Raw genomic sequence first — 57,671 nt, forward strand, 5'->3', positions numbered from 1 at the left:
CCGGTTCGCAAACCAGGCTGCATCGAGCTCCTGCTCAAGGGAAACCCTTCCTCACTGCAGACTTTTTCAGCGGCCTGCTAAACACGTCACACCTTAGAATTGCTGCAAACCTGTCCGAAAAGGTGGGACCACTTCACCCTGCCCTGCAAATTGCAACTGCACAATGAAGGGACTGGCGCCTCCGGGACAGTCTGGTGTCAGGATCAAAACGGTCTTCGAAGCTTTTCCGCAGAGTACGCGGCTGTCTGATCGGTTTTCTTCGGTAGCGAATTTAGTCGTTGACCAAATTTTCTAACATTTGTTAGGGTCGTGGAGAGTCTTGGTAAATAAACCAGGCAAACCTCTGAATTAAGAGGTGGGAGGAGGATTAATGCGAGGAAAACTCGTAACCAACGAAAAACCGTGCGGTCAGGCTATGCGCGCCTCCATGAGGTGTAGGGGAAAAGCACGGGCCGCAACATGACCACGAATAACGGGCACGTATCCTCACCGCTTGCGGTGCGTGGTGCAACTTTGAAATTTGGCGGTGTGACCGCGCTCGACGATGTGAGCATCTCCGTGGCCGACGATGAATTGCTTGCAATTATCGGACCGAACGGAGCCGGAAAAACATCACTTCTGAACGTGACTGCGGGCTTCTACCGTCCGCAGAAGGGCCGTGTCGAATTGTCCGGAGAGGACGTGACCGGTCTGCGTGTTGACCAGATCGCCCGGCGCGGTCTGGCGCGGACGTTTCAGGGCACCCATCTTTTTGCCGGGCAGACGGTGGTGGAAAACATTATGATCGGCCGCCACATGCTGATGAAATCGAATGTAGTCCAGGCCTTTTTCCAGTTCGGTCCCGTGATGCGCGAGGAATCGGAACATCGTGAAGCCGCAGAGGAGATCATCGATTTTCTTGAGATCGAGGCAATCCGCAACCGGCCCGTGGGCACGTTGGGGTATGGGTTGCGCAAGCGTGTCGATCTGGGCCGTGCATTGGCGCAGGAACCGTCGATCCTGCTGATGGATGAACCGATGGCCGGCATGAACTCGGAAGAAAAAGAAGACCTGGCGCGCTTCATTCTCGATGTGCGCGAGGCGCGCAAGATTCCGGTGGTTCTGGTCGAGCACGACATGGGCGTCGTGATGGACCTTGCCGACCGGATCGTGGTGCTGGATTTCGGGCGGGTCATCGCCGAAGGCACCCCGGAAGAAATCCAGAAGGACCCGGCTGTCATAAAGGCATATCTGGGGTAGCGGCATGGTCAAACAACGGACAGCAATGGTCTTTTCGGACCCGGCAGTGACACATAGCGAAACCCTGCCGCAGGTTTTGCTCGCGCGAGCGACATCAACACCGACTAACCTCGCCGAACGGCACAAGCGCCTGGGCATTTGGCGTGAGTTCACCTGGGCCGATGTTCTTGACAGGGTTCGCGCCCTTGCTCTCGGGTTGGAGAACCTGGGCTTGTCGGTCGGCGAATCCGTCATGATGATCGGTGAAAACGAACCCGAACATTTCTGGGCTGAATATGCCGTCCAGTCGTTAGGCGGCAAAGTCCTGTCTGTCTATCCGGATCAAAACGCCGAAGAAATTCTCTATCTGGCCGAAGACTCGCAAACGCGGATTTTTCTGGCGCAGGATCAGGAGCAGGTCGATAAATGCATCGAGATCGCGGGCAAGTACTCGGGCGCCCTGGCGATCGTTTACTGGGACGATTCCGGCCTATGGGGCTATGATCATCCCCTGTTGCATTCCTTTGAAAGTGTGAGCGCGGCAGGACGTCAGATCCACGCCAAGGAACCCGCCAGATTTGAAGAACACGTAAAACGTGGACGGGCGGACGATACCGCCTTGCTGTCCTATACCTCGGGGACCACGGGAAAACCCAAGGGCGTTGTCATCAGCCATCGCTACCTGTTCGACAACTGCTCGCGGGTGATGGGGGCAATCGAAATCGCGCCGGGCACCGAATACCTGACGTACATTTCGCCTGCCTGGGTCACGGAACAGATTTTCGGCCTGTCGATCGGTTTGATCGCGCCCATGGCTGTAAATTTTCCCGAAGGCCCTGAAGACGTACTGACCAACATTCGCGAACTGGCGGTTGACGCACTGGTGTTCAGCCCGCGCCAGTGGGAAAACCTCGCCTCCATCGTTCAGGCCCGGATGCTGGGGGCGGGCAAAATCCGCAATGCGATGTACAACTGGGGCATGAAGGTCGGCCACGACGTTTATGTGGAACGGCTTGAAGGACGCAACCCCAGCCTTGCCGCGCGCCTGCAGCTTCCCTTTGCCGAAGCGCTGGTGCTGCATCACCTGCGCGACAATCTTGGCCTTGGTAAGGCCAAAAACGCCATGAGCGGCGGCGCCCTGATGGCGCCTGACGTCTTTCGTATGTTCCACGCTATGGGGGTCAAGCTGCGCAACGTGTATGGCGCGACCGAAATCGGCCTTCTGACCGCGCATGTCGGCGAAAGCTATCAGCTGGAAACCAGCGGCAGTTGGATGCAAAGCAACACGAACTACGGCGAACCTCTGGAATACAGGGTCTCGGACGAAGGGGAGCTTCAGGTGCGTGGCGGATCGGGCTTCGGTGGCTATCACGGCAAGCCCGAAAAGACCGCAGAGGAGCTGACCGAAGACGGTTGGTACAAGACCGGTGATGCGGTGTCGATGACCGACGACGGCGAGCTTTTGTTTTTTGACCGTGTCAAGGACATGCGCCGCCTGGCAAACGGTCACAGCTATCCGCCGCAGTTCATCGAAACGCGGTTGCGGTATAGCCCCTTCATCAAGGACCTCATGACATTGGGCGACGAACGCCGGAATTTCGTCAGCGCGCTTATCAATATCGATATGGAAGTTCTCGGGCGTTGGGCGGAAGAGAACAAGATCAGCTTCTCGACCTACACCGATCTGTCGCAGAAACCCGAGATCCTTGACCTTATAAAAGGCGAAGTGGCGCGCATCAATGCGCTCCTACCCGAAGGCTCGCGCGTGGCACGTTTTGCCAATTTTCCCAAGGAGCTCGACCCGGATGAAGGCGAGTTGACCCGCAGCCGAAAGCTGCGCCGGGCCTTTCTGGAGGAGCGGTATGCAAAGCTTGTCGAAGCGATCTATGGCGGCAAAGATCAAACCGAACTCGAAATCGCCGTGACTTATCAGGACGGCCGTCAGGGCGTGCTAAAGGCCACGGTTCGCGTATCGGACGTCGAAAACGCATCAATAGCCGCCAAGCGGCAGTCCAAATCTTAAAGGAGGTCGGCGAAAGTGGTTTACTTCATCAATGACATCATTACCGGGGCTTTGATCGGCCTTCTGTATTCGTTGGTGGCCATGGGCTTTGTCGTGATTTACCGCGCCAGTAAAGTGTTCAACTTCGCGCAGGGCGAACTTGTGATCATCGGCGGGTTCATCGTCTGGTTCACAACAATGCAGGCCGGGCTTAGCCTCTGGTTGTCGATACCGTTGTCGCTGGTTCTGGCCGGCCTGGTCGGCTATGCGATCGAACGGATTTTCCTGACAAAGCTGATCGGTGAATCGGTGTTCTCGATGGTCATGGTCACAGTTGGCCTGCTGATCCTGCTGCGCGGTCTTGTGCTCCTTGTGTTCGGTCCCGCGGTAAGACCCTTCCCGATCATTTTTCCGCTGAAACCGTTATTCCTCGGCGATATGTTGATCCCGATGAACCTCCTGATAGGTGGGATCATCACCATTGTCGCCGCCGTCGGCCTGTCGTGGTTCTTCAACCGGACCCGCTCCGGCCTGCGGATGACAGCGGTGGCGGAAGATCATGTCGTGGCCTCGTCTATGGGGATTTCGGTGAAAGGCTCGATTGCCTTTGCCTGGGTTCTCGGGGCAATCCTGTCCACAATTGGTGCGATGATCTTTCTCAGCGGCAAATCGCTGACATTTCTGGCGTCTGACATCGGGTTCGCGGCCCTGCCGGTGGCATTGTTCGCGGGTTTGGAATCCATCGGTGGGCTGATCCTGGCTGGCGTGATTATCGGCATCGTCCAGAGCCTGACAACCAACTATCTTGACCCGCTGATTGGAGGGTCACTGGGCAGCGTTGTCCCCTATATCATCATGCTTGCCATTCTGCTGATCCGACCGACCGGCCTGTTCGGCTGGCGCACAATCGAACGGGTGTAATCCATGGATCCTTCCGGCGTATTCCCGACAAGCTATCGCAGTGACAGACGTATTGTCCGCACACGCTGGCAGGCGCTTGCCCTCGTCCTGTTCATGGGTTTGCTTCTGGCGGCACCCTATCTGGTGAGCGGGCGCATAATCGCCATTCTGAACATGATGATGATCAGCGCCGTCATCGCCGTCGGGCTTCAGATCTGCACCGGCTATGCGGGCCAGATCAACCTGGGTCAGGCGGCGTTTATGGGGGTCGGCGCCTATACGGCCTCGATACTGGCCTCGAAGACCGGCCTTACGTTTCTGCTGACCATTCCACTGGCCGGGCTCTCGGCTGCGCTGTTCGGCTTTCTCTTTGGCCTGACCGCGGCGCGGATCAAAGGGTTCTATCTGGCACTGACCACCATTGCGGCCCAGTTCCTGTTCCACTTTGCCGTTTTGAACCTGCCGTCAACCTGGCTGGGTGGATCGAACGGTATCACCGTGCCCCCGGCCGAGCTTTTCGGGCTGCGATTTGTCAGCGAAACCGCGCAATTCTATATGAATTTCGCAGTCACCGCGATCATGGTCGCGGGCGCGTTCGGGATCGTCCGGTCACGCTTCGGCCGTGCCTTCGTGGCGGTCAGGGACGATGACGTGGCCGCGGGTATCATGGGGATCAATGTCGCGGCCACCAAGGCCAATGCCTTCCTGATCGGTGCTTTCTATGCGGGTGTCGGCGGGGCGCTGTGGGCCTATCTGATCCGCTTCGTGGGGGTGGACCAGTTCACCCTGTTTCACTCGATCTTCTTCGTGGCCATGATCATCGTTGGCGGGATGGGATCCATCGTGGGGGCTCTGGTCGGTGTCTTCGTCATTCGCATCATCCAGGAAATCATTGCCACTGTCGGACCCAATATTGCCGACTCGGTATCATTCCTTGGCGGTGACATCGTGTTCGCTGGCATGAATGTCGTTCTTGGCGGCGTAATCGCCTTGTTCATGATCCTCGAACCCAAGGGGCTGATGCACCGCTGGAACATCCTGAAGTCGTCTTACCGTATCTGGCCGTTTCCTTACTGAGAAATAGAGCGGCTCTAAACCTGGGAGGAAGAATATGACTTACCAATCGAAACGAGGTCTACGTGGCCTGCTGACAGCGGGTGCCCTGGCTGTTGCGGCAACCATGCCGTTGAAAGTGCAGGCCGAAGAGACCTATAATCTGGCCCTGCTGTCGGACTTCTCCGGCCCCTATGCCGACATCATGCCCATCCTGGCCGGCGGACGCGAGGCTGTGTTCACCTGGTGGAATGAAACCCGAGGCCGGGAACTCGGCGTCAAGCTGAACTACAAGAACTACGAAACCCGCTATGACGCGGCACAGGTGGCAAGTCTCTGGCCCGGGATCAAATCGGAACTGGACCCGATTGCGGTTGTCGGCCTCGGCGGGCCTGACGTGGCGGCCCTTTCCGAACGCCTGCCGGAAGATAAAATCCCGATGTTTATGGCCACAGCGGCCTACGGTTTTGCCTGGCAGCCGGATGCCTGGATTTTCAACCCACGTCCGACCTATTCGCACGAAAGTGTCGGCTTTCTGAACTGGATGCGAGAACAGCGCGGAGGAGACGAGCCGCTCAAGGTTGCGATCCTCGCCTCCGAAGCCTCGCCGGCCTATGTCGACATGGCAAAGGGCCTTGAACTCTATGCCGAAGAGCACCCCGAGGAGATCGACCTCGTCGAGGTCATCTATACCGAAGTTCAACCCACCGATCTGACGGGGCAAATGCGCCGCGTTGTACGGGCCGGGGCCGAGGCGCTGGTCATCCAAACAAACACCTCTATCGTGGTTGCCGCGAAACGTGGGCTGCAGGCCAACGGGGCGAACATCCCGATCATGATGAGTTCGCATAACGGGCTTCCAGCCTCGGGTGGCGCGCTTGGCGGGCTTGAGCAACTGGAGGGGGACTTTGAAGCCTACGGCATGGCGATTGCGGCCGATGAGGACACTCCCGCGCGACAATTCTACGAGACATTGGTTGCCGATTACGGGCTCGAAGCACCTTGGAACGTCGTGACCGCGATGGGCATCTCTCAGGGCCTCTATACCGTGACCGTGATCAATCACGCGATCGAGGCGAACGGCGCCGAGGGCCTGACCGGAGAGATGGTACGTGAGGCGCTTTTTGCCAAACCCATAACCACCGAAGAAACCCATGGGTTCCTGCCGACCTTGTCCTTTACTCCCGAAGCACCGTTCCCATTGCAAGGTCTCAAAGTGAATGTGGGCACCGTCAAAGATGGGAAAATCACCATCGAAGCAACTGGTGTCGATGTTCCGCACGTAGAAAAATGGTGAACTACTCCGGGCGCCGCGATAGCGGCGCCCGTCCTGATCCTAAGCCCGGGCAATATGACCATGCTGGAACTCAACAACGTAGAAGTGACATATTCCGACGTCATCCTGGCGCTCAAAGGCGTGTCCATGACAGTCCGTGCGGGACAATGTGTTGCTCTGCTCGGTGGCAATGGCGCAGGAAAAAGCACGACGCTTAAGGCCATCTCGGGAACGCTCAAATCCGAGGATGGAACCGTTTCGGCGGGGTCCATCGTTCTGGACGGAACCCCCATTCAGAACATGGAAGCCTCGGAAGTGGTGAAAAACGGTCTCATCCATGTGATGGAAGGCCGGCGCGTTTTGCGGCATCTGACGTCAGAGCAAAACCTGATCGTCGGCGGACACATGGTGCCCAACTCCGCCGAGCTGAAAAAGCGCCTGGACCATGTTTACACCTTGATGCCCCGGCTTGCGGACCTGCGCAACCGCACCTCTGGCTTCATGTCTGGTGGCGAACAACAACTGCTGCTGATCGGCCGGGCCATGATGGCCAGCCCCAAGATCATCGCGATCGACGAGCCGTCGTTGGGATTGGCCCCGATGATGATCCGGGATGTTTATGAAGTGCTCAAGCAGCTCAAGTCAGAAGGCACGACCTTCTTCCTGGTCGAACAGAACAGCGCCGCGGCGCTATCGATCGCCGACTATGCCTATGTGATGGAGAACGGCCGGATCGTGATGGACGGCCCTGCCGACAAGCTCGCTGACAACGAGGACATCAAGGAATTCTATCTCGGCGTCACCGCATCGGGCGAGCGCAAAAGCTATCGAGATATCAAACACTATCGCCGCCGCAAAAGGTGGCTAGGATAGAAAGGAACGAAGATGAGTAACCTGCTTTCCATCAAGGGCCGTACCGCATTTGTAACCGGAGCGGGGCAAGGCGTTGGTCGGCAAGTCGCGCTTTATCTGGCGGAACACGGAGCCGGTGCCATCGTTGTCAACGATTTTCACGCCGAACGGGCCGAAAGCGTTGCCGCGGAAGTGGAGGCAGCGGGTGCAAAGGCTCTGCCGCTCGCGTTCGACGTCTCGGATTTCGACGCGGTTGGCGCGGCGTTTGCCGAAACGCAGACAACATTTGGCGGCGTGGATATTCTGGTCAACAATGCGGGCAACGCCGGGCCGACATCGCGGCTCGATGACCTGGTTCCGTTTTGGGAATCCGATCCCGACGAATGGCGCCGCTGGATGGCCACCAATTTCGATGGGGTGCTGAACTGCACCCGCCATGCGATGCCGCTGATGGTCAAAGGCGGCTACGGACGCATCGTAACCGTCATCTCTGACGCAGGCCGCGTCGGCGAACCGCATCTGGCTGTGTACTCCGGTGCCAAGGCCGGTGCAGCAGGTTTCATACGCGCCATTGCAAAGGGCGGTGGCCGCTTTGGCATCACCGCAAATTGCGTCGCCCTGGGCGGCACCAGAACCCCGGCAGTCGCTGATCTGATCCCCGACGCCGAGACCGAAAAGCGGGCGTTGTCGCAATATGTGATCCGCCGCCTTGGCGAGCCGGAAGATCCTGCCGGCATGATCCTGTTTCTTTGCTCGGATGCCGCCGGCTGGATCACCGGACAGACCTATCCGGTGAATGGCGGGTATTCCTTTGCCTGCTAGCGCCAAATGCGGGGGGCGGACATCAATCGGAGCCGCCCGCAAAGACGCTGTCATTGTCGGCGCCGAGCTCCGGAGGCAGGCCCGAAATCTCGGTGTCAAAGCCGTCGAACTTCAACGGCTGGACCAGAAAGGTTTCGGTCTTGCCGCCGTCATGCGCGATCTTGCGCAGCAGCTGGCGCGCACGCACATGGGGGTCGTCCAGCGTTTCCACCAGGGAATTGACCGGGCCCCAAGGCACCCCCGCCTTGTCCAGAAGATCGCCCCATTCGGCGCGTGTCTTGCCGACCAGAACCGCCGCGATTTCTTCGCGCAGCGCGTCCTTGCGGGCGACACGGTCGCGGCCTTTCAATGGCGCAAGATCCGCCCTGTCGATCACATTGCAGAACGGTTTCCAGAACCAGTCCTCATGCGCGATGGACAATGTCATGAGCTTGCCGTCCTTGCAGGTGAACACGCCATAGCCCGGCTCGGCGATAAATTCGCCCAGCGGCGTGCCGTTAGCGGCCGGAACAAGAAAAGCGGTCAGCATCGAAACCACCGCGTCAGACATGGACACGTCCACGTAACGCCCCTGTCCCGTCCGCTGGCTGGACACCGCCGCCGACAATATAGCGATTGCAGCGAAAAGCGCCGCGCCGACATCGGCCAAGGGGATTGCCGGCACCGGGCCGGGCTGCGCTGCATCGGCCTGATCGGCCAGCAGGCCACCAACCCCTTCATAGCTCAGGTCATGGCCAGCCCTGTCACGATAGGGGCCGTCCTGCCCGTAACCCGAAATCGATACATAAACCAGCCGCGAGTTGACACTACGCATGTCCTCGAAACCGGCACCCAAGGCCGCAAGCTTGCCAGGGCGGAACCCTTCGACGATGACATCCGAATCCTTGGCCAGTTCGCGAAACCGTGCCAGCCCCTCGGCCGATTTCAGATCCAGCGCAACGCTGCGCTTGCCTCGGTTCAGTGCCCGGAACAGGGGCGGAAACTGACGGGCCGGATCGCCGACACCCGGACGTTCGATCATGATCACCTCGGCTCCCATGTCGGACAACAGCATTGTGGCATAGGGACCGGGAAACTGTTCGGCAAGGCTGAGAATTTTCAGGCCGGCCAGGGGTGCAGTGCTCATATCAATCTCCAGCTCTTTTGTTTTCCACGTGCGGGTCCGCCCGAGTGCAGCGCAAATCGCCGCAAAAGACAAGGCGAAAAACCAATAATATGTATAATTCTCAGGAGCTTAGAATGAGTGAAGCGGAGCAGACACTATTTGTCGAGCGTGTTGACAGAACCGAATGGATTAGCTTCCAGCGCACCGAGCAACTCAACGCCATGTCAACACAGATGTTGCGACAGATGGCGGCCGCGCTGGAATCTGCGCTGGCCGACGATGCAGTGCGTACAATTGTCCTGACCGGTTCTGGCCGGGCATTCTGCGCCGGTGCCGATCTGAAAGAAGTTGCTGGTGCCAAACATGCCCCGGGCGAGCCGGATCTACTTGATCTTGTCGATCACACGTTTGGACTTATGCGACATGGACCGAAACCGGTGATCGCCGCAGTGAACGGGCTGGCCATGGCGGGCGGCTTGGAAATGGTGATGGCCTGCGACCTGGTCTTTGCCGCCGAAAGCGCGCAGCTGGGCGACGCACATTCCAATTTCGGGGTCTTTCCCGGAGCAGGCGGCGCGGCAATCCTGCCGCGCAGGATTGGCCTGAACCGCGCAAAATACCTGCTGTTCTCGGGCGAGAACGTCTCGGCACAGGACATGATGGATTGGGGGCTCGTCAACAAGGTCGTCGCGGACGAAGACCTGCGCGAGGCGGTGCAGTCTTTTACCAACAGGCTGGCAGACAAAAGCCCGTCCGTCCTGCGCCGCATGAAGACCGTCGCCAATCGGTCGCTGGACGTGGACGAAACCGCCGCTCTTACCGAAGAGATGCTGAATCTGCGCGCGCACATGCGATCCTGGGACATGCACGAGGGTCTGTCGGCCTTTAATGAAAAACGAAAACCGCAGTTTCGCGGATACTAGGTCAGGAGGACAAACGATGCAGGACATTTACGTCGTTGGCGTCGGGATGACGCCGTTCGGAAAGTTTCGGGACAAAACCATCAAGGACATGACCGGCGAGGCCGTAGCTGCCGCTCTTTCTGATGCCGGAGTGACGGCTGATCGCATCGACGGTGCGTTCTTCTCGAACGCAGTGCAGGGCCACATGGAAGGCCAGCACATGATCCGGGGCGAGATAGTGCTACGCGAGATGGGCATTCAGGGCATTCCGGTGGTGAATGTCGAAAACGCCTGTGCCAGCGCCTCGACCGGGTTCAAGCTGGCGGTCGATTTCCTTAAGGCGGGCAATGGCGACTGCAGTCTCGCCGTGGGTGCCGAAAAGATGTATTCCGACGACCGTGCGTTGATGTTTTCGGCCTTCGACAGCGGCTGGGACGTCAGCAACGGCGAAGAGGTCGCGCAACGGCTGGCCGATCTGGGTGCAGGGGTCGAGGAACCCGAAGGATCGAAATCGCCCAAGCCCTACAGCGTGTTCATGGATGTCTACGCAGGCTTCGCCCGGCTGCACATGAAGACCTTTGGCACAACTCAGGAACAGTTCGCCGCCGTCGCCGCCAAGAACCATGTGCATTCCGTGCATAATCCACTGGCGCAATACCGAGAAGCCATGAGCGTCGATCAGGTATTGGCCGCGCCGCCGATCACCTATCCGCTGACCCTGCCGATGTGCGCCCCGATCTCGGACGGGGCCGCTGCGGCCGTTTTATGCACCGGCGAGGGGATAAAACGTCTGGGCCTCGATCCCGCCCGCGCCATCAAGGTCAAGGCCGCGATCCTGCGCTCGGGCACCGACCGTCCGCCGGAAGATTACAAGAACCACCTGACCCGGCTTGCCGCGCTTGAGGCCTATGAGCAGGCCGGGATCGGCCCCGAGGATATATCGGTGGCCGAAGTGCATGACGCCACGGCCGTGGGCGAAGTGATCCAGATCGAGAACCTCGGGTTTGTCGAATTCGGCGAGGGCGGTCCCGCCAGTCTGCGCGGCGAGACAAAGATCGGCGGACGCATTCCGGTGAACCCCTCGGGCGGGTTGGAATCCAAGGGCCACCCGGTCGGTGCCACAGGGATAGGGCAGGTTTTCGAACTGGTCACGCAACTGCGCGGCGAAGCTGGCGCGCGTCAGGTCGAAGGGGCAAAGAACGCCATCGCCGAAAACGGCGGGGGGTTGCACGGGGTAGAAGAAGCGGCCGCCTGCGTCACCATTCTTGGCCGCTGAAACAAGGAGACGAACCATGGAAAACGTGATCGCCGCCGCTCAGGCAATCTATACAGATGAGCAACGCATGTTGCTGGAAAACTTCCGCAAGATGGCCGAGGCAGAGTTCGCGCCGCTGGCCGAGAAATACGAGAACCTCGGCCACCCGCCCGATGCGAAAACCCTGAAGTCCCTGTTCGCCAAGGTCGAGGAATTCGGGCTGATCAGCGGCCTGATCCCCGAAGAGGACGGCGGTGCCGGAATCGACCGCATGACCTATGGCATTCTATACGAGGAACTGGCCCGGATATGGGCCGATCTGGCAATCGCGGTCCTGATCCAAGGTCACGCGGTGTTTGCGGTCAACCTGCTGGGCGACGCGGCGCAGAAAGAAGCCTATCTGAAGCCGCTCCTGCGCAGCGAACGCATCTGTGCCACCTGCATTTCCGAGCCGGAGGTCGGTTCCAACGTGCGCGAGGTCAAGACCCGTGCGGAACGCAAGGGGGACAAGATTTTCGTCACCGGACAGAAGCTCTGGATTTCCAATGGTGCGCAGTCGGACTTTGCCATCGTTGTCTGCAACCTGGACGACGGGGTTTCCATGGTCATCGTCGACCGCGACACTGGCAAATACGAAAGCCGTGAGTTGCGCAAGATGGGACTCGTCGGTGCATCGACCTGCGAATTGTTTTTCGACCGGGCCGAAACCACTGTCGAACATGTTCTCGGTAATGCAGGCGGGGGCCTGTTCCAGACTTTGAAGCTGTTTGAAAGCGCCCGCGTGTTTGTCGGCCTGACCAGCATTGGCATTGCCCAGGCAGCACTGGAATGTGCCGTCAAATATGCGCAGGAACGCGAACAGCACGGCAAGCCCATCGGCGGGCACCAGTTGATCCAGGGCTACCTGGCCGACATGGCCACGCACCTGGATGCAGCGCGCCTGTTGTGTCAGCGCGGCCTGCAGCTTCTGGATTTGGGCGTGCGGTGCGACACACAGACCTCGATGGCGAAATGGTATGCGACGGAAATGGCTGTCGAGATTGCCGGCAAGGCCGTCCAGATCCACGGCGGCAACGGCATCACCAAGGAGTTTCCCGTCGAACGGCACTTCCGCAATGCCAAGATCATGCCGATCCCGGACGGGACCACCGAGATCCAGAAACTGGTCATCGGGCGTAACCTGACCGGGCTGAACGCGTTCTGACGGTTGAACTGAGCTGAAATGAAATGAAATGGGAGCGGCCGGGAAATCCCGATCGCCCAGCATATGCGGGCATCATCCGGTTATGGCCAGGCTCAGCCGTCCTTATCGTTGACGATCAACTCGGCATTTTCCGGCAACTCCGCGACCACGCCCACCGCGTCGGCGCGGATTCTGGCCTGCAGTTTGAAGGCCTCGGCGGCGGCCTCTTCGGCAGCGGCCGTGTCGGCACCCTCATCCAGCACCAGCGAAAGCCGGATCATGTCGCGGTCGTTCTCGCGCGTCACAACGGCCTGTGCAGACTTGGCGCCGGGTGTCGCGATCACGACTTCCTCGATCACGCGGGGATAAACGAAGATCTCGCGCACCTTCACTGCCGCGCCCACCCGGCCCTGCAACGCGGACAAGCGGCCGACACTGCCATCTTCATTGCTTTCCAGAGCAAAGGCGCTGTCGCCGGTGCCGAACCGGATCATCGGCCAACTAGCATCGCGCGCAGTCACGACGACCTCGCCCGGCTGGCCGTGCGGCACTTGGTCACCGCTGACCGGATCGCAGATCTGCACCACGCGATCGGGATGCACCAGATACCCCTCGCCGCCATCCTCATAGGCCACAAGACCCAGATCGGCAGTCGCATAGGCGGCCCAGGTCGACACGCCGTACTCGGCTTCGATCCGGCGGCGCTTGGCCATCCAGTCGCCCATCTCTCCACCAAGGAAAGCGGTCTTCACCTTCCAGGCGTCGCGGCCGTAGGTTTCGATCACCCTATCCGCCAGCGTCAGGAAGAAGGCTGTCGAGGCGCAGATAGAGGTCACGCCGGTCTCTACGATGATCTGTGCCTGAAGCTCGGTATTGCCCACGCCACCGGGAATAACAGTCGCCCCGACCGATTGTGCCGCTTCGTCAAACAAAAGCCCCGCCGGTACCAGGTGATACATCCAGGTGTTCAGGATGATGTCCCCTGCTCCAACGCCGGCGGCCTTGAACAGCAGGTCCAGGCCGTGCCCGCCGCCCGAAAGCGCCGGTTCGAAGATCGGGCCGGGTGAAACATAAATTCTTCCGACAGCCTTCATGTCCGTGGCCAGAAACCCGCCGAAGGGCGGGTTGTCACGCTGGATTTTAAGAAGCTCTTCTTTCTTCATCACCGGCAGACGCGAAAGATCTGCCAAAGATGACACGTCTGCCGGATTGAACCCGGCAGACGTGAAACGTGATTTTAGGCCTGGGGCCTTTTCGGCTGCGGCAGCATAGGCTTGCGCTATGTCACGGTAGATATTCTTGGACATGACTATGCCTCCTCGGCCATTCGTGGATTAAAGCGGGCAATCCTTACGGAAGTTCGGCGCGCGCTTCTCGCGGTGCGACAGCACGCCCTCCTTGACGTCTTCGCTCATGAAGCCCAGCATTTCCAGCGCGGTCGAAGCATCAAAGATCGGTCCGGCCTGGCGCAGCCAGTTATTGAGGGAGTACTTGGTCCAGCGGATTGCGCTTTGCGAGCCATTGGCCAGCTCAACCGCCGTATCCAGGGCAATCTGTTGCAGTTCATCGTCTTCGACACACATCGACACAAGGCCAATACGTTCGGCTTCTTCGCCGGACACCGGCTTGCAGGTCATCAGGTAATATTTCGCCTTCGCCATCGAGGTCAGCAACGGCCAGATGATCGCTGCAACGTCACCTGCGGCGACACCCAGGCGCGGGTGGCCATCGACGATCTTGGCCCGTTTGGCTGCGATTGAGATGTCGGCCAGGATGCCCACGACAAGTCCTGCACCCGCTGCGGGGCCATTGATGGCCGAAATGATCGGCTTGTTGCAGTTGATGATGTTGTAGACGAGATCCTTGGCCTCTTTCCACGTCTTCATGATCTCGTGCGAATTACCGATCATGTTTTCGATCAAGCTGAAATCGCCGCCCGCCGAAAACGCTTTGCCGGCACCCGTTACGATCACGGCGTTGATGTCGGGGTCGCGGTCGATGTCGATCCACATATCCGTCATCTGAGTGTGCGTTTCGGCATCGACCGAGTTAAAGGTCTCGGGACGGTCGAACGTGATGCGCAGGACGCGATCCGCCGGGTAGTCGAATTTCAGCTTGTGGTATTTTGCATAGCGGTCCGACATGGGTCTTTTCCTCCGTAGGGTATGGGTTCAGCCAGGCAGTCCGAGGACGGCCTTGGACAGGATGTTGCGCTGGATCTCGTTCGATCCACCGTAGATCGTGGTCGGTCTGGCCTTGTAGAAGCTGGCCAGGACATCGACACTGACATTGCCGACCTGAAGCGGGCCGATAGAGCCGCCATCGGGCCCGGCCGCCTCGATCATCAGTTCGGTGATGCGTTGGAAGCACTCGGTCACCCAGATCTTGAGCATCGAGACATCCGCGCCCAGCGTCTCGCCCCGCTTGAGCTGATCCGCGAAACGCGCATAGAGTGCCGCGTGGTCCTCGACGTCAAGCGCGGCTTGCGCGAAACGATCACGGAACGCCGGATCGTCAAACGCTCCACGGCCCCGGGCGAAACTCTCAAGCTGACCCAAGGCATTCTGGGCAAGGTTCGGCGCACCGATGAAGATGCGTTCGAAACTCAGCAGCGCCTTGGCCATCGTCCAGCCCTTGTTCAGCTCACCCACGAGGTTCTCGCGCGGCGTGCGGGCATTGTCGAAGAAAACCTCGCAGAACTCGGTTTCACCAGACAAGGTTGTAATCGTCCGCACCTCGACGCCGGGCTGATCCATCGGCGCTAGCAGGAAACTTATACCTTGCTGCTTTTTCGGTGCGTCCGAATCCGTGCGCACAAGCATGAAGATGTGCGTGGCATCATGCGCCATGGTGGTCCAGATCTTCTGGCCATTGATGACGAAGTCGTCGCCGTCGAGCTCTGCGCGGGTACGCAGGTTGGCCAGATCGGATCCAGCCCCGGGCTCGGAATAGCCCTGACACCAGATGTCTTCGCAGCTGAGAATCCGCGGTAACCAATAGTCTTTTTGCGCCTGGGTGCCGAACTTGATGATCAACGGGCCGACCATCTGCACGCCCATGTCGCGCCCGCGATTGACGCCCCAGCGTTGTTGCTCCTCATAAAAAATCAACAGCTTGGCGGCGTTCAAGCCCATACCGCCATATTCGGCGGGCCATGCCGGGGCAACCCAACCCTTTGCGTGGAGCTTGCGGTGCCAATGCTCTATTTCCGCGAATTTCGGCCGATGCGGAAGGTGGCGCAGATTCTCAGGATATTCGGTCTCGAAGAATTCGCGGGCTTCCTTGCGGAACTCCGCATCACCCATGGCGTTCCAATCCGTCATTGTGCGGCTCCCTCCCCTTCGCGTGCGTCGAACCAAAGCCGTCTGTGATAAGCGTCGTCACCCAACCAGGCTGACAGAACCAGTGCCCGGTTCAGGTAAAGCCCGATGTCGAACTCGTCAGTATAGCCGACCGCCCCATGCAGCTGGATCGCATCGCGCGTGATTTTCTTGGCTGTTGTCACCGCGCGTGCCTTGGCCCGGCTGGCAAGCCGCGCCCGCACCTTAGGATCGGATTCGCTGTCCATAAGAGCCAGGGCTTCGCGCACCCCGGCCTGCGCGACCTCGCATGTCACATGCAGATCAACGGCACGGTGCTGAATGACCTGGAACGACCCGATGGGCTTGTCGAATTGCTCTCGGGTCTTGATGTACTCCAGCGCAGTCTCGAAGGCGCGCTCGCTCAGACCGACAAGTTCGGCGGCGGCAAGCGCTGCTGTATCATTGACTGCCTCATCAAGCGCGTCCGGGACCGCAACACCGCCAGCCATTTCCTCGGCCGGGGTTCCCGCAAAGGAAAGCTCGCCCATTGTGCTGCCGTCGGCCTGTGTGAGCTTTTCGACGGAAAGCCCGTCTGCTCCGGCCTCTACCATGACCAGAACCGGGCCGGTGTTTCCCTTCGCCAGAACAAGGAAACCCTGCGCTTCGGCCGCGCCGACAACCCAAGCCTTGTTGCCGGTCAGCTTGCCGTCCGCATAGCGGCAATTCTCCTCGGCGGGCCCGCCATTCGGGCCGCGTTCCTGCCAAGCCGTGGCAAGAACTGTATCGCCCCCAATGAGCCGTCCGATCATGTCGTGATCCGGACAAAGGCGACGCAGCAGGCCGAGGCTCAACCCGACAGTGGCCACCACAGGCTCCGGGGCAAGGACCCGGCCGACCTCCTCGGCGATGACGCCGCAGGCGGCCAAGCCCATGCCCAGCCCGCCGTTTTCCTCGGGCACGGCGACACCGAAAACTCCAGCTTCCGCAAGTTCCCGGATCATTTCGCCATCCCATCCGCCGCCGGAATCGCGCAGCTTTCTGGATCGACCAACGCCGCCGGCGCGGTCAAACAAGGTGCGAACGCTTTCGCGCAGCAAGCGTAGTTCTTCCTGATTTTCTGATTCCATGTCAGTCTGTGTCATTGTGCTTTCGTTGAATCATCACGGGAGTGTCCGTGGAAAAGACGATCTCTCCCTTGGGGTTCCTGGCAGTAAGTGAATAGTGCATGACACCCCTGTCCGATTTGCTCCGGGAAGGGGTGACCGAGTTCACGGTCATTTCGATGTCCAAGGGTTCATTCGGACGCACAGGCCTCAACCAGCGCAGATTGTCGAACCCAATGCCTCCGATATTGGCGACATCGACCATCAATTCGGCCATGATGGGCTTGAATACTTCAAGCATGGTCTGAAACCCGGAGGCGATAAGGCCTCCATGTATACCCGCCGCATAGTCTTCGTCGGTGTGCAGCCGCTGCGGATCCCACTCAAGGGCGAATGCCTTTATGGATTCGGTACTCATTGGCGCGCTGGTGAAGCGAAAGACCTGCCCTGGGTGAAAATCTTCCAGATACCTCAAGAGGCAGCTCCATTCGAGAATTTGGGATCGTAGCCTGTAGAGCCCCCCGCAATCCGAACACGATTGAATTCCTCAAGTTTCGGGTATGTTTCCTTGAAGGCCTTCAGGAATTCCTTCATCGGCGCATCGAAGAAAAGCCCACGGTCATTCACATATTCCATGTGCCGTTGATCTTTTTCGTCAAACTCATGAAAAAGTGCATCGTGATACCCGTCAAAAACCAATGGCTTGACGCCGAAGCGCTCGCACAGCTCGATGTTGAATGCCGGTGTAACCTTGTAGGTTTCGCTGCCCAGCCAAAGCTGGACGTAGCCGTGATAGATGAACAGATCGGTACCCATTAGCTCTTGCAGCTTGGGGGTGTTCAGGTGGTTGCGCACATCGGCAAATCCGAGGGCCGCCGGAATGCCCGCAGCCCGCAGGCAAGCCGCCAGAAGGATTGCCTTGGGGACGCAGAACGCCGCCTCTGCCCCAGCGATCCGGCTGGCGCGGTAGGAATCTTCATCCAAGGCAAAACAATAGGGGTCATATCGAATGTCGTCCCGAACCGCCTCGAACAGGCGGATGGCCTTGTCACGCGGGCTGGCGTCGACGGGCAATTCGCGCAACGCAGAAGACGCGAATTGCTGCACTTCAAGGCTGTCGCTTTCGACAAAGTGCGATGGCATCACGTAACGCTCTGCTTCGGCTGGCAGGTCATCCCTAGACTGCGCCATCGACTCCTCCATTTTATTTTCTAACATTTGTTAGATTAATGTCTGTCACCATTCGCGTCAACAGAATTTATTGTGTGTCTGGTTGCTCAGCACCATAGTCCTCATTGCTCTCTCCTAGAGAAGCAGCCCTCCCTACTGTCTTTCGGGAAGAGCGGAATTCTGGCGCGATCGGCAGCGGCAGAGACTGCACTTCCTTACCCGCAATATTCAGTTTCCGGTCAAATACCCCGCGGGCAGCAAAATTTGGGTCAACCGAGGCTTCGGCCGGCGTTTTCACAACGGTGCAGCAACAATCGGCTGCCGCCAGCAATGGCTCCCAATGTGTCGAGGGTTTGCTTCCAAGGCGCCGCCCAACCTCGGCACTGCAGGCTTCCGGATCGCTCCAATCGTCACGCAACTCCGGAGGCTGACCGATAACATTACAAAACGCCTGCCAGAATTTTTCTTCAAGCGCCCCGACGGCGATTTGCCGACCGTCTGCTGCGGTATACAGGCGATAGCGCGCCAGCCCGCCTGTCAGCCGGCTTCCACCGCTTTCAATGTTCCTGCCAGAAACAACACCTTCGGCATGCGCCCAATATGCGAATGCGAAAGCGCCTTCCGACATGGCAATATCCAGATGAACGCCCTGCCCGCTTTTTTGCCGCGCCATCAAGGCAAGCAGTATATTCACCACTGCGGGGTAGGTTCCGCCTCCGATATCAGCGACAAGACCAAAGGGCATCGTCGGGTGGTCATCGGGGCCACGGCTCAGTGACAGAATGCCCGCGTCGCCCACGTAGTTCAGATCATGACCGGCCACGGCGGCCTTCGGACCCGTTTGACCGTAGCCGGTGATTGAACAATAGATGATACCCGGATTGATTTCGCGCACCGCATCATATCCCAGGCCAAGCCGATCCATGACGCCTGGGCGAAACTGCTCTACAATAACGTCCGCTTTTTCCAGCAACGGGCGCAAAACAGCCTTGGCGCTTTCGGACTTCAGGTCGATGGCAACCGATCTTTTCCCCTGGTTCAACACGGCAAACCCAATGCTTTCGCCATCTATTTTTGGCTCGGTCAGGCGCGCGTCCTCTCCCGTGACGGGGCGCTCGAATTTTATCACCTCGGCTCCGGCCTCGGCCAGCATGAGCGTGGCCATCGGCCCCGGAAGCAGGGTGCTGAAGTCCAGCACCAGGATATTCTCGAGTGGCTGAACCATCGCTGTCACCTCATGCCAAGCGGGCGGCGCCATTGTTCAGTACGACGACGCCCCGTTGGGGAATAGAGGCGCGGAAACGGGCCTCGCCGGCCTCTTCCCAAATCTCGAACCGCACTGTCTCCCCGGGATAGACCGGAGCTGAAAACCGAACATCCAGCCCGACCAGACGTGCGGCATCATAATCCAGCAGGGTCTTGAGAATCGCTCTGGCCGCCAGACCATAAGTCGCCAGCCCGTGAAGGATAGGCCGGTCGAACCCGACCGACCGCGCCACATCCGGATCGGCATGCAAAGGATTGTAGTCGCCGCTAAGCCGATAGATCAGTGCCTGTCGCGGAAGCGTTTCGATATCACAGATGTGGTCCGGTTCCCGCTCTGGCAGAACCGCAGGCGCCGGACCGGGCCTGTTCTCACCTCCGAAGCCGCCATCACCCCGGCAAAAAGCCGACATCGCGGCCCGCGCCAGTTTTTCACCGCTGTCCGCGTCAAAAATCTCGCGGCTTTGGTAAATCACCGCGCCTTTACCCTCACCCTTGTCGGACATGAAGTCGATTTTTGTGCGCCCGACGATATTGCCCTTCACAGGCAGCGGTTTGTAGATATCCAGCCATTGCTCGCCGTGCAGAACCTTTTGCCAGTTCACGCCGGTTTTGGGATTGCGCAGCCAAAAGCCCGGATAGCCCATCGTGACCGCCATCGAGGGAACCGCCTTCAGACCATCCTCATAGACAAAGGCAAGTTCTTTCTTGTCGGCCGGATCCTCGCCGAACCCCAAGCCGAGCGCGTACAGGATGGTATCCCGCTCGGTCAGTGTCTGTTGGATCTCCTCGAAATCCCAGCTTGAAAGAGCTTCAAAATCCAATGGCATGTTGTTTTCTCCCGTTGACCGCCGTCAAAGCGCGTTTTGTGACCCCAAAATCGCCGTAACCTGGCTGGACAGAACACCGCCATTGCCATGGGCCAGGGCCAGGTCGATATTGTCGAGTTGCAAGCCCGGGGCATCACCGCGAATCTGGCGCGCGGCTTCGATCACCGTGAAAATCCCGTACATTCCGGGATGCACGCAGGACAACCCCCCGCCATTCGTGTTCACCGGCAAAACACCACCGGGTGCGATGCGTCCACCCTCCACGAATGCCCCGCCGTCGCCCTTGGCACAGAAACCGAGGTCTTCGAGAAACAGGATGGTGTTGATAGTGAAGGCATCGTAAAGCTCGACCGCCTGGATATCCTTGGGTGAGACTCCAGCCGCGGCAAAGGCTCGACGGCCCGAATCGCGGGCGGCGGTCACGGTGAAATCCTGCATCTGCGAAATTTGGCGGTGCGAACTTTCCGCTGCGCTGCCCAGCACATAGACCGGTGGCTTGGGGAAATCCTTTGCCCGTTCTGCACGGACCATAACGATCGCACCGCCCCCATCGGTCACCAGACAGCAATCCCGCACGGTGAGCGGATCACCGACCATGCGTGCGCCCAACACATCCTCGCGGCTGAGCGGCCCGCGCTCGAAAGCTTCGGGATTGTGTTGCGCCCAGGCCCGTGCGGCCACGGCCACATCGGCCAGCTGCTCGCGGGTGGTGCCATATTCATGCATGTGCCGGGCCGCCGCCATCGCATAGGCGGAAATCGGATAGCGCGGGTTGTACGGCGCCTCATAGGCCGGCGGGCGCGAGGCCGTCACCAGCTTGCCCGACGCCGTGCGTTGGTTGGAGCCGTAGACGATCAGAGCGACATCGCACAATCCGGCCTCGAGCGCCATCGTTGCGGATGTCAGGTAGTTCACAAAGGATGATCCGCCCGTCATGGTTCCGTCGAGGAACCGGGGCTGAATACCGAGGTATTCGGCCGCCATCAGGGCAGGCATGCTGTCTTCCATCATGGTGCAGAACAGGCCATCCACGTCAGACAGCCTCAGCCCGGCATCCTTCAGCGCCGCAAGCGCGGACTGCGCCATGACATCGTAAGCCGTAAACCCGTGCGCTTCGCCGAACCCGGCGTGGCCGGTGCCGACAATAGCGGATTTTCCTCGCAGGTTGTTTGTCATGGTTTAAACCTCCGAGGGCTTGAAGAATACGGCAGGGGTGCCATCGGCATCGGCCACAAAAGCGGTAACTGCCATATCGATCTTGACTCCGTCGGGGGCGATCCCGTCGACCCGGCTCATCATTCGCACACCTTCCTCCAGTTCGACCATGCACACGTTGTAATCGCCACCGCGCTCGGGCTTTCGACGCACAACCGTGGTGGTATGGACCCGGCCTTTTCCGCTGGCCCGGTGCCAGGAAATTGCGTCGCCATGACAATGCGGGCACATGACCCTGGGAAAGAAGTGGTAGCGCCCACAGCCGTCGCATTTTGGAAGCAGAATTTCCTGATTTACGAGTCCGTTCCTGAAAATTGCGTCAGGCCCCTTGCCATCCAACATTTAAATCATCCCTTCTGCTGTTCGTCTCCGGCTGAGCACCAAACGAGTTGATTACGTTTCTAACGACTGTTAGAAAAAGTCAAGCCCGAAGGATCAAACAGCGAGAACATAATGACAGGAACAAATTCAGGTCCGCTTTCCGGCAAGCTCGTCATCGCACTTGAACAGGCGGTGGCGGCACCCTTTTGCTCTTCGCGGCTGGCCGATGCCGGGGCGCGCGTGATCAAGATCGAGCGCAAGGGCACGGGCGATTTCGCGCGCGCCTACGATACCGCGGCGGGCGGCGAAAGCGCCTATTTCACATGGCTGAACCGGGGCAAGGAATCGGTCGCGCTTGATATCAAAGCCGACGAAGACCGGGAAATTCTCTTGAACATGCTTGAAACCGCAGATGTGTTCATTCAGAACCTGCTGCCCGGAGCTCTCACCAAACTCGGGCTCGATTCGGCCACACTGCGCGAAAAGTTTCCGCGCCTGGTGACCTGTGACATCACGGGCTACGGTGAAGACGGCCCTATGCGGAGCGCCAAGGCCTATGACTTGCTGGTTCAATGCGAAAGTGGTCTGGCTTCGGTAACCGGTACGCCTGATGGGCCGGGCCGAGTTGGTGTTTCGGTCTGCGACATTGCGACAGGAATGACGGCCCATGCCGCAATCTGCGAGGCCCTCATCGAGCGAAGCCACACAGGCAAGGGCAGCGGTGTCTCAGTGGCGATGTTCGACGTGATGGCCGATTGGATGGCGGTTCCGTTGCTTTACTACGATTACCTGGGCAAACCGACGCCGCGCGTCGGGCTGAACCACACGGTCATCTGCCCATATGGCGCCTATCAATGCAAAGATGATGAGCTTGTGGTTATCACCGTCCAGCATTCCGGTGAGTGGGCCCGGTTTTGCGAACACATCCTTGGCGACGCGACACTGGCGAGCGATCCGCGGTTTCATGACAACACGGCGCGAATAAACAACAAACCCGCTCTAGAATCGCTCATCAAGGCTGAGTTCGCCTCTCATGACCGTTCTGAGATGCTGAAGCGGCTCGACGCGGCGGGCATTGCATTCGGGTCTGTGAATGACGTGGCCTCCCTGTCCGCACATCCCCAGCTCGACCGTTCCGCCGTCTATACACAATCTGGCCAAATCAACGTCCCTATGCCGCCGATTCGGCGAAGCGGGGGCATTTCGACCCTGGGCCCCAGCCCCGCATTTGATGCGGATGGTCGCGCCATTCGTGCCGAGTTCATCGCCGGCCCCAAAGATTAGGATACCCCCCATAAATGACTACTGCACAGAAACCGGCAATTCTCGATGGCATTCGGGTTATCGACCTGACATCGGTGGTCTTTGGCCCCCTGGCTACACAAATGCTGGGCGACCTCGGAGCCGACGTGATCAAGGTGGAAAGCCCGGAGGGCGACCTTTTGCGCCAGGTTCAACCATCGCGCCATAACCTGATGGGCGCGGCCTTTCTGGGGACCAACCGCAATAAACGCAGTGTTGTCCTGGATCTCAAGACAGAAGCCGACCTAGACCAGCTGCGCCGATTGTTGTCCGATGCGGACGTGATGATTTCGAGTATCCGGCCTGCAGCGCTTGCCCGTCTGTCACTCGACCCCGAAACTCTGCGGCGCGAAAATCCGAATCTGATCACGGTTTCGGCAACCGGATTCGGGCAGGATGGGCCTTACGCGGCGAAACCCGCCTTTGACGACATTGTTCAGTCTGTGTCGGGCCTTGCAAGCCTGACGACTCTTCGAGATCCCGAAGCAAGTCCCGAGTATGCTCCGACCATACTTGCCGATAAACTGGGCGGTGTGACGGCGGCCTATGCCGTCATGGCGGCCCTTTTTCATCGTGAACGCACGGGCGAGGCTCAGCATGTCGAGGTGCCGATGTTTGAAACTCTTACAGCGTTTCTTCTTGCCGAACATTTGGATGGTGCAACTTTCGAAGAAAACCCGCAGGATTTCGGCTATGCCCGCATGCTGGTGCCCCATCGTCGTCCGGTAAAGACCGCAAACGGGTTCATCACGATCCTCCCTTACACCAACTCGCAATGGGCGCGGTTCTTCAAGGTGGTCGGGCGCGATGACATGGTCGACCACCCCTGGGTCACCGATATGGATGTGCGTAGCCGCAACATCGGCGCGGTCTACGATCTCGTGGCGCAGATCGCTCTGACCCGCACAACCGAAGAATGGTTGGATCTGATGGAACAGGCCGACGTCCCCGCCATGCCGGTCCGCAGTCTGTCGGACCTTCCAGGCGACCCGCATCTTGCCGCAACCGGGTTCTTCCAGAAAATCGAGCACCCAACCGAGGGTCCCCTCTGGACAACGCGCCCGCCGGTGCGCTTTTCGGCCACCCCTGCAAGGCACGACTTCCGGCCTGCTCCCTGCTTGGGTCAGCATAACAACGAAATCCTTGAGTCACGCAAAGAGTAACCCTGCGTGGCCTCGATACCGGTCAGATATCCATGGAACGGGCAATAAGTTCTTTCATGATCTCGTTGGTGCCGCCATAGATCATCTGGACGCGGCTATCGGCATAAAGCCGGGCGATCGGGAACTCCATCATGAAGCCATACCCGCCATGCAGTTGCAGGCATTCGTGCATGACCTCATTTTGGGTCTGGCTGCCCCACCATTTCGCCATCGAAGCAGTGGCAGGATCAAGCTGACCCGCTTCAAGTTTGGTAATTCCATCGTTAATGAAACTACGCAGCAGTTCCGCCTTGGTTTTACATTCGGCCAGCTTGAAACGCGTGTTCTGAAAATCCATGATACGGTTCCCGAACGCTTTGCGATCCTGGACGTATTTTACCGTCTCGGCGATAGCGAAGTCGATGAATCCAAGCGCGGTGACACCGATCATCAAACGTTCCCAAGGCAATTGTTTCATCAGTTGATAAAACCCTTGCCCCTCTTCGGTGCCAAGCAGGTTGCTGGTCGGGATGCGCACATCCTCGAAAAACAGTTCCGCGGTGTCCGACCCCTTCATCCCCAGCTTCTTCAGGTTCCGGCCGCGGCGGAATCCTTCGGCATCTTCGGTTTCCAGTACGATCAGCGACACGCCCTTGGCGCCCGCGCTGCGGTCGGTCTTGGCCACGATCACGATGAGGTCTGCTGTGTGACCATTGGTAATGAAAATCTTGGAACCGTTGATCTTGTAATGGTTGCCATCCTTTTCCGCATAGGTCTGGACGCTCTGCAAATCTGACCCCGTCCCCGGTTCGGTCATGGCAATTGCCGCTACGCTTTCACCGCTGATCAGCCGGGGCAGCCATTTCTTTTTCTGCTCCTCGCTGCCGTAGGCATCAAGGTAATGTATCACAATGGACTGAATACCATAGCCCCAACCGGTGTCACCGGTGCGGCCCTGTTCGTAGACCGTGATTGCATCAAAGCCAATGCCCCCGCCGAACCCGCCGTAGTCTTCGGCGACCGAACCGCCCATGACGCCCTGTTCCCCAACCGTGCGCCAGAACTCGCGGTCAACGATCCCTTGCTCGGCCCATTTTTCAACATTCGGTGCCATTTCGGCGTCAAAAAGCTTGCGGGTACTGTCGGCAAACATCCGGTGCTCATCTGCGGCCCAGGCCGAACTCGTCGTTATCAAGGACATGTAGAATCCTTTCATCATGATTGGCATTTCCAAAAAACCTAACATATATTAGAATTTTCGGAAGGCGTTCAGCGCTAGGAAAACGCAACGTTATCGTTTTGCGTTCCGACCCTCTAATCGGGCGAAGCCCTTGAAGAAATTGCTTTCGCAAGAGCGCTCTGACGGTTGGGAAGGTTCACAAGCTCAGCGGCAACAAGACGGTCGCCGCTTTTCAGGTGCACCTCCAGGGATGGTGACCCTTGTGACGCATCGCTTCGCACCAGATCGTAACCGGCCGCTATTCCAACGGCCTGCACTTTCATGTCCTTCAGATCGGACCAGAACCGTGGCGGAACAGGAATCGGGCGTTCTTTGTTGCAAATGGCGGCTGCCGCAATCTGAGCCTGCGTGGTTGCATTGTGGACTGTTTCGACGCGCATTTTTCCAGGCGCGAACGGGTTGTCACTGTTGGCACAATCCCCGATGGCAAATATATCGGGGTCTGATGTTCGCATGTCTTGGTCGACGCATATACCTTCATCACATTCTATGCCTGCTGCCTCGGCAAGCTCCACATTCGGAGTGGCGCCGATACCCGCAAACACCAGATCGGCCTTCACCTGGGTTCCATCTTCAAGATTGACCGAAGAAATACGGTGGTCAACGGTGTCGAACCCCTCAATCTTCTTATTGAAAAGGAATTTCACCCCTGCATCCGTTAGCTGCTGAGTGACGAAGTTGGTTGTTGCGGGCGAAGCCACACGGGCCATCGCACGCGCGGCGGCCTCTACAACCGTGACCGACTTTCCAAGATCAACCGCGGCCGAGGCGACTTCGAGCCCGATGACGCCGGCTCCGATGATGACGACGTCGCGGCAGGCGGTACTGATCAAGGCCTGGCGCAGTCCCGTTGAATCGCCGAGGTCTCGAAGATAGTGGATACCTTTCAGGTCCGAACCCTTCAAATCAAGACGGCGAGGCGAGGCGCCCAAAGCAAGAATCAAGGTGTCGAATTTCGTCGTTTTCCCATCTGAAAATCGAATTCTCCTTTTTTTCCTGTCGATCTGGGAGACTTTCCGCGCGCGCATGAGTTCAATGCGATTGTCCTCGTAAAAGGAAAGCGACCGCAGGAGGGTCGGTTTGGGCCTGTCGGCGCCAGACAACCAGACCTTAGAAAGTGGTGGGCGCTGATAGGGGAGCGCCGCTTCCTCTCCGACAAGTTTTATGGCGCCTTCATATCCATTCTTTCGCAACGCGGCCGCAGCGTTTGTTCCGGCAACTCCGTTACCGATGATCACAGTTGTTTTCATGCTATCCCTTCTCCATGGATGTGCTGGGCGATCAGATGAGGTCCATCGAGCGAGCGATTGACACCGCCTCGGTACGGTTGTTGGCCTTAAGACCGCGCAGAATTTTCCTGAAATGCCACTTTACGGTGTCTTCCGTGACATGCAGGCGTGTTGCTATTTCCTTGTTGCTCAGCCCGAGCGCTGCATGCTGCAAAACACCGACTTGCTTTTGACTGATTGGGGCTGAGCCGGTTGCAACGAAACGCTCGTTGGCTTGCACGTTGCGCGATGGCTTCTCGACCATGGCAACCTGAAGTTCCGGTTGATCCAACAGCGCTTTCGTTTCGGGACAAATAACACGTAAAAAGTGGCGTCTGTTTATCAAAGTCCTGAACGCGCCCAGTTGTTGCGCCTTGAGATTGGCATCGGCGATCCGTTTACGCGCCTGCTTTCCTTCACCCATCAGGTAAAGCGTGGTCGCAAGCGTATATTGCGCCCGAATTTCCCCGCGTTGGTCCCTCACTGCCGCAAAGTTCGAAAGAGCTTTTCGCGCCTGCCTTTCGGCCAGGCCCAATTTGCCGTCACGCAAAAACCTCGAGGCTTCCAGTAACGCGCTTTCTGCCTGAACGGCACGATTTTGGTTCGGTAAGAATGGGTGATCGTCGAATGAAAGGCGTTCGGCAACGCGCGGAGGGTTCGTCCGGGTTCCCATGGCAAAGACTTCGATGCCCAGCCGAACCAGAATATCCAACCTTTTCAAGCCACGGTCTTTCGCCAGCAAGCGGCAACGCTCGAGCAACAAAAAGGCTCTGGATTTGTCCCCTTGACGAATGTAGATTTCAGCTGCGCTTCGCGCCGTGTTCCAAACGATATCTGTCACACCGTATTCAAGTGCGAAATTCAAGGCCGCTTGCATTGTGTCTTCGTCGGGTGCGATCGACTCCTCTTCTGCCATTATCTGAAGCTCTAGGGCCGCGAGCATCCCCTTGACAAAGGGGGTGCGCGCATAAGCGACGTTTTCGTCCTCTTTGAAACTTTGTATTTTACTGCGTGCGCCATATACGTCGCCAATGAACATCTTGGCCTGAACCTCGGCGGCGGCAAGCCAGCCGAACGCATAGCGGTGATGGGTTGCACCACTTATGACGGCGGCCGATGCAATATTCTCGGACAGGATGTCAAACTGCCTGTCGGAAGCAGCGATAAATGCTCTGCACGTCTGCGCTGCGGCCTGCCCGACTGGGTTGACCGCCCCGTAAGTCTCAATCCAGGCTGCGCAGCTTTCTTCGCTTTCCTGGAGTTCGTCATGTGTGGCAAGGCCAATGGCCCGGACGAGTGCACCCCACCCACTCGGATCTTGCGGCCCGGTGGGATTGGATCCCTGTAAGGCGTTCAGATCATCAAGCAAATTCTGCGCTTCTTCCGCACGTTGACTGAAGTAAAGCACCCAAGCATATGCGATGGCCAACGACGGCATCTGAAAGAGTTTGGCCCGCGGAATGCCCGTGAACCAGGTTGCCAGCGCTTCAATCTCTCCCTGCCTCAGGGCGAGGTCCAACAGAGCCTGGTCTGTAAGCCGTTGGGCCCAACTGTGATCATGCGCCCGCAGGGCAACATCAACCACCAGACGATACTCTTTCCTTCGCCAATGCCAGAGCGCGATGCGCTTTAGAAAATACTGTCGCCGAGACCCGTATGTGTCGATGAAGCGATTGCGTAGGTACTCTTGAAGCGCGCGGTTCATTTCGAAGTGTTCGGGCCTGTGAGTTCTAAAAGCCAAAAGCCCGTGGCGAGAAGCGAGTTCCTCCAGTTTACGGCCCGAATTTTCGACCTTGAAAACATAATCGCTCGCCTCTGCTGTAATTTCCTCCAGCCAACTGGCGTTAATCAGGAAATCGCGGAGAGACTGCGGGATATCTGCCAGCACATCGGTTTCAAAATATGTCCGAATCTCTGCCAGGTGAACAATCGATTCGCAGGCTGCATTCAATTTGCCGGCTAAGGCACAAAGATACGGCCAGCCATCCGTCAAACTGAATATCTTCTTAACTTGGCCAGTTTCCCTCGGCAGGATTGAACATGTTTCGTCAAAGGTGAAACTCAACTCTCTCGGGCCGATTGGCACTACATGTGAAAGAACCAACAAGGTTGTCAGGGTTCCGGGCAAGCGTTCACCCACGATCAGTCGGACGGATTCCGGAGTTTCCAGGATGATTGTTTTCAAAAACCTCTGGGTAGTAGTTGATCCGGTCACGCTATCCAGAAAAATGGCAACGGGATTCTCGCAACTTTTCAGCAAACGCAGCGCAATGACTTCTTTACAACGCCCGGTGTCGATGTCGGATAAATTCGAAGGTGAAAGCACCGCTATGATCGCGCTTGCAATAAGCGCGGCTTCAGAGAGGCCTTCCGACCAAAAAGACGAAAGATCCAGATAGACGCTGTGTTCGCCCCGGTCGGTTGCCGCCCGGGCGCCTTCGGCGATCTGCACAGACTTGCCAAAGCCGCGGGGCGCCTTGAGAAGGAGGCATTTGGTGCCAGGGTGCCCCGCAAGGTCCAGCCGGTCACGTCTCAGACAGCCCTCGGTCAACTTGTCCCGACGAACATTCATCCGTTCCAGAAAATCGAATACGTGCTTAGAATTTGCACCGAGGGGCGTGATCATCCTTCCCTCCCCGAAGTTATGCGTCGCTAGCGTCCTATCTACCTACCCTTACCTGATAGACTTCAAAACTACACGAACGTGTAGTTGTTCAGTTGTGTGCTGACGGACATTGGTGTCGTCCAATGCCTACCGGCTGGAACGAACGACGCCAAGCGTATGAGCTTCTGACCACCGCAGGGCGTGACAATGGCCTTCAAGGGAGGAACAGACTGATGAAGGATCTGAATCAAGCGGCGACGGCTGAGGCCGGAACCGACGAAGCATATGTTGATAAGAAACGGTATTTTTGGATTTTGTCCGTATTCTGGCCGGCAACGCCGCTGATCGGACTTTACCTGGTAGCGGAAACCGGGTGGAGCATCTGGTACGGAACCGTCCTGATTCTGTGGTATCTGGCCGTGCCTTTGCTGGACGCGATGTTCGGAGAGGATTTCTCGAATCCCCCCGAATCGGCCGTGCCTGATCTTGAAAAAGACCGCTACTATCGCGTGCTCACCTATCTGACCGTGCCCATGCACTATGCGGCTATGGTCGGGTCCTGCTGGTGGGTTGCCACACAGCCGATGAATGCGTTCGAGTTCATCGCGCTGGCTTTGTCGCTGGGTATCGTCAATGGATTGGCGCTGAACACTGGGCATGAACTGGGCCACAAGAAAGAAACCTTCGATCGCTGGATGGCCAAGCTCGTGCTGGCTGTCGTGGGCTATGGTCACTTTTTCATCGAGCATAACAAAGGGCACCACCGCGACGTGGCAACCCCGAAAGATCCGGCCACCTCGCGCATGGGTGAGAATATCTATTCCTTCGCGACGCGCGAAATCCCCGGAGCTTTCAAACGTGCCTGGGAGCTTGAAGAGGTGCGCCTTGAAAGAAGTGGCAAAAGCGTCTGGAGCCTGGACAACGAGATCCTTCAGCCCCTGATCATCACTGTCGTTCTTTATGCCGGACTGCTGGCGTTCTTCGGTCCCATCATGCTCATCTTCCTGCCTATTCAAATGGCGTACGGATGGTGGCAGCTTACGTCGGCCAACTACATCGAGCATTATGGGCTGCTGCGCGAGAAACTGCCCAATGGCAAGTACGAGCACCAGAAGCCGCACCATTCATGGAACTCGAACCATATCATGTCGAACCTGATCCTGTTCCATCTGCAACGGCACTCGGACCACCACGCGCACCCGACGCGGTCCTACCAGTCGCTGCGCGACTTCAAGGATCTGCCGGCTCTGCCTTCGGGCTATCCTGGAATGTTCCTTGCGGCCATGTTCCCGTCGTGGTTCCGATCGATCATGGATCATCGCGTCATGGACTGGGCAAAAGGTGATCTGAACAAGATTCAGATCGAGCCTGGTATGCGCGAATACTATGATCGGAAATTCGGATCGGTCGCACCGGCACAACCTACCGCTATGCCCGCCGAATAAAGACCACTCATGGTGCGTTAAACGTCAGGGTTGGCCCTGCTGGGGCTAACCCTGACCCGCCAAACAGCGCCTTGCTCTCAGTCTAAGACAAGGCAGCACCAACAACCGACAGAAATACTGGTAAGACGCGCGTGTTTGGCTGCCAAAGCACGCGTGCAAGGGAGGAATGAAAATGGCAAAGTATCAATGCCCTGATTGCGGATACACTTATGACGAGGTTCTGGGCCACCCGCACGAGGGATTCCCGCCAGGTACACCTTGGTCACAAGTGCCCGAAGACTATGCATGCCCCGATTGTGCCGTGCGCGACAAAGAGGACTTTGTCCTGATCGGCGCCGCCCCGACCGGCGAGACTGCGACCTCCGCGCCGACCCCAGCACCTGCCCCCGCACCCGAACCTGTGGCTGCCCCGCAACCACCTCAGCCTGCTCCGGTGGCGCAGGCCGCCCCTGCCGCCGGGACGGTTTATCGGAAATGGCTCTGCATTACGTGCGGCCACATCTATGACGAAGCCCTCGGCGATGAGCATGAAGGTTTTGCGCCGGGAACATTATTCAGCCAGATCCCCGACGATTGGTGCTGCCCCGACTGCGGCGCCACGAAAGAGGACTATGTCCTCTATGAAGAGAAGTAGGAGATTGATCTTGAACCAAGTTGCATCAATTTCCACAGGAACATCAAATGCGGGCGACATCCGGGCAGCGTTTGACGCCCAGTTGCGCGCACAACTTGTCCGGCGCGCCGATTTTGACCGCAAGGCACGCGTTGCACAACTGGATCGCTTGGCCGCAGCCGTCAAACGGAACCAGGACAAGATCATCGCGGCCTGTGCGGCTGATTTTCGCAAACCCGCTGAAGAAGTAAAATTGACCGAGATTTTCCCTGTGCTTCAGGAAATCCGGCATACCAAACACTATCTGAAGTCGTGGATGCGCCCCAAGCGTGCGCGCGCAACTTTGGGCGTATTCGGCACAAAGGCACATGTCCGCCCCGAAGCCAAAGGTGTATGCTTGATCATCGCGCCTTGGAACTATCCGGTGAACCTTTCGCTTGGTCCGCTGGTCTCGGCAATTGCGGCGGGCAACAGCGCCATTATCAAGCCGTCCGAAATGACGCCGAATGCGTCCCGGGCCATAATCGACATCGTGGAAGAAGCCTTTACGCCGGATCTGGTCAAGGTCATCGAAGGTGACGCCTCGGTTTCCCAGGAACTTCTGTCGCTGCCGTTCGATCACATATTTTTCACGGGAAGCCCGGCGATTGGCAAGGTCGTCATGGAAGCGGCGGCGAAAAACCTGACCTCGGTGACGCTGGAACTTGGCGGCAAGTCGCCCACCATCGTCGGGCCCAACGCCAATATCAAGAAGGCCGCGCGCAACATCGTCTGGGGCAAGTTCGCAAACAACGGACAGACCTGTATCGCACCGGATCATGTTTATGTGCACCGTGACATCGCAGCCGCGTTCAAAGATTCAATTCGGGCCGAAATCGGCCGAGTCTATGGCAAAACGCCCGAAGCGCAGAAAGCAACACCCGACTACTGCCGGATCGTGAACGAGCGGCATTTTGACCGGGTGCGCAACCTGATCGAGGATGCCCGTGCCAAAGGCGCAAGTATCCTTCAGGGTGGTCAGGCCGATGCAAGCCAGAAATTCGTCGCGCCGACCCTGATTTCGGAAGTCTCCGATGATATGGAGATCATGCGAGAAGAGCTGTTCGGACCAATTCTGCCGATCATTGAATATGTCGATGTGGACAAAGTCATCGACAAGATCAACGCGGGTCCCAAACCGCTTGCTTTGTATGTTTTCGACAAAAGCAAGAGCTTTGCCGATCAGGTCATCTCGCGCACGTCTTCCGGTGCCGTGGGCGTAAACCTTACCGTGGTGCATTTTCTGCACCCGAACCTGCCTTTTGGCGGCGTGAACAACTCCGGCATCGGGGCGGCTCATGGTGAATATGGCTTCAAGGCCTTTTCCCACGAAAAAGCCGTGATGGAGGAGAAGCACTCGATCACTCACATGCTTTTCCCGCCTTACACGGGCTTTGTACGCCGCCTCATCAACATCGTGGTCCGCGTGCTTGGATAACAGCAGCCCAGAACCAATAGGGAGAGAAGAAATGTACGACTATATCATCGTCGGCGCCGGATCCGCCGGTTGCGTTTTGGCCAACCGGCTGTCGGCAAACCCGGCAAAACGCGTCGCGCTTATCGAGGCAGGGCCAAAGGACAAGAGTCCTCTGATACACATGCCTCTGGGGATCGCTTTGCTGGCCAACAGCAAAAAGCTGAACTGGGCATTCGATACCGAACCGCAAGAGCACCTGAATGGCCGCAAACTGTTCTGGCCTCGCGGCAAGACGCTGGGCGGTTCGTCCTCTATCAATGCCATGGTGTACATCCGCGGTCACAAGGCTGATTATGACTATTGGGCGTCTCAGGCGGGGACTGATGTCTGGGGTTGGGGCCGCATGAAAGACCTGTTCAAGCGGATCGAAGACAACCATCGTTTTGGCGCAACCGACGCGCATGGCAAGGGCGGGGAGCTATCCGTTAGCGAACTGACAACCGCGAACCCCCTGAGCCGAGATTTCGTACAGGCAGGACGCGAACTGCAGATCCCTCATAACGGCGACTTCAACGACGGCGAACAGGAAGGCTTGGGTATGTACCAAGTCACGCAAAAGAATGGGCGGCGCTGGAGCTCGGCGCAAGCTTTCCTGCGCGGGGCTGAAGCCCGGTCCAATCTGGAAATCTTTACCGACGCCCGTGTGACCCGCGTCGTCATGGAGGACAAGACGGCAACGGGTGTCACCTTACAGCAAAGTGGCGAATATCGCCAACTGCGTCTCAATGCCGGCGGCGAAGTGATCCTGTCTGGCGGGGCCGTGAATTCGCCTCAACTTCTGCTTCTGTCTGGTATCGGGGATGCCCAAGAAATTAAACGGCATGGTCTAGCCGTCGTTCACGACCTTCCCGAGGTTGGCAAGAACATGGCCGACCACCTCGATGTAACGATTATGCATGCTGCTAGCTCACGGCGCCCGATCGGGGTCGCGCCCAGCTTTCTGCCGCGTGGCATTGGTGGTTTGTTCTCCTACATCTTCAGACGTAAAGGCTTTCTCACGTCGAATGTTGCGGAAAGCGGTGGATTCATCAAGTCGTCCCCTGATCGCGATAGGCCAAATGTGCAGTTTCACTTCCTGCCCACCTATCTGAAGGATCATGGCCGAAAGATCGCTTTTGGTTATGGCTATACGCTTCACATCTGCGATCTTTTGCCCAAGAGCCGCGGCTACATTGGCCTCAAGAGCCCGGATCCAATGGACGATCCTCTGATTCAGCCGAATTACCTTAGCGATCCTGAAGATCTGGAAACGATGGTTGCGGCGTTCAAAGCCGGGCGCAGGATACTCGAAGCGCCGGCAATGTCCGCGCACAGCAAATACGAAGTGCACCCCGGCAAATCCGTCCAGACCGACGACGAGATCGCCGCGTTCATTCGGGAAAGCGCAGAAACAATTTATCACCCCGTCGGCACGTGCCGGATGGGTGCGGACAAGGATTCGGTTGTCGACCCCGAGCTGAAGGTTCGGGGCGTGTCGGGTTTGCGGGTGGTGGATGCCTCCGTCATGCCAAGTCTTGTCGCCGGTAATACCAACGCTCCCACAATGGTCATTGCTGAGAACGCCGCCGAGATCATCCTGGGACAGGTGCGTATTTTTGACAGGAGTCGGACAGTTGCCTGAGCGCGGTGATGGAAAACAGGTAAAAACAAACCAATGCCATGGGTGCGACGGAGCTTGTTGCAAATCTCTGCAAGCTGTCACCAGCAGCTTGCAGCCTGCCCAGAAAGACCAAAACCAAAATTCCAAATTCGATGAGGAAACCAAATGCGCGGACAAATGATGGCCATGCCGCTGACCATCCATTCACTAATTGATCACGGCGCCCGCTACCACGGAGATACCGAGATCGTTTCAGTGGAAACGGACGGCACGAAGACAAAGATGACCTGGAAAGGTATCTCGGATCGGGCGCGGCAACTCAGCTCTGCGCTGGCAAAACTCGGTCTCTTCAAGGGGGATCGCGTGGCAACGATTGCTTGGAACAATTCGCGGCATCTGGAGTGCTACTTTGGCATTTCCTGCGGCGGCATGGTGTGCCACACGATCAATCCGCGCCTGTTTCCCGAGCAGCTAATCTATATCATCAACCACGCGGAAGACCGGGTCATCTTTTTTGACAAAACTTTCCTGCCCCTAATCGAAGGGATCAGAGAGCATCTGAAAACTGTCGATACCTTCGTCCTTTTGTCCGAGCGTGACGACAATGCGGCAAGTAAAATCCTCGGACTGGTCTTCTACGAAGATTTCCTGGCCACGGGGGACGAAAACGTCGATTGGGTGGATGTCGATGAGAACGACGCATCGAGCCTGTGCTATACCTCCGGCACCACAGGAAACCCCAAAGGTGTGCTCTATTCCCATCGGTCCACAGTTCTGCATTCGATGGTCGCGGCCCTGCCTGACACGCTGAACATTTCTGCGCGCGAAGTGATGCTGCCGGTTGTTCCAATGTTCCACGTTAATGCCTGGGGTATTCCTTATGCCGCAGCGATGGTCGGTGCCAAACTGGTCTTGCCGGGGCCGGGTCTTGACGGCGACAGTCTCGCACGGCTGATCGACGACGAAGGCGTAACGGTCGCGCTTGGAGTTCCGACGATTTGGCAAGGTCTGCTTGCATCCCTGGAAAAACTCGGATCCAGCGCCAAGTCGCTCAACAGAACCGTGGTTGGTGGATCGGCATGTCCGCCATCGATGATCGCCGAATTCCGCGACAAATATGGCACCGAAGTCATCCACGCATGGGGCATGACGGAAACCTCGCCTCTCGGGACTGCCAATGCCCTGCTGGAACGTCATGCTAGCATGACGGAGGAAGAACAGGCGAAAGTTCGTGAAAGCCAGGGCCGCCCGCCCTATGGTGTCGAGCTCAAGATCGTCGACGATGAAAACAACACACTTCCAGAGGATGGTGTAGCTCAAGGCAACCTTCGCATTCGCGGCCATTGGGTCGTGGACAACTATTTTGGTGCGGAACCCGGTACCACGCTGGAACCCGATGGCTGGTTCGAAACCGGAGATGTTGCGTCGATTGATGCGGATGGCTTCATGACAATCCGGGATCGTTCCAAGGACATCATCAAATCGGGCGGTGAGTGGATCTCTACCGTCGAACTCGAAGGTATCGCGGTAGGTCACCCCGGCATCGCTGATGCCGCTGCCATCGCCGCAAAGCACGAGAAATGGGACGAGCGTCCGGTTCTCGTAGCCGTCAGAGCGCCCGGAACAAACGCGTCCGTGGAAGACATTCTTGCCTATTTTTCTGACAAAGTGGCCAAGTGGCAGATTCCGGATACGGTTGTTTTCGTGGAAGAGTTGCCTCGCAACGCAACAGGAAAGGTGCTGAAGAACAAGTTGCGAGAGGCACACGGGGACGTGCTTCTGCCTGCTTGAGGGGCCTACGCAGAACAGCACGCAGTTTGTGTAATACAAGAACATTAACGGAGAAAACATGGCAGATATTGTAATTCTGGATGGCGTTCGAACCGCCATCGGGACTTTTGGTGGCGCACTTGCGGGAACGTCCCCCATCGACTTGGGAAGCATCGTCGCCAAAGAGGCGATAGCGCGCTCGGGTATTGAACCGGAACAGGTTGAGAACGTGGTTTTTGGCCATGTTATCAATACAGAACCGCGCGATATGTATCTTAGCCGCGCGGCTTCTATCGCGGCTGGTGTGTCGGAAGAGACCCCGGCAATGAATGTCAATCGTCTCTGCGGCTCCGGTCTGCAGGCCATTGTATCGTCGGCCCAGTCGTTGATGGCAGGTGATGCGTCCTTTGCCCTTGCTGGTGGCAGCGAAAGCATGAGCCGCTCGCCCTATATCGTGCCGACCATTCGCTGGGGAAAGAAAATGGGGGACGCCGGTGCAACCGACATGATGCTCGGCGCGCTCAACTGTCCGTTTGGTACCGGGCACATGGGCGTCACGGCCGAAAACGTCGCCGCCGAGTACGACATCACGCGCGAAGCTCAGGATGCGTTTGCCCTGCAAAGCCAGGAACGTGCTCTGAAGGCGATCAACGAGGGATATTTCAAATCCCAGATTGTTCCCGTGGAGGTCAAGGTCAAACGCAACATCGTGGCTTTCGATACGGATGAGCATCCAAAGGCGAGTACGACAGAGACGCTCGCAAAACTGCGTCCGGCGTTCCAGAAGGACGGAACGGTAACCGCAGGAAACGCCTCTGGCATCAATGACGGTGCGGCGGCGGTCGTTCTGGCCACTGCAGATGCCGCGAAAAAAGCAGGGTTGAAACCGCGGGCGCGCCTTCTTGGTTATCACGTCGCAGGGGTTCGTCCGGACATCATGGGCATCGGGCCGGTGCCGGCAGTTGAGGGGGTTTTGAAACGGACTGGGCTGACGATTGCTGACTTCGACGTCATTGAATCAAATGAAGCCTTCGCGGCGCAAGCTCTTGCAGTAAGCAAGGTGCTTGGCTTGGACAACGACAAGGTGAACCCGAACGGCGGAGCGATCGCGCTTGGGCATCCAGTCGGTGCTTCAGGGGCAATCATCTTTGTCAAAGCGCTCTACGAGATGGAACGCACCGGCGCGAAACGCGCACTGGTCACCATGTGTATCGGCGGCGGGCAGGGAATCGCCGTAGCTATCGAAGCCTTGTGATTCTGGAGTTTCAGGATCGAGGCCCCGTCAGATGGATAAGATTTCACCACTAACAAAGGCCCGCCGGATCTGGCGGGCCTTTCGAATTTCGTAGGGTGTGCTTCAGCGCACCGTTTCTCAGAGCTTGTCGATCAGTTCGGGGACGGCGTTGAAGAGGTCGGCGACGAGGCCGTAATCGGCAACCTGGAAGATCGGCGCCTCTTCGTCCTTGTTGATCGCGACGATGACTTTCGAGTCCTTCATGCCGGCGAGGTGCTGGATCGCACCGGAGATGCCGACGGCGACATAGAGCTCAGGCGCAACCACCTTGCCGGTCTGGCCGACCTGCCAGTCGTTCGGGGCGTAGCCACTGTCGACGGCGGCGCGCGAGGCGCCAACGGCGGCACCGAGCTTGTCGGCGAGTTGCTCGATCAGGGCGAAGTCCTCTTCCGAACCCACGCCACGGCCACCGGAGACGACGACGCCGGCCGAGGTCAGCTCGGGGCGGTCGCTTTCGGCAACCTTGTCTTCAACCCACGAAGACAGGCCCGGATCGGCGGCAGCCGACACGGTTTCCACGGCGGCGGAACCACCTTCGCCTGCGGCATCAAAGGTCGAGGTCCGGAAGGTGACAACTTTCTTGGCATCCGACGACTTGACGGTCTGGATCGCGTTGCCGGCATAGATCGGGCGCTCGAACGTGTTGGCGTCAACCACACCTGAGACGTCCGAGATCAACATGGCGTCCAAGAGAGCCGCGACGCGGGGCATCACGTTCTTGGCGTCGGTGGTCGCCGGGGCGACGATGTGTTCGTAATCACCGGCCAGCGCCACGATGGTGGCGGCGGTCGATTCCGCCAGACGGTGGCCCAAGGCCGCGTCTTCGGCGACCAGTACCTTGCTGACGCCGCCGATCTTGGCGGCAGCTTCGCCAGCGGCAGCGGCGGATGCACCCGCGGCTAGAACAGTGATATCCCCCAGCGAGGACGCTGCGGTGACGGCCTTGGCGGTGGCGTCTATCGCCAGTTCGCCGTTGTTGACCTCTGCGAGAAGAAGAACAGCCATTACACAGCCCCCGCTTCTTTGAGTTTCGCCACGAGCTCGTCGACCGAGCCCACAATCTCGCCTGCCTTGCGTGCTTCCGGCTCGGTCGTCGAAACGATCTCGAGGCGGGGCGTGACGTCGACGCCATATTCGGCAGCGGTTTTCTCATCCAGCGGCTTTTTCTTCGCCTTCATGATGTTGGGCAAGCTCGCATAGCGCGGCTCGTTCAGGCGCAGATCGACGGTGACGATGGTGGGCATGGAAACGCTGATGGTCTGCAGACCGCCGTCCACTTCGCGCGTCACAACGGCCTTGTCGCCGTCGATGTCCACTTTCGATGCGAAGGTGGCCTGGCTCCAACCGAGCAGTGCCGACAGCATCTGGCCGGTGGCGTTCATGTCGTTGTCGATGGCCTGCTTGCCGCAGATCACGAGGCCGGGCTGCTCCTCCTCGACCACCTTGGCGAGGATCTTGGCGACGGCCAGCGGCTCGATGTCGGTGTGCACGTCATCCGCGGCGACGACGAGGATCGCGCGGTCGGCACCCATGGCCAGCGCGGTGCGCAGGGTTTCCTGCGCCTGCTTGACCCCGATGGAGACGGCGACGACTTCCTCGGCCTTGCCGGCCTCTTTCATGCGGATTGCCTCTTCGACGGCGATCTCGTCGAAGGGGTTCATCGACATTTTCACATTGGCAAGATCGACCCCGCTGCCGTCCGCCTTCACGCGGACTTTCACGTTGTAATCGATCACGCGCTTCACAGGCACCAAGACCTTCATTTTGCGTTCTCTCCTTGGGGTTGTTGGAATTCTTCAGTGATCTCAGCGATCTTCAAATGCGGGAGTCCGCTTTTCCGAAAACGCCTTCATGGCTTCCGGAAAGTCATGCGCGCAGAGTAGAACACTTTGCGCATCGCGCTCGATATCGAGCGCCTCAAGATAGCTGGATTCGGCCGCAGCGCGCATCACCCGCTTGGCTGTCTGCACACCAAACATCGGGTGCGCAGCAATTTCGCATGCAATCTCCAGCGCGCGCGCCTCGACCCGACCGGCCGGCACACATTCCTCCACCACCCGCAATTCCTTAGCAGTAAGGCCGTCGATTTCTCGGCCGGTTAATACGAGCATTCGAGCCACCCCCGCACCAGCGCGCTGTTGCAGCAACCAGCTCGACCCGGTGTCGGGGCAACCGCCGACCCGCGCGAAAACCTCGCACAGCCGGGAATCCTCGGCAGCGACGACAAGATCAGCCGACATAGCCAGGCTCAGACCGGCGCCGTAAGCAACCCCACAAACGGCCGAAATTAGAGGTTTGCGAAACAGATAAGCCGCCCGTCCCCCGTCGTGAACGCGGTCGACCATCTCGGAAGTGGCGCGGGCGCCCTTGGCGACCTCGGTCTGAAAGCCGACGAGATCACCGCCACTGCTGAAATGTTCGCCGCCGGTCATGATCACGGCACGGATCGTGTCGTCCTGTTCGGCCTCGCGCAGGCATGATACAAGATTATCGACAAATGCAATGCTATAAGGGTTGCGCTTCTCCGGCTGAAGAAAACGCAGGATACCGACCGGGCCTTCCCGGTCTAAACGCATCAATTCGGCCATGTCAGACTCCTTCAGGTTCCGGTCCAGACAGGTGCACGTTTTTCAGCGAACGCCTTGGGGCCTTCGATCGCGTCGTTGCTGGCGTAAACCACCTCGTGCAGGCGCTTGCCCTCTTTCAGGCCACCCGCACAACCGAGGTCCATGGTCGCGCGAACGCCGCCTTTGGCCGCAATCACCGAAAGCGGGGCCGCGCTGGCAATGCGTTTGGCAAGGTCGAAGGCCCGTGCGCGGACGGCATCGGGAGTGTCTTCGATATAGTTGGTGAACCCGTATTCGTGCAGGCGCTCGATCGGCATCAAGTCGCCGGTCAGAACAATTTCCATAAGGATGGGCTGCGGCAGCATGGACAGTGCTGGCGATGCCCAAGGCGATCCACGACCGATCTTTACTTCGGTGATACCGACCTTGGTCCCCTTGAGACCGACCCGCAGATCGCAATTCAAGGTCAGCATCATTCCGCCCGCCATCAGTGACCCGGTCATCGCCGCGATGATCGGTTTCTTGCAGGCGCGCATGGTCTCGTGAAACGGGTCGCGCATCTTGGTCAGAATATCGACGCCCTCATCGCGTGCAATTTGTGCGGCTTCCTTCAGATCCAATCCGGCGCTGAACACGCCGCAATCGGCCGAAGTCAGAATGGCCACACGAACGCTGTCATCCGCCTCGATCTTCTCCCAAGCGTCGGTTAGCCCGTTCGTAGCCGCGACGGAAAGCGCGTTTTTACGTTCGGGCCGGTTGATACAGACGGTCGCAATTCCGTCTTCGATCTTCACGTCAATGGGGCTCATGATACTTGCTTCGCTTTCTCGGGAGAGTCTAACAGTGGAAAGGTTCCCCGCGACGTGTTTGCCGCGGGGAAGCCCGGTCTTATTCGACTTTGAAAGTCGCGGAGCTGTGCTTGATGACATCCCACACAACGTCGAGATAGTCGGCGCTCCAGTCGGTCAGCGGAACCCAGGTTTCGCCATTCCACTGCTCGACCCGAGTCTTGCCGCCACCACCGTGGTCTTTGTCGGTCACTGTAACCGGGGCCATTATGCCGTTTCCATCGAAGTTCTCGATCGATTCATAGGCATTCTTCATGCTTTCCGGTGTGATCGGCCAACCGTTTTCGGTAATCGCGATACGAGCGGCTTCGAATCCGACCGAGTAGATCGCCATGCCGGTGTTGTAGTACACGTCGCGCACGAGGCTCTCGGGTCCGCTGCCCTTGCCATTGGCATAGTAGTTGTCCAGCATCGTCTTCACGATCGGAACTTCCTGGCCACCGGCCACGTTGGTCCCGCGCAGGATGCCTTTCGCCTCTTCCGCGCCGATGTTGGCGATATCCACTTCGTTCAGCCAGTTCACCGAAAGATAGCGGTCGATCGGGAAACGATTACGTCGCATTTCCTTTGAAGCGACAACGTGCCCACCGGCCAGCAGCCAGCTGATCACGTAGTCGGGCTTGTCGCGGCGTATATTGCTCCATGCACCAGCCTGGTCGGAACCGGGCAGCGGAACCGGATAAAGTTCCAGCTCGAACCCTTCTTTTTCCGCGAGGGTTTTCAGGATCTCGATCGGTTCCTGACCGAACGGATAATCCAGGTAGATGAAGCCAATCTTGGCATTGCTCAGATCTCCGCCCATTTGACCTTTGACGAATGCGACATCATTCGCTGCCTGCTGCCAATAGGTAGGACCGACAGGAAAGACCCAATCGAAGGCTTCACCATCAACGGCATCACCGCGGCCTACAAACGACTGCATCAGAACATTTCTGTCCTTCATCGCGCGCGGAAGAACGGCGTTCGTAACAGGTGTCGAAAGGAAGTTGAAGATGAATACGCCTTCGCGCTTCAACTGCTCGTAGCATTCCACTCCGCGCTGCGGCTCGTTGCCGTGGTCGCGAACGACCACCTCGACCGGATGGCCTTCGATGCCGCCGTTCGCGTTGACATGCATCGCCAGATCCTGAGCCGCCTGAGCCACTTGCGGCGAGATGAACGTGTAGGACTTGCTAAGGTCGAAGCAGGCGCCGAAACGGATCGGCTCCTTGTCCTGCGCCGAGGCCACCGTCGCGCTCGCTGCCAGCGCGGTAGCGAGGGCCGCTGCCTTAATGTGCTGTTTGACTTTCATGTTATCTTTCTCCCGTTAGTTTGGTTTAGGGCGACGATACCGTTTAGTAAGCGCTGCTGCCGCCCCGCGAAGCGCCACCCCTCCTGCTATCAGCCATTCACTGCTGGTATTTTGAGGAACTGTCCTTAACCACATCCCACACGACGTCGGTGTATTCAGAGATCCAGTCGGTTTGCGGCACCCAAGCCTTTCCGTCCCACATCTCGATCCGGGTCTTACCTCCTCCGCCATGATCTTCGGCCGTCACCGTAATGGGTGCCATCAGCCCGTTCGCGTCGTATCCCTCAAGCGACTCCAATCCCGCTTTGTAGGACTCTGCGGTAATCGGAAGGCCTTCGCGTTCTGCCGCAATACGCGCGGCCTCGAACATGATCGAATACATGGCCAGTCCCGTGTTGTAGAAAACGTCCTGCGTCTTCTCAATCGGGCCAGTTCCCTCACCCTTGTCGTAGAGCTCGGCCATGATCTCCTGATAGAGGGCAACATCCTGACCGCCCACAACATTGGTACCGCGCTTGATACCCTTGGCAGTCTCGGTGCCAATATTGGCGATATCGACTTCGTTCAGCCAGTTGACGGAAATGTATTTGTCCATCGGGATGCGGTTCCGCGCCATTTCCTTTGACGCAACCGTGTGAGCACCACCGAGCATCCATACGATAACGTGGTCCGGGTTGTCGCGGCGGACTTTGGACCAGACGCCAGCCTGGTCGGAACCGGGCAGCGGAACAGGATAAAGCAGGAGTTCAAAGCCCTCTTTCTCGGACAGGGTCTTTAGGATTTCAATCGGCTCCTGGCCGAACGGGTAGTCGAAGTACATGAACCCGACCTTGACACCGGAAAGATCGCCACCGTGCACCTGCTTGATGTAGGCGATGTTGTTAGCTGCCTGCCCCCAGTAAGTCGGGCCAACCGGATAAACCCAATCGAAAACCGTGCCATCAACGGCGTCGCCCCGCCCAACCAGAGACTGCATCAGAATTCGCTGATCTTCCATCGCTCGAGGCAGAACCGCCAGCGACACAGGCGTGGACAACGTATCAAAGACAAAGACGCCCTCTCGGCTGAGCTTGGAATAGCACTCGATCCCGCGTTGCGGTTCGTTGCCGTGGTCACGCACGATGACCTCGACCGGTTCCCCGCCGATGCCACCCCTCATGTTCACCAGTTTGGCAAGATCCTGCGCCGCTTGGGCCACTTGCGGGGTTGCAAAGGTATAGGCCTTGCTCAGGTCATAGCAGACTCCGATTTTGAAGGGCTCCGCCATGGACGCGGCACCAAACACCAAGGAGCCGACCGTCGTCAGACCTGCTAAAAGTTTATTCACTCTATTCATCTTATCCTCCCAAGTTGATGTTTTTGACCGATCCTAACTCAGCCAACGCTTGCGTCGGCTGTAGTGCTTGACTTCGTGGAAGTTCGTGCCTTCGCCCCCGCCAAGATAGAACTCCTGGATATCAGAGTTGGCTTTAAGCGCATCGGCTGCGCCGTGCATAACGACGCGACCGTTCTCGATCAGATAACCTTCCGAAACGATTTCAAGCGCGGCAAGGGCGTTCTGTTCGACCAGGAGAACCGACAGACCTTGCTCTTGATTGATCTGTTTGATGATGCCGAAAATCTCTTCGACGAGGAATGGCGCAAGGCCGAGACTCGGTTCGTCCAGCATCAGCAGACTGGGCTGGGTTACCAGAGCTCGACCAATGGCAAGCATCTGCTGTTCTCCCCCGGACAGATATCCCGCCTGCGAGTTCTTGCGTTCGGCCAGCCGGGGGAAGAAGCTGTATATCTTTTCCTTCTCGGCGTTCAGCGTCGCTTTGGACATGCCCATCGGCGCGGCTGCGGTCAGGTTCTCGTCAGGGGTCAGATGTTCAAAGACCCTTCGCCCTTCGATAACGTGACAAATACCCATCTCCACGCGTTTCTGCGCGAGCATTTCGGTAATGTCCGTTCCTTCGAACTTGATCTCGCCGCGGCTGATACGTCCGCGCTCGGCCTTCAAAAGACCGCTGATTGCTTTCAACGTGGTGCTTTTTCCGGCTCCGTTCGAACCCAAGAGCGCTATCATTTCGCCCTTGGGCACTTGAACCGAGACACCTTTGATCGCGAGCAACACGTTGTCGTACAACACCTCGATACTGTTCATCGACAGGATGTTCTGGGCTTCAACTTTCTCTTGCATCGGCATTTCCCTTATTTCTTGAACTGATCGAAGGGCCAGACCATCAGGTAGTCTCTGATGTTGCCGTAGAGTTTTCCCAAACCGAGTGGTTCGATCAGAAGAATAATGACGATCAGCGCGCCATAGACGGCGTTCGGTATATGAGCGAGAGTTTCAACGTTGATCTGCATGCCTAGCCAGTCGCTCAGCGAGACGACGAAACCATTCACGATTCCCGGTACAAGAAGGATCAAGGCAACCCCGAGATAGGATCCGATGATACTGCCGAGGCCGCCAACGATCACCATCGCAAGCACCTGGATCGAAACGGCAACCGAGAATTGCTCAGGCGCGGCAAGAAAGAAGAAGGTGGCAACAAGCAATGCACCGCTGACGCCCGCGATGAAAGACGAAGTCGCGAATGCCAGAATTTTGTAGTAGAAACTGTTCACACCGAGGATCGCGGCTGCAAAGTCTTTTTCACGTACAGCGACCAAAGCGCGACCGAGTCCAGTACGCTTGAGATTAAGCATGAAGATCGTCACCAACACACACCAGCCGAAGGCGACATAGTAGAAGCCGGTATCAGTGGTAATCTCTTGCCCGAGCAGCGCCAATGTCGGTGACTGGAGCGACGCGTGTGAGCCCCCCGAGATCGCCGGAGAGTGGGTCAGAACCCAGTCCATCGCGAATTGCATGGCGAGAGTAGTGAGAGCGAGATAGAGGCCCTTGACCCGCAAGGCGGCAAAAGCGAACAGGCTGCCGATCACAGATGACGTCAATCCGCCAACGAGGAGCGCGAATTCCCATGGTACCCCGAAACGCGCAGCGTGGATCGACGAATATGCTCCGACGGCCATGACTGCAGCATAGCCCAAGTGCAGTTGGCCGGCCCACCCGGTCACCAAGTTCAATCCAAGCGCGGCAGACGTCCAGATCAGCCACGGAAGCATGTAACTGTTCAGATAGAGTGACGGTATGATGAATGGCGCGGCAATGCCGATCAGGAACATGAATGCAGCAAGATTCCGGTCAGCAGGTACCTTGAAGATACGGCTATCCGACACGTAGTTGGCGTGATGGACGCCAGAAAGTCTGTAAAACATGCCTTACACCCTTTCGATGTCGTGACGACCGAACAGCCCGTGCGGACGGATCATGACCGTGAGAATGAGCACAGCGGCGACGATAAGTTCCCGGCTCCCGCCTCCGACAAGAGGATCGAGGAAATCAGCGCCAACGTTTTCGACGACGCCCAGAATGATGCCCGCGATCACCGCGCCTAGGATACTGTCGAGACCACCGAGAACGGCAACCGTCAGACCCTTGAGAAGCAATAGCGACAGCGCCTGATCGACACCCTGAATCTCGCCCCAGATAACGCCCGCGGCGACCGCAACAACAGATGCCAGCGCCCAGGACAAACCAACTCCGCGTTCAACGGAGATGCCGACAGACCAAGAAGCCATGTAATCATCCGCAATCGCCCGCAATTTGATGCCCGTCCGGGTACGGAAGAACAACATGAAGGCGACAAACAAGGCGAGAGCAACACCGGCACCGACCAGATGGATGCGACTGATGAAGATGTCGCCAAGAAACAGCGGATCATAGCTGACGCCCAGTTCCATCGAACGCGACGTCCCGCCCCAGATCGCAAGCGTTGTACCCCGAAGGAAAATGTCGAGTCCAAGTGTCAGCATCAGGATCATGACGACCGGGCGACCCGCGAGACGACGCAGGGCAACGCGTTCGATGCCGAATCCAAGGCCGAACATGATCAGCGCAGCAAGAGGAATGGCCAGCCACAGCGGAAGACCTGCGTCATGCGAAAGGGCGAGAACCACATAGGCGCCGACCATGGTCAGCCCGCCCTGCGCCAAATTGGGCACCGACGAGGCTTTGTAAATCAGCACAAGGCCGATAGCGAAGAGCGAATACAAAAGACCCGTCAAGACTCCGTTGATCGCAAGCTCAGATAGAAAGACCCAGTCCATTTATACCTCCCTGATAGGAAGGCTTCTTTCGACCTTCCCTACTTCCCCGGTCTCGTAAGTCACCTGCGCGCTTACGTGGACCTCTTTTGAACCGTCGTAGAGCGCTGCGATCACGTCGGCATAGCGTTCCTGAACGACCTTCCGCCGCAGTTTTCGAGTTCGCGTGATTTCGCCATCGTCCGGGTCGAATTCTTTCGGCAGGCTGACGAAGCGTTTCAGTTGCAGCGGTTCGGTGACGGCCTTGTTCACCCGATGGAAGGCTTCGAGCAACAGCGCAGCCACCTCATCCCGCTGGGACAGATCAGCGTAGGAGACATAAGGCACGCCGTTCACCTCTGCCCAGTGCCCCACCGCTTCGAAATCGACGCAGACCATCGCCGTCAGCTCGTCCAAACCGGCTCCGATTACAGCGGCGTCCTTGATGTAAGGGCTGAATTTCAACCGGTTCTCAATGTAGTTGGGCACATAACGTTCGCCGCCCGCCGTGTGCATGACCTCGGACACACGCCCGAGCACAACGAGATGCCCGTCATCCTCCAGATAGCCGGCATCGCCGGTATGCAGCCATCCACCCTCCAACGCCTCGGCAGTAGCTTCGGGCTTGTTGAAATAGCCGTCGAACACACTGTCCGAGCGCAACAAGATCTCGCCGTCATCGGCGATTTTGACCTCGACGCCCGGAGCCGGCTTGCCGACCGTATGAAGGCGCACCTCGCCAGCCGATTGAATCGCATTGATCGCGCTGTTCTCGGTCTGGCCGTAAAGCTGGCGGAGTTTGATCCCAAGGGCGCGATAGAAAACGAAAGTATCTTCGCCGATTGCCTCGCCACCGGTGAACGCGTTCCTCAGCCGGCTCATGCCGAACTGGTCCTTGATAGGGCCGAAGACGATAGCCTCGCCAAGAATTCTGCCCAGACCTTCCAGTGCCCCGCCGCTTTTACCATTCAGCTTGCGGGTTTCGGCCGCAATGGCTCGGTCCATGAAGAAGTGGTAAACCTTCTTTTTCAGCCACGTCGAGTTTTCGATGCCGACCTGAATCGTCGTCAGCATCTGATCCCAGCTTCTAGGTGCCGCCAGGTAAAAGGTTGGTGCGATCTCGCGCATGTCCCGGACGACTGTCTCCTGCCGCTCGGGCACGCTTACGGTGAAACGAAGCAATAGGGCAGCCGCGACAGTCAGGGCGTAATCGCCCACCCAGGCCATCGGCAGATAGGCAAGTATTTCTTCCTTTTCGCGGAATGCCCCGGCGGCATGGCCATTTCGTGCTGCGGCCAGAACGTTTTTCTGACTTAGGACAATGCCCTTCGGTTTGCCGGTCGTACCCGATGAATGCAGAAAAATGGCCGGATCTTCGGGCTTTGCACGTTTCAGGAACTCTTCACGAAGGTTCGGATCCTCGTTGAGATCGTGACGCCCAACCTCCGTCAGGTGATCCCAGGACATGAGACCATCGACCTCATAAAATCCAAGCCCCCGGGCTTCATCGTAGATTATGTGCGCGATGCTCGTGGCGCCCGCATCCCGAAGCTCGAGTATCTTGTCCACCTGTTCCTGGTCTTCCGCAATCGCCGCGACAATTTCGACCTCGCCCAGAAAATGCTGAAGCTCTTCAAGCGTTGCACCGGGATAGGCCGGCATCGCGTAGGCCCCAAGCAACGAGACCGCGAGCATTCCAGCGTATAGACGTGCGCGGTTGTCGCCCAGAATGAGAACAGCCTTGCCCGGCTTGACGCCGAGTTGCTCAAGTCCGGCCGCACAGGCGAGGATTTCGTCCGCATACTCGGCCCATGTGGTTTCTTTCCAGATGCCGCGCTCTTTTTCGCGAAGCGCAACATCGGACCCATGACTTGACGCGTTGCGCGCCAGCAGTTCACCGATCGTATCGCCGGCGGATGAATGCAGAGTTGCCCCGTCAGCCATGCGAGCCTCCAATATATGCCTCGATGACCCGAGGATCTTTCACAACTTCTTTCGGAATTCCGCTGGCAATCATCTCACCGTAGTTCAGCGCTAGCATCCGATCGCAAATGCCGGTGATGACATCCATGTGGTGTTCGATGAGCAATACGCTGACGCCGCGCTCGGCCCTCGCGTCCAGAATGAAGCGGCACATATAGCCCTTTTCTTCCTGGTTCATGCCGGCCATCGGTTCGTCTAGGATCAGCATCTGGGGCTCTGCCACCAGGGCCCTTGCCAGTTCGACCCGTTTTTTCAGGCCGATGGGAAGACCGTCTACCAATTCGTGCCTGATGCTTTCGAGTTGAAGGAACTCAATGACTTCCTCCACAACCTTTCTATTCTCGATCTCTTCAGGCCGTGCGGCCCACCAATAGAAAGCGGTGCGCAACACCCCTGGGTTCATGTGGATGTGACGCCCCAGCAGGATGTTGTCTAAAACGCTCATTCCGTTGAACAGGGCGAGGTTCTGGAACGTTCGGGCGACTCCGAGTTTCGCTACCTTATGTGGCGCGGTACCGGTGATGTCTTTGCCCGACAACCGGACTGCACCTTCGTTCGGCGGGTAGAACCCGGTGATCGCGTTTGTAAGCGTCGTCTTGCCGCTGCCGTTTGGACCGACCAGTCCGAATATTTCGCCTGGTTTTACTTCGAGATTGACACCCGTAACGGCGACAACTCCGCCAAATCGGCGCTCGATCCCAGTGCACCGAAGTATCGGTTCGTCACCTAATTGAAGGCCTGCTGTTTTGTTATTGATCATCATTGATTTGCCGCTTCCTCCCCGCTGTCGTCACGATATCCGGAAGTAATCCGGACGGCCTGTCGGCCAGGGATCCCCCCACAACTGCTGTCCACCATCGATATTCAGAACTTCACCAGTCACGAACTTTCCGGACCCGGCCGCCAAATAGACGACACCTTCCGCGACATCCCATTCGTCCCCGGCATGGCGCATCGGATTGGAATCCTGAAAAGTTTGCGCACCATCCTCAGGGTAATTGTGAAAACCGTTGCTCTCGCAGCATCCCGGAGCCAGACAATTCACCCGAATGTCATGCGGAGCCCATTCCACAGCGACCGATTTCGAAAGGTATATCACTCCGGCTCGAGCCGCGCAGGTATGTGCAATGCCGGGCATTCCCCGCCAGATATCCGCAACGATATTCACGATCGAGCCGGGCTGCTTATGCTCGACCCAGTGGCGCGCCGCGGATTGCATCATCCACCAGGTGCCGTTGAGATTGGTGTCTATGACCGCATTCCAGCCCTTGGGACTGAACTCCAACGCAGCTTGCGGAAACTGACCCCCAGCATTGTTCACCAAAACGTCAATCGCCCCGAATTCCTGGTTCGTCTTGGCGAAAAAATCCTCGACCTGCTCAGGCTCCCGGATGGTCATGGGCATAGCGAAAACTTCGCCCCCGAAACCTCCGAGGAACTCTCTGGCCGAAGCTAGTTTCCCTTCGTTGCGACCATTGATCGCCAGATTGGCCCCAAGCCTTGCGAACAGGGCAGCAATTGCCAGCCCCAATCCGCCTCCAGCGCCGGTCACCACAACGGTTTTGCCGGTGAATAAACCGCTTGCGTAAACGGTTGCACGTTTAGACAGGTCCTCTCTCGAAGACCCAAACTGCGTCTTATTCATGACGCCTCCTCCCATTCCCCGCTAGGGGTAGTTGCCGCTAATCTAACGTACGTTAGAAAATCGGTCAATACAACTTTGCCCAGCAGCCCCCGTTCGCTGTCTTCGATCAGTAAGACTTTGGAAGTCCGAGGGCTTTTTCTGCTATGAACGACAAAAGCATCTGCGGTGTCACCGGTACGATGCGGAAGAGCAGAGCCTCCCGCACTAACCGTTCCACGTGATATTCCTTGGCGTATCCGAATCCGCCAAATGTAATTTGCGCGGCTTCAGTTGCCTCGACTGCGGCGTCAGCGGCCAAAAGTTTGGCAGCGTTCGCTTCGACGCCGCAGGGCTCCCCCGCATCGTAGAGGGCAGCAGCATGCATCACCATGAGATTGGCAGATTCCACCCTCGCCCAGGCTTTGGCGAGCGGATGCTGAACCCCCTGATTTTGGCCGATCGGGCGGTCAAAAATCACACGTTCGTTTGCATAATGCGCCGCGCGCGCCAGTGCGTTGCGCGCAATACCAATGCATTCGCCGGCCACCAGGATGCGTTCGGGATTCAACCCGTGCAAAATCTGCCTAAAGCCTTTGCCCTCCTCCCCGATCAGGTCCTCAGCCGGAATCGGTAACCCATCAATGAAGACTTCGTTCGAATCGACAGCCTTGCGCCCCATCTTCTCAATTTCGCGCACATCGACAAAGGTCCGGTCAAGGTCAGTATAAAAAAGGCTCAGCCCCTCGGTCGGGTCGGTCACGTCCTCAATCCGGGTCGTCCTGGCGAGAAGCAGCATCTTGTGTGCAACCTGTGCCGTCGAAATCCAGACTTTTTGTCCGTGCACGACATACCTGTCGCCCTGACGCACCGCCATTGTCTTCAGCTTTGTGGTATCAAGCCCCGTCGTCGGTTCGGTTACGGCAAAGCAGGCCTTTTGCTCGCCCGCGATCAAAGGGGCCAACATCCGCGCGCGCTGCTCATCGGTGCCATATTTCACAACCGGATTCAGGCCGAAGATATTCATGTGTATGGCTGAGGCCCCGCTGGCCCCGGCCCCCGATTCCGCGATCGCCTGCATCATGATGGTCGCTTCGGTGATGCCAAGACCGGCACCACCAACCTCTTCGGGCATCGCAATCCCCAGCCAGCCGCCGTCGGCCATGGCCTTGTGCAAATCGTGCGGGAACCCTCCGTTGCGATCCCGCTCCAGCCAGTACTCATCGTCAAACTGCGCACATATCCGCAATATTTGCTGGCGAATTTCTTTCTGCTCTGATGTCATACGAAATGTCACAGTTATCCCTCCTCGCCTGCCAAACCCACATGCCCGGCCTCACGCAGAGCGGCAATTTCGGCATCTTCAAATCCCAGATCACGCAGAATTTCACTTGTGTCGGCTCCAGGCGGGCGCCCAAGCCAACGCACTTGGCCCGGCGTGGTGCTCAGGTGTGGAATTGGTCCGACGACCTGCGTTTTTTCATCCTCGACGGAAACGATGTCCCTGCGGTGAAGGATCTGCTCATTCGTCGTGATTTCCTCAACACTCAGAACCCGCGCCGCGACTGCGTCATGTCGGGCGAATTCCTCTTCAACCTCTTGTAGTGTGCGTACAGTGACGAAGTCATTGATCGCATCGAAGACCTCGGCCATATGCCGCGACATCTGGCCGAGGGTGGCGAACCGCGGGTCATCGGCCAGCGCGTCACCACCAACGGCCCGCAACAAACGCCGGGCTGTTTCTGCGCTGCCCGCCGAGACGGTCAGCCATACCCCGTCTGATGTGCGAAACATTCCACCAGGAGCGAAATCCATCGGTTGCCGCAAACCGTTGCGACGAGGCGAAAGCTTTGCGCCTGTCAGTGCGGGCACTGGATAATCCATCAACCTCAGAAGAGCCTCGAAAACCGCAAGGTCGATCACCTGACCGCGCGCCAGTCCCTTTTCGCGCGCAAAGAGGGCGAACATGATTCCCAAAGCGCCCATCAACCCGGTGGTGCTGTCTGCGGCAGGAAACCCAGGATGCATCGGTGGCCCGTCCGGAAAGCCGGTCAGATGGGCCAGACCGCTCATCGCTTCAGCCGCGCGCCCAAAGGCGGGCTTCTCACGCATCGGCCCATCCTGCCCATAGCCCGACACGCGCAAGATCACGAGGTCGGGGTTCCACCCATGCAATTGTTTCGGACCGATACCCGCACGCTCCAGCACGCCGGACCTGAAATTTTCTATCAGGACATCCGCAGTTTCCACAATTCTGCGCAATACGTCCCGCCCTTCGGGGCTCTTCCAGTTCAGACTCAAGATTTTCTTGTTACGGCCCAGGGTTTTCCACCAGGCACCAACCCCGTCTTCGGCTTTCGGACCGAGATCGCGCATCATATCCGTGCGACCGGGCGCTTCGATCTTGATGACCTCCGCACCGAAATCGGACAGCAGCGTGGCAGAAAGAGGTCCCGCTATGACATGCCCAAGTTCGACAATGCGTATACTTTCAAGCGGTTCATGCATGCTGTCACCTTTTCGCCAGATACTCTGGCAATCAATATCTAACATTTGTTAGATTTTCAAGACTGCAGATATCGCTTCGAAAAGTTGGCGGTTCGCAGAATTCATCAAAACAGATGGTATTTAACCCCCACCAACATACAGCCCACTGCCGGCGTGAATTCGGGTTGTTGTCGAATGTCTCTGCTTTCCTAAGAAAGCGCCTTGCGTACTTTCGGCGCGACACGGGTTCCGAAGAGTTCGATCGCCTGCATTAGGGCAGCGTGATCGACCGCGCCAATGGCCATCTGCAACAATATACGCGAAAAGCCGAAGAGTTCGTGAGCAGCAAGGATTTTGTCCACGACTTCATCTGGCGAGCCCAGGAACAACGATCCGCCGGGCGCTGCAGCAGCTTCGATCTGTTGTCGGCCCATCGGGGGCCAGCCACGTTCGGCCCCGAGCCGGGTCATCACCTCAGCATAGGTCGAGGCGAAGTTTTCCAGCGCCTGATCCCGTGTCCTGGCGACGAAACCGTGGAGGTTGAGCGATGTTTCAAGCCCGCCGGCATCATGCCCGGCTTGTGTGGCCGCACGACGATACAGGTCGAAAAGGGGCGCGAAGCGTGCCGGCTGCCCACCGATGATGCCGAGTGCGAGCGGTCGACCCATCTGACCGGCCCGCACCACGGATTCCGGCGTTCCCCCGACCGCAACCCAGATCGGCAGATTTTTCTGTACCGGGCGCGGGTAGACACCGCGTTGCGGAACCGGAACGGTATGCGTCGTGCCGGGCCAATCCAGGATCTCATCATCGTTGGCTGCCAAAAGCTTTCCCAGCTTTTCAATGAAGAGCGCGTCGTAATCGTCCAGTTCCTGACCGAAAAGCGGAAAGCTTTCTATGAACGATCCCCGCCCGACCATCACCTCGGCCCGCCCGCCCGACAAATTGTCAAGCGTGGAATACTGCTGAAACACACGGATGGGGTCTTCTGAGCCCAGCACCGTGACGGCGCTGGTCAGGCGAATGTGCCGGGTTCGGGTCGCGGCGGCGGCCAGCACCATCGCTGGCGCCGAGACGGCGTAATCGGCCCGGTGATGTTCGCCCAGCCCAAAGACGTCGAGTCCGACCTGATCGGCCAGTTCGATCTCTTCGACAAGGTGGCGCAGCCGGGTTTCGGGGGACACGGTCTCCTCCATTACCTGGCTCGTGCCGGCATCGCCAAAGGTGTAAAGCCCGATTTCCATGTGATTCCATCCTTACGCATGGGTCAGAGCCCCAGGGTCGCGTTCAGCGGTGCCATCGCCTTCTGCCAGCTTTCCCGCGCCTCCAGCCGCTCGATCCAGGCGGCGACAGCAGGCCTGTCGTCAAGTGAGATCCCGGCCTGCCTGCGATACATGAAGGTTGTGGCCAGATAGAGATCTGCAAGGCTGAGGGTGCCCAGGATCCAGTCCTTCTCGGCCAGCCCCTGCTCCAGCACGTCGAGGAACTGATCGGAAGCCTTGCGCTCGGCCTCGATCACAGCAGCGTCCGGCTCGCCCATGCCGAACTTTTCCTTAAGAAACAACTCGAAGGACAGCTTCTGCATCGCAGGTCCTAGATGGATCGCCTGCCACCAGGCCCATTGTTCCATCAGCCCGCGCGACTTCGGGTCGGCCGGAACCAGCCCTGCTTCCGGCCTCAGGCTGGCCAGATAGGCGCAGATCGCGCGGGATTCCCACAGCACGAAATCCCCATCCTCAAGCACCGGCACCTTGGCGTTAGGATTGCGCGCCAGGAAGTCAGCGGCACGGTTGTCACCCTTGAAGACATCGACCTCGATGATTTCGAGGTCGGCCCCCAGTTCGAAGGCCACCGCACGCACGCGCAGGGCATTGGGCGAAAAGTTAGCGTTGTAGAGCCGCATGTCGATGCTCCTAACTCTGCGGGGCCAGCAGTGCGCCCCGGTTCGCCAGCAGGAAGTCGCGCACCGTCTGGCCCGGCTGGCCGGTCAGGGTGTTCAGGTCATCGCCCGCCACATCAAGATATCCCTGCGCAATCGCCTCGTCGAAAGAGACGAAGACCCGCGCCATGAATTCCGGCAACCCGTTGCCGATCATCGCTTGCACCAGATCCTCGGCAGGCAAGGCAATATAAGGAATATCCTTGCCAGCGACCTCGGACAGGATCGCCGCGACCTCGGCCTGGCTGACGGCTTGCGGCCCAGTAATATCAAGGGTCTGCTTGCCAGTGGACGTCATAAGCGCCGCCGCCGCCGCACGGGCGCAATCGGCGCGCGTGACATAGCCGGTCTTGCCTTCGGCAGCGGCGGCATAATGACTGCCCATTGCGATGCTCTGTGGGCCACCCATCAGCAGAAGGTCGGTATAAAGATTGTTGCGCAGAATTGTGTAATCGGCACCGCTTGCCGCGATCAGCTTTTCGGTTTCCTCATGGTCGGAAGAAAATCCGATCGGGCTGTCCGAAGCCGGGTTGGTGAGCGACGTATAGACGATATGATTAACACCCGCCGCCTTTGCCGCCGCGACGGCATTGGAATGGGCAACCAGCCTCTTGCCTGGTTCAAGATCGTCGGTCGAGATGATGAGAAGGCGCTTGCCACCTGCGAAAGCGGCTTCAAGCGACGCCGGATCGTTGAAATCGCCTTGGCGCGTCTCGACGCCCTTTGCCTGCAGATCGGCCACCTTTTCTGGATTGCGCGACACCGCAACAATCGGACTGGCGCCGGCCTCGACCAGCAGTTCGACGACCTGCCGACCGAGCTGGCCGGAAGCGCCGGTAACGACAAGGGGTCCGTTTTGAATATTGCTCATGGTTTATCTCCTATGAAGTGATGTCAGGTGATGGGCCGTCTGCCCTTATCCGTGGATTTGGATGGGTGCAGGGTTCGCCAGCTTGCCGCGGGCGAAGCCCCAACTGGTGTGCAAAACCCGCAGCATCACATCAATCTCGGCCTCGTCGCGCGGGGCGAAAGCCATGACCGCGTTGGCCGGAATGACGCCTTGCCGCGCCATCGGATGCGACTCACCCCAGCCCTTGGCGATCAGCTCCTCGACCACCGGCAGCGGCAACATCAGATGCGACGAGCCATCATAGCCAGGGTGCACGTGAGCAAATTCGCGACCGATCATGAAGGCCTCGCGCGGGCCGCAGGCGTGCGCGTGTGGCAGTACCAGCGCCTCGGCGCCCGGCACCGAGATGCCGGAAGGGCGGCGTTCGACGAAAGGAAGTTCGAAGGCGCGGCGCTTGAACTCCGCGTGGATCTCGGGCGGCGAGTTCTGACTCACCTGTTCATGGGGGGCGCAGTCGGTGGTCGTCGGACGCGGACCTGAGCGCGACGGCAATTCGAAACTCATGGTGTCACCCGAACCGGAAGGCGCTTTCCACCGCGCCCATGACATGATCTTCCAGCGTCTTGGTGCCGCGATCCTCCCCGGCTGCCCCGGCCACAACATGCAGCGGGATGAGGTGTTCCTCGCGCGGGTTGGCCTCGCGCGCTCCAGGGGCCTGATCCCATGTCGCCAGCATCGCGTCGCGTCGGACGGGATCGCCCTGCGTGACAGCGTCTGTCAGCCACCGATCAAAGTCGGTCCCCGCGACAGGTCCGGTCGCGCCCCCGCGCATTGCCCGCATCATCACGCCCATGTTGTGATAAGTGTTGCCCGACCCGATGATCAGAACCCCCTCGTCGCGGAGGGGCGCCAGTGCCCGGCCCGCCGCCAGATGCGCCTCCGGGTCGAGGTCGGCGCGCAGGGAAAGTTGGACTGTGGGAATGTCGGCCTCCGGGAACGCCACCTTCAGTGGCACGAATACCCCATGATCGTAACCGCGTGCCGGGTCTACGCCCGTCTTGAACCCTGCACCTTCCAGAAGGTCGCGCACACGGGTGGCCAGCGCGGGATCGCCCGGCGCTGGCCAGGTCAGTTGATAGGTATGCGGCGGAAATCCGTTATAGTCGAACAGCAACGGCGGCGCGGGGTTGGTCTGAACGGTAAAGACCCGTTCCTCCCAGTGGCCCGAAATCACCAGGAGCGCCTTGGGCCTTACCGGCAGGTCCGCCGGGAAAGCCTCAAGGAACCGGCGCTGCCGGTCCCAGGTGTCGGGCGGGTTCCAGTCCATGAAAAAGCACGGCCCGCCTCCGTGAGGAAGAAATACCGCAGGTTGCCTGTCCGTCATGTCATCATCCTTTCCATATCCGGGCGCAGCGGAACGCCCCCGATGCCGCGCGGGGTCCGATCAATTTGCCGCAGCGGAGAATGCCGGAGCATAGGCCGATTTGACGGCGCGCACGCGGTTTGCGGTCAGCCACGACACGATCAGGAGAATCCAGGCCACTACAGCAGGTGGCCAGCCCGGATCGCCCGCGCCAACATGTGCCCCGAAGGCCAGCATCGCCGAGGGGCGCCACAGGATGATCACCGCGCCGATGATTTTCAGGATCGCCAGCGGCCAGATGATGTAGGTGGGATAGCCCAGCACCTCGCGATACATGCCCACGACCATGTCATAGGACGAGATGTAGAAACCCGCGCCGCCCAGATAGACCAGCCCCACAAGCCCGGTCGCGATCCAGTAGACATACCGTACTGTCTTGTCATTCATTGCTATTCTCCTAGCGGTCCCCAACTTGAGCATCGATCTTTTCCGCTGTAAGTGTGTTTAAAGACCATGCTTCTGAAACGTAAGTAGGCACTTTAAAGTAACCGACCTCCTTTAGCCGAGAGGAACGCCGCAATGAAAACCGTCCTTCCCCCATCCTGCCCAATGGAATCATTGCTGAGGGTCATTACCGGCCCCTGGACGATTTACATCCTGTGGGTCCTGTCCGAGCAGGGGCCGCAGCGTTTCGGCGCGATCAAACGCCTGGTGCCCGGTATTTCCACGCGGGTGCTGACCGAAAGGCTGCGAATGCTGGAACATTCCGGCGTTGTCTGGCGCGAGCAGGCGATGACTATCCCACCCGCCGTCACCTACGGACTCACCGAGCGCGGGGCCGAGTTGCGCGGCGTTCTCGATAAGCTTGGCGCCATCGCGCGACGCTGGGAGGCCGAAGGTGCCTTTGCCAAGGCTTCGCCTGCGGCGGAATGACGGCGCGCAATTCTTCCGCCGGAAGGCAATGCACTGCTTGTCCGTGCAGCCTTTATGAAAAGGCCCGGCGCTCTACGAGAACGCGAGG

54 protein-coding genes (1 of these 54 running past the window's edge) are annotated in these 57,671 nt (G+C 58.4%); 19 read left to right on the forward strand and 35 right to left on the reverse strand.

Annotation, left to right across the window (positions count from 1 at the left end):
* The first annotated feature begins 528 nt into the window (after window positions 1-528).
* From OE747_RS21445 to OE747_RS21475, 7 genes are read left to right on the forward strand one after another with little or no spacing between them, the layout of a single operon-like run.
* Window positions 529-1,239, forward strand: coding sequence for an ABC transporter ATP-binding protein (locus OE747_RS21445; RefSeq protein ID WP_263830510.1), 711 nt, complete (start codon window positions 529-531; stop codon window positions 1,237-1,239).
* A gap of 25 nt (window positions 1,240-1,264) precedes the next feature.
* The gene (locus tag OE747_RS21450) at window positions 1,265-3,241 is read left to right on the forward strand and encodes an AMP-binding protein (protein ID WP_263830511.1); all 1,977 of its coding nucleotides are present in this window, start codon (window positions 1,265-1,267) and stop codon (window positions 3,239-3,241) included.
* Window positions 3,242-3,256: 15 nt separating this feature from the next.
* Window positions 3,257-4,141: a branched-chain amino acid ABC transporter permease gene (locus tag OE747_RS21455; protein ID WP_027264391.1), complete on the forward strand. Its 885-nt coding sequence runs from the start codon at window positions 3,257-3,259 to the stop codon at window positions 4,139-4,141.
* 3 nt (window positions 4,142-4,144) lie between these two features.
* Window positions 4,145-5,197 carry a branched-chain amino acid ABC transporter permease gene (locus OE747_RS21460; RefSeq protein ID WP_263830512.1) on the forward strand — a complete coding sequence of 351 codons (1,053 nt, stop codon included), beginning with the start codon at window positions 4,145-4,147 and terminating at the stop codon, window positions 5,195-5,197.
* Window positions 5,198-5,231: 34 nt separating this feature from the next.
* Complete coding sequence (locus OE747_RS21465; protein WP_263830513.1) at window positions 5,232-6,470, forward strand: ABC transporter substrate-binding protein; 1,239 nt, start codon at window positions 5,232-5,234, stop codon at window positions 6,468-6,470.
* Window positions 6,471-6,530: 60 nt separating this feature from the next.
* A complete protein-coding gene (locus OE747_RS21470; RefSeq protein ID WP_028288589.1) occupies window positions 6,531-7,322 on the forward strand; it encodes an ABC transporter ATP-binding protein in 792 nt (263 codons plus the stop codon).
* Window positions 7,323-7,334: 12 nt separating this feature from the next.
* Complete coding sequence (locus tag OE747_RS21475; RefSeq protein WP_263830514.1) at window positions 7,335-8,123, forward strand: SDR family NAD(P)-dependent oxidoreductase; 789 nt, start codon at window positions 7,335-7,337, stop codon at window positions 8,121-8,123.
* Window positions 8,124-8,145: 22 nt separating this feature from the next.
* Here OE747_RS21475 and OE747_RS21480 read toward each other — a convergent pair whose 3' ends face one another.
* Complete coding sequence (locus tag OE747_RS21480; protein ID WP_263830515.1) at window positions 8,146-9,249, reverse strand: CaiB/BaiF CoA transferase family protein; 1,104 nt, start codon at window positions 9,247-9,249, stop codon at window positions 8,146-8,148.
* Between the two features lie 44 nt (window positions 9,250-9,293).
* Here OE747_RS21480 and OE747_RS21485 point away from each other — a divergent pair, with 44 nt between their 5' ends.
* From OE747_RS21485 to OE747_RS21495, 3 genes are read left to right on the forward strand one after another with little or no spacing between them, the layout of a single operon-like run.
* Window positions 9,294-10,151, forward strand: coding sequence for an enoyl-CoA hydratase/isomerase family protein (locus tag OE747_RS21485; protein WP_263830516.1), 858 nt, complete (start codon window positions 9,294-9,296; stop codon window positions 10,149-10,151).
* Window positions 10,152-10,167: 16 nt separating this feature from the next.
* Window positions 10,168-11,406 carry a thiolase family protein gene (locus tag OE747_RS21490; protein WP_263830517.1) on the forward strand — a complete coding sequence of 413 codons (1,239 nt, stop codon included), beginning with the start codon at window positions 10,168-10,170 and terminating at the stop codon, window positions 11,404-11,406.
* 16 nt (window positions 11,407-11,422) lie between these two features.
* Window positions 11,423-12,589 (forward strand): acyl-CoA dehydrogenase family protein, encoded by a 1,167-nt coding sequence (locus tag OE747_RS21495; protein ID WP_263830518.1) that lies wholly within the window; start codon window positions 11,423-11,425, stop codon window positions 12,587-12,589.
* 92 nt (window positions 12,590-12,681) lie between these two features.
* Here the strand turns inward: OE747_RS21495 and OE747_RS21500 are convergent, their stop codons facing one another.
* The 10 genes from OE747_RS21500 to OE747_RS21545 are packed head-to-tail and all read right to left on the reverse strand — an operon-like array spanning window position 12,682 to window position 21,793.
* Window positions 12,682-13,875: a phenylacetate--CoA ligase family protein gene (locus OE747_RS21500; RefSeq protein ID WP_263830519.1), complete on the reverse strand. Its 1,194-nt coding sequence runs from the start codon at window positions 13,873-13,875 to the stop codon at window positions 12,682-12,684.
* Between the two features lie 27 nt (window positions 13,876-13,902).
* A complete protein-coding gene (locus OE747_RS21505) occupies window positions 13,903-14,712 on the reverse strand; it encodes an enoyl-CoA hydratase/isomerase family protein (protein ID WP_263830520.1) in 810 nt (269 codons plus the stop codon).
* A gap of 27 nt (window positions 14,713-14,739) precedes the next feature.
* The gene (locus OE747_RS21510) at window positions 14,740-15,891 is read right to left on the reverse strand and encodes an acyl-CoA dehydrogenase family protein (protein ID WP_263830521.1); all 1,152 of its coding nucleotides are present in this window, start codon (window positions 15,889-15,891) and stop codon (window positions 14,740-14,742) included.
* On the reverse strand, window positions 15,888-16,997 hold the full coding sequence (locus tag OE747_RS21515; RefSeq protein WP_263830522.1) for an acyl-CoA dehydrogenase family protein: 1,110 nt from the start codon (window positions 16,995-16,997) through the stop codon (window positions 15,888-15,890). Before OE747_RS21515 ends, OE747_RS21510 begins: the two co-directional genes overlap by 4 nt.
* Before the next feature lies 1 nt (window position 16,998).
* Window positions 16,999-17,448, reverse strand: coding sequence for a MaoC/PaaZ C-terminal domain-containing protein (locus OE747_RS21520; RefSeq protein ID WP_263830523.1), 450 nt, complete (start codon window positions 17,446-17,448; stop codon window positions 16,999-17,001).
* Window positions 17,445-18,176 (reverse strand): transglutaminase-like domain-containing protein, encoded by a 732-nt coding sequence (locus tag OE747_RS21525; RefSeq protein ID WP_263830524.1) that lies wholly within the window; start codon window positions 18,174-18,176, stop codon window positions 17,445-17,447. The genes OE747_RS21520 and OE747_RS21525 overlap by 4 nt, the downstream gene beginning before the upstream one ends.
* 55 nt (window positions 18,177-18,231) lie before the next feature.
* A complete protein-coding gene (locus tag OE747_RS21530) occupies window positions 18,232-19,368 on the reverse strand; it encodes a CaiB/BaiF CoA transferase family protein (RefSeq protein ID WP_263830525.1) in 1,137 nt (378 codons plus the stop codon).
* A gap of 10 nt (window positions 19,369-19,378) precedes the next feature.
* On the reverse strand, window positions 19,379-20,236 hold the full coding sequence (locus tag OE747_RS21535) for a MaoC/PaaZ C-terminal domain-containing protein (protein ID WP_263830526.1): 858 nt from the start codon (window positions 20,234-20,236) through the stop codon (window positions 19,379-19,381).
* 24 nt (window positions 20,237-20,260) lie between these two features.
* Window positions 20,261-21,412, reverse strand: a complete 1,152-nt coding sequence (locus tag OE747_RS21540) for a thiolase (RefSeq protein WP_263830527.1) — start codon at window positions 21,410-21,412, stop codon at window positions 20,261-20,263.
* A 3-nt stretch (window positions 21,413-21,415) separates the two neighbouring features.
* Window positions 21,416-21,793 carry a Zn-ribbon domain-containing OB-fold protein gene (locus OE747_RS21545; protein WP_263830528.1) on the reverse strand — a complete coding sequence of 126 codons (378 nt, stop codon included), beginning with the start codon at window positions 21,791-21,793 and terminating at the stop codon, window positions 21,416-21,418.
* Window positions 21,794-21,904: 111 nt separating this feature from the next.
* Between OE747_RS21545 and OE747_RS21550 the strand changes: the two genes are divergently transcribed.
* Both OE747_RS21550 and OE747_RS21555 read left to right on the forward strand, forming a co-directional pair.
* Entirely contained in the window at window positions 21,905-23,056 is a 1,152-nt protein-coding gene (locus OE747_RS21550; RefSeq protein ID WP_263830529.1) for a CaiB/BaiF CoA transferase family protein, read from the forward strand.
* Between the two features lie 14 nt (window positions 23,057-23,070).
* The gene (locus OE747_RS21555; RefSeq protein WP_263830530.1) at window positions 23,071-24,237 is read left to right on the forward strand and encodes a CaiB/BaiF CoA transferase family protein; all 1,167 of its coding nucleotides are present in this window, start codon (window positions 23,071-23,073) and stop codon (window positions 24,235-24,237) included.
* 22 nt (window positions 24,238-24,259) lie between these two features.
* Here OE747_RS21555 and OE747_RS21560 read toward each other — a convergent pair whose 3' ends face one another.
* From OE747_RS21560 to OE747_RS21570, 3 genes are all read right to left on the reverse strand, one after another.
* Window positions 24,260-25,417, reverse strand: coding sequence for an acyl-CoA dehydrogenase family protein (locus OE747_RS21560; RefSeq protein ID WP_263830560.1), 1,158 nt, complete (start codon window positions 25,415-25,417; stop codon window positions 24,260-24,262).
* 113 nt (window positions 25,418-25,530) lie between these two features.
* On the reverse strand, window positions 25,531-26,706 hold the full coding sequence (locus tag OE747_RS21565; RefSeq protein ID WP_263830531.1) for an NAD(P)/FAD-dependent oxidoreductase: 1,176 nt from the start codon (window positions 26,704-26,706) through the stop codon (window positions 25,531-25,533).
* 31 nt (window positions 26,707-26,737) lie between these two features.
* The gene (locus OE747_RS21570) at window positions 26,738-29,350 is read right to left on the reverse strand and encodes a helix-turn-helix transcriptional regulator (RefSeq protein ID WP_263830532.1); all 2,613 of its coding nucleotides are present in this window, start codon (window positions 29,348-29,350) and stop codon (window positions 26,738-26,740) included.
* A gap of 212 nt (window positions 29,351-29,562) precedes the next feature.
* Here OE747_RS21570 and OE747_RS21575 point away from each other — a divergent pair, with 212 nt between their 5' ends.
* From OE747_RS21575 to OE747_RS21605, 6 genes are all read left to right on the forward strand, one after another.
* Complete coding sequence (locus OE747_RS21575; RefSeq protein ID WP_263830533.1) at window positions 29,563-30,774, forward strand: alkane 1-monooxygenase; 1,212 nt, start codon at window positions 29,563-29,565, stop codon at window positions 30,772-30,774.
* A 172-nt stretch (window positions 30,775-30,946) separates the two neighbouring features.
* Window positions 30,947-31,408: a rubredoxin gene (locus OE747_RS24685; protein ID WP_404818349.1), complete on the forward strand. Its 462-nt coding sequence runs from the start codon at window positions 30,947-30,949 to the stop codon at window positions 31,406-31,408.
* 10 nt (window positions 31,409-31,418) lie between these two features.
* On the forward strand, window positions 31,419-32,864 hold the full coding sequence (locus OE747_RS21590; RefSeq protein ID WP_263830534.1) for an aldehyde dehydrogenase family protein: 1,446 nt from the start codon (window positions 31,419-31,421) through the stop codon (window positions 32,862-32,864).
* A 31-nt stretch (window positions 32,865-32,895) separates the two neighbouring features.
* Window positions 32,896-34,524: a GMC family oxidoreductase gene (locus tag OE747_RS21595; RefSeq protein WP_263830535.1), complete on the forward strand. Its 1,629-nt coding sequence runs from the start codon at window positions 32,896-32,898 to the stop codon at window positions 34,522-34,524.
* Window positions 34,525-34,668: 144 nt separating this feature from the next.
* A complete protein-coding gene (locus tag OE747_RS21600) occupies window positions 34,669-36,294 on the forward strand; it encodes a long-chain fatty acid--CoA ligase (RefSeq protein ID WP_263830536.1) in 1,626 nt (541 codons plus the stop codon).
* A gap of 58 nt (window positions 36,295-36,352) precedes the next feature.
* Complete coding sequence (locus tag OE747_RS21605) at window positions 36,353-37,528, forward strand: acetyl-CoA C-acyltransferase family protein (RefSeq protein ID WP_263830537.1); 1,176 nt, start codon at window positions 36,353-36,355, stop codon at window positions 37,526-37,528.
* A 117-nt stretch (window positions 37,529-37,645) separates the two neighbouring features.
* On the opposite strand, the gene OE747_RS21610 is transcribed toward OE747_RS21605, so the two are convergent.
* The 20 genes from OE747_RS21610 to OE747_RS21705 form a co-directional block, all read right to left on the reverse strand.
* A complete protein-coding gene (locus OE747_RS21610) occupies window positions 37,646-38,572 on the reverse strand; it encodes an electron transfer flavoprotein subunit alpha/FixB family protein (RefSeq protein ID WP_263830538.1) in 927 nt (308 codons plus the stop codon).
* Window positions 38,572-39,330: an electron transfer flavoprotein subunit beta/FixA family protein gene (locus OE747_RS21615; RefSeq protein WP_263830539.1), complete on the reverse strand. Its 759-nt coding sequence runs from the start codon at window positions 39,328-39,330 to the stop codon at window positions 38,572-38,574. The genes OE747_RS21610 and OE747_RS21615 overlap by 1 nt, the downstream gene beginning before the upstream one ends.
* Window positions 39,331-39,372: 42 nt before the next feature.
* A complete protein-coding gene (locus OE747_RS21620; RefSeq protein WP_263830540.1) occupies window positions 39,373-40,155 on the reverse strand; it encodes an enoyl-CoA hydratase/isomerase family protein in 783 nt (260 codons plus the stop codon).
* Between the two features lie 11 nt (window positions 40,156-40,166).
* The gene (locus OE747_RS21625; protein WP_263830541.1) at window positions 40,167-40,943 is read right to left on the reverse strand and encodes an enoyl-CoA hydratase/isomerase family protein; all 777 of its coding nucleotides are present in this window, start codon (window positions 40,941-40,943) and stop codon (window positions 40,167-40,169) included.
* Window positions 40,944-41,022: 79 nt separating this feature from the next.
* Entirely contained in the window at window positions 41,023-42,273 is a 1,251-nt protein-coding gene (locus tag OE747_RS21630) for an ABC transporter substrate-binding protein (protein WP_263830542.1), read from the reverse strand.
* A 97-nt stretch (window positions 42,274-42,370) separates the two neighbouring features.
* Window positions 42,371-43,609, reverse strand: coding sequence for an ABC transporter substrate-binding protein (locus OE747_RS21635; protein ID WP_318527329.1), 1,239 nt, complete (start codon window positions 43,607-43,609; stop codon window positions 42,371-42,373).
* Window positions 43,610-43,642: 33 nt separating this feature from the next.
* Window positions 43,643-44,455: an ABC transporter ATP-binding protein gene (locus tag OE747_RS21640; RefSeq protein ID WP_263830543.1), complete on the reverse strand. Its 813-nt coding sequence runs from the start codon at window positions 44,453-44,455 to the stop codon at window positions 43,643-43,645.
* An 11-nt stretch (window positions 44,456-44,466) separates the two neighbouring features.
* A complete protein-coding gene (locus OE747_RS21645; RefSeq protein ID WP_263830544.1) occupies window positions 44,467-45,540 on the reverse strand; it encodes a branched-chain amino acid ABC transporter permease in 1,074 nt (357 codons plus the stop codon).
* A gap of 3 nt (window positions 45,541-45,543) precedes the next feature.
* A complete protein-coding gene (locus OE747_RS21650; protein WP_263830545.1) occupies window positions 45,544-46,431 on the reverse strand; it encodes a branched-chain amino acid ABC transporter permease in 888 nt (295 codons plus the stop codon).
* Complete coding sequence (locus tag OE747_RS21655) at window positions 46,432-48,351, reverse strand: AMP-dependent synthetase/ligase (protein WP_263830546.1); 1,920 nt, start codon at window positions 48,349-48,351, stop codon at window positions 46,432-46,434.
* Complete coding sequence (locus OE747_RS21660) at window positions 48,344-49,153, reverse strand: ABC transporter ATP-binding protein (protein ID WP_263830547.1); 810 nt, start codon at window positions 49,151-49,153, stop codon at window positions 48,344-48,346. The genes OE747_RS21655 and OE747_RS21660 overlap by 8 nt, the downstream gene beginning before the upstream one ends.
* A 27-nt stretch (window positions 49,154-49,180) precedes the next feature.
* Window positions 49,181-50,035 carry an SDR family oxidoreductase gene (locus OE747_RS21665; protein WP_263830548.1) on the reverse strand — a complete coding sequence of 285 codons (855 nt, stop codon included), beginning with the start codon at window positions 50,033-50,035 and terminating at the stop codon, window positions 49,181-49,183.
* Between the two features lie 106 nt (window positions 50,036-50,141).
* Window positions 50,142-51,296, reverse strand: a complete 1,155-nt coding sequence (locus OE747_RS21670) for an acyl-CoA dehydrogenase family protein (protein ID WP_263830563.1) — start codon at window positions 51,294-51,296, stop codon at window positions 50,142-50,144.
* A 14-nt stretch (window positions 51,297-51,310) separates the two neighbouring features.
* Window positions 51,311-52,564, reverse strand: coding sequence for a CaiB/BaiF CoA transferase family protein (locus OE747_RS21675; RefSeq protein WP_263830549.1), 1,254 nt, complete (start codon window positions 52,562-52,564; stop codon window positions 51,311-51,313).
* A gap of 143 nt (window positions 52,565-52,707) precedes the next feature.
* Complete coding sequence (locus tag OE747_RS21680) at window positions 52,708-53,742, reverse strand: Atu2307/SP_0267 family LLM class monooxygenase (RefSeq protein WP_263830550.1); 1,035 nt, start codon at window positions 53,740-53,742, stop codon at window positions 52,708-52,710.
* A 23-nt stretch (window positions 53,743-53,765) separates the two neighbouring features.
* On the reverse strand, window positions 53,766-54,401 hold the full coding sequence (locus OE747_RS21685; protein WP_263830551.1) for a glutathione S-transferase family protein: 636 nt from the start codon (window positions 54,399-54,401) through the stop codon (window positions 53,766-53,768).
* A gap of 10 nt (window positions 54,402-54,411) precedes the next feature.
* On the reverse strand, window positions 54,412-55,308 hold the full coding sequence (locus OE747_RS21690; RefSeq protein ID WP_263830552.1) for an SDR family oxidoreductase: 897 nt from the start codon (window positions 55,306-55,308) through the stop codon (window positions 54,412-54,414).
* A gap of 45 nt (window positions 55,309-55,353) precedes the next feature.
* Window positions 55,354-55,851, reverse strand: coding sequence for a luciferase domain-containing protein (locus tag OE747_RS21695; protein ID WP_263830553.1), 498 nt, complete (start codon window positions 55,849-55,851; stop codon window positions 55,354-55,356).
* Between the two features lie 4 nt (window positions 55,852-55,855).
* Window positions 55,856-56,614 (reverse strand): DODA-type extradiol aromatic ring-opening family dioxygenase, encoded by a 759-nt coding sequence (locus tag OE747_RS21700; protein WP_263830554.1) that lies wholly within the window; start codon window positions 56,612-56,614, stop codon window positions 55,856-55,858.
* A gap of 117 nt (window positions 56,615-56,731) precedes the next feature.
* The gene (locus OE747_RS21705; RefSeq protein ID WP_263830555.1) at window positions 56,732-57,097 is read right to left on the reverse strand and encodes a hypothetical protein; all 366 of its coding nucleotides are present in this window, start codon (window positions 57,095-57,097) and stop codon (window positions 56,732-56,734) included.
* Between the two features lie 162 nt (window positions 57,098-57,259).
* Between OE747_RS21705 and OE747_RS21710 the strand changes: the two genes are divergently transcribed.
* On the forward strand, window positions 57,260-57,583 hold the full coding sequence (locus OE747_RS21710) for a winged helix-turn-helix transcriptional regulator (RefSeq protein WP_263830556.1): 324 nt from the start codon (window positions 57,260-57,262) through the stop codon (window positions 57,581-57,583).
* A 52-nt stretch (window positions 57,584-57,635) separates the two neighbouring features.
* Here OE747_RS21710 and OE747_RS21715 read toward each other — a convergent pair whose 3' ends face one another.
* On the reverse strand, window positions 57,636-57,671 hold the final stretch of the coding sequence (locus OE747_RS21715) for a patatin-like phospholipase family protein (RefSeq protein ID WP_263830557.1). The gene runs 873 nt beyond the window's last position; the window shows 36 of its 909 coding nt (coding positions 874-909); its start codon lies beyond the right edge, outside the window; it ends in the stop codon at window positions 57,636-57,638.

Source organism: Ruegeria aquimaris, assembly GCF_025751555.1.
In the GTDB taxonomy this organism is placed as follows: Bacteria; Pseudomonadota; Alphaproteobacteria; order Rhodobacterales; family Rhodobacteraceae; genus Ruegeria_B; species Ruegeria_B aquimaris.

Bases quoted from the DNA above. Each gene is read 5' to 3' on its own strand.
- OE747_RS21655 (WP_263830546.1), bottom strand. From the start codon at position 48,351: ATGGCTGACGGGGCAACTCTGCATTCATCCGCCGGCGATACGATCGGT.
- OE747_RS21515 (WP_263830522.1), bottom strand. From the start codon at position 16,997: ATGGAATCAGAAAATCAGGAAGAACTACGCTTGCTGCGCGAAAGCGTT.
- OE747_RS21550 (WP_263830529.1), top strand. From the start codon at position 21,905: ATGACAGGAACAAATTCAGGTCCGCTTTCCGGCAAGCTCGTCATCGCA.
- OE747_RS21605 (WP_263830537.1), top strand. From the start codon at position 36,353: ATGGCAGATATTGTAATTCTGGATGGCGTTCGAACCGCCATCGGGACT.
- OE747_RS21525 (WP_263830524.1), bottom strand. From the start codon at position 18,176: ATGGAGGAGTCGATGGCGCAGTCTAGGGATGACCTGCCAGCCGAAGCA.
- OE747_RS21635 (WP_318527329.1), bottom strand. From the start codon at position 43,609: ATGAATAGAGTGAATAAACTTTTAGCAGGTCTGACGACGGTCGGCTCC.
- OE747_RS21630 (WP_263830542.1), bottom strand. From the start codon at position 42,273: ATGAAAGTCAAACAGCACATTAAGGCAGCGGCCCTCGCTACCGCGCTG.
- OE747_RS21535 (WP_263830526.1), bottom strand. From the start codon at position 20,236: ATGCCATTGGATTTTGAAGCTCTTTCAAGCTGGGATTTCGAGGAGATC.
- OE747_RS21690 (WP_263830552.1), bottom strand. From the start codon at position 55,308: ATGAGCAATATTCAAAACGGACCCCTTGTCGTTACCGGCGCTTCCGGC.
- OE747_RS21555 (WP_263830530.1), top strand. From the start codon at position 23,071: ATGACTACTGCACAGAAACCGGCAATTCTCGATGGCATTCGGGTTATC.
- OE747_RS21615 (WP_263830539.1), bottom strand. From the start codon at position 39,330: ATGAAGGTCTTGGTGCCTGTGAAGCGCGTGATCGATTACAACGTGAAA.
- OE747_RS21695 (WP_263830553.1), bottom strand. From the start codon at position 55,851: ATGAGTTTCGAATTGCCGTCGCGCTCAGGTCCGCGTCCGACGACCACC.
- OE747_RS21490 (WP_263830517.1), top strand. From the start codon at position 10,168: ATGCAGGACATTTACGTCGTTGGCGTCGGGATGACGCCGTTCGGAAAG.
- OE747_RS21600 (WP_263830536.1), top strand. From the start codon at position 34,669: ATGCGCGGACAAATGATGGCCATGCCGCTGACCATCCATTCACTAATT.
- OE747_RS21665 (WP_263830548.1), bottom strand. From the start codon at position 50,035: ATGAATAAGACGCAGTTTGGGTCTTCGAGAGAGGACCTGTCTAAACGT.
- OE747_RS21565 (WP_263830531.1), bottom strand. From the start codon at position 26,706: ATGAAAACAACTGTGATCATCGGTAACGGAGTTGCCGGAACAAACGCT.
- OE747_RS21650 (WP_263830545.1), bottom strand. From the start codon at position 46,431: ATGGACTGGGTCTTTCTATCTGAGCTTGCGATCAACGGAGTCTTGACG.
- OE747_RS21710 (WP_263830556.1), top strand. From the start codon at position 57,260: ATGGAATCATTGCTGAGGGTCATTACCGGCCCCTGGACGATTTACATC.
- OE747_RS21610 (WP_263830538.1), bottom strand. From the start codon at position 38,572: ATGGCTGTTCTTCTTCTCGCAGAGGTCAACAACGGCGAACTGGCGATA.
- OE747_RS21700 (WP_263830554.1), bottom strand. From the start codon at position 56,614: ATGGACTGGAACCCGCCCGACACCTGGGACCGGCAGCGCCGGTTCCTT.
- OE747_RS24685 (WP_404818349.1), top strand. From the start codon at position 30,947: ATGGCAAAGTATCAATGCCCTGATTGCGGATACACTTATGACGAGGTT.
- OE747_RS21540 (WP_263830527.1), bottom strand. From the start codon at position 21,412: ATGACAAACAACCTGCGAGGAAAATCCGCTATTGTCGGCACCGGCCAC.
- OE747_RS21595 (WP_263830535.1), top strand. From the start codon at position 32,896: ATGTACGACTATATCATCGTCGGCGCCGGATCCGCCGGTTGCGTTTTG.
- OE747_RS21480 (WP_263830515.1), bottom strand. From the start codon at position 9,249: ATGAGCACTGCACCCCTGGCCGGCCTGAAAATTCTCAGCCTTGCCGAA.
- OE747_RS21570 (WP_263830532.1), bottom strand. From the start codon at position 29,350: ATGATCACGCCCCTCGGTGCAAATTCTAAGCACGTATTCGATTTTCTG.
- OE747_RS21680 (WP_263830550.1), bottom strand. From the start codon at position 53,742: ATGGAAATCGGGCTTTACACCTTTGGCGATGCCGGCACGAGCCAGGTA.
- OE747_RS21505 (WP_263830520.1), bottom strand. From the start codon at position 14,712: ATGTCGGACCGCTATGCAAAATACCACAAGCTGAAATTCGACTACCCG.
- OE747_RS21685 (WP_263830551.1), bottom strand. From the start codon at position 54,401: ATGCGGCTCTACAACGCTAACTTTTCGCCCAATGCCCTGCGCGTGCGT.
- OE747_RS21660 (WP_263830547.1), bottom strand. From the start codon at position 49,153: ATGATGATCAATAACAAAACAGCAGGCCTTCAATTAGGTGACGAACCG.
- OE747_RS21545 (WP_263830528.1), bottom strand. From the start codon at position 21,793: ATGTTGGATGGCAAGGGGCCTGACGCAATTTTCAGGAACGGACTCGTA.
- OE747_RS21510 (WP_263830521.1), bottom strand. From the start codon at position 15,891: ATGACGGATTGGAACGCCATGGGTGATGCGGAGTTCCGCAAGGAAGCC.
- OE747_RS21625 (WP_263830541.1), bottom strand. From the start codon at position 40,943: ATGAGCCCCATTGACGTGAAGATCGAAGACGGAATTGCGACCGTCTGT.
- OE747_RS21670 (WP_263830563.1), bottom strand. From the start codon at position 51,296: ATGACATCAGAGCAGAAAGAAATTCGCCAGCAAATATTGCGGATATGT.
- OE747_RS21495 (WP_263830518.1), top strand. From the start codon at position 11,423: ATGGAAAACGTGATCGCCGCCGCTCAGGCAATCTATACAGATGAGCAA.
- OE747_RS21465 (WP_263830513.1), top strand. From the start codon at position 5,232: ATGACTTACCAATCGAAACGAGGTCTACGTGGCCTGCTGACAGCGGGT.
- OE747_RS21530 (WP_263830525.1), bottom strand. From the start codon at position 19,368: ATGGTTCAGCCACTCGAGAATATCCTGGTGCTGGACTTCAGCACCCTG.
- OE747_RS21470 (WP_028288589.1), top strand. From the start codon at position 6,531: ATGCTGGAACTCAACAACGTAGAAGTGACATATTCCGACGTCATCCTG.
- OE747_RS21450 (WP_263830511.1), top strand. From the start codon at position 1,265: ATGGTCTTTTCGGACCCGGCAGTGACACATAGCGAAACCCTGCCGCAG.
- OE747_RS21705 (WP_263830555.1), bottom strand. From the start codon at position 57,097: ATGAATGACAAGACAGTACGGTATGTCTACTGGATCGCGACCGGGCTT.
- OE747_RS21560 (WP_263830560.1), bottom strand. From the start codon at position 25,417: ATGTCCTTGATAACGACGAGTTCGGCCTGGGCCGCAGATGAGCACCGG.
- OE747_RS21620 (WP_263830540.1), bottom strand. From the start codon at position 40,155: ATGGCCGAATTGATGCGTTTAGACCGGGAAGGCCCGGTCGGTATCCTG.
- OE747_RS21500 (WP_263830519.1), bottom strand. From the start codon at position 13,875: ATGTCCAAGAATATCTACCGTGACATAGCGCAAGCCTATGCTGCCGCA.
- OE747_RS21575 (WP_263830533.1), top strand. From the start codon at position 29,563: ATGAAGGATCTGAATCAAGCGGCGACGGCTGAGGCCGGAACCGACGAA.
- OE747_RS21460 (WP_263830512.1), top strand. From the start codon at position 4,145: ATGGATCCTTCCGGCGTATTCCCGACAAGCTATCGCAGTGACAGACGT.
- OE747_RS21475 (WP_263830514.1), top strand. From the start codon at position 7,335: ATGAGTAACCTGCTTTCCATCAAGGGCCGTACCGCATTTGTAACCGGA.
- OE747_RS21645 (WP_263830544.1), bottom strand. From the start codon at position 45,540: ATGTTTTACAGACTTTCTGGCGTCCATCACGCCAACTACGTGTCGGAT.
- OE747_RS21675 (WP_263830549.1), bottom strand. From the start codon at position 52,564: ATGTTAGATATTGATTGCCAGAGTATCTGGCGAAAAGGTGACAGCATG.
- OE747_RS21640 (WP_263830543.1), bottom strand. From the start codon at position 44,455: ATGCAAGAGAAAGTTGAAGCCCAGAACATCCTGTCGATGAACAGTATC.